Consider the following 53,664-nt stretch of genomic DNA (forward strand, 5'->3'; position numbering starts at 1 on the left):
AGCCGAAGCGCCGAAGCAGAGGCCCGGTTGGTGGTGCTCAAGCAGGAGATGACTGATCGAGTTATGGCGCAACCGGCCGACGAGGTCTACGACGTAGTGCCGTCAGGTGTGATCGACCCACCGCAGTAGCGCGTAGAGGAATCGCGTCGAACCCGGCATGAAGTTGTTGCCGTGGTGGTACGTCGGGTCCAGCGTCGTGGCGATGATGCGGCCGGGAGTCGAGGTGGTGTCCTCGAACAACATCATACCGGCGTCACAGGGGTTGCCCTCCGCGTCGGGTTCTTCCGAGATCAGCAGTGGCACAACGTCCGCGTCGGTGTGAAGCAGGCCGTGGTGGTGCCAGATCACAGACTTCGTGGTGAGATATTTCCACGATTCGTGATCGTGGCTGCGTGTGCGGATCAACGGGTCCTCGCCGGTTCGCCACCACCAGAAGTTGGTGGGACGCGGGCTCCAGGTCACACCGGGAAGCCATGTGTGTGCGGCGTTCTCACCGAGGACGACGAGGGTGCCACCGCGTTCGGCGACAGCGAGGAACTCGGCGGCGTGCTTGCGGAGAAGCTCGGGATGCAAACGATCGGCCAGGATCAGCGTCGTGACGTCGTCGAGATCGCCGGGCTGCAGATCAGCGAGGTAATGGAAATCCGGCTGGTGCGCGACAACGGCCGGATCCTCGAGGGTCTGCAGATGAAAATGCGAGCCGCCGTGCACCAGAGCGAGATTGCGCGTGGACAGTGGAGCGCGGTCGGTGCGGTTGAATGCTTCGAGGGCGGTTTCGTTGAGTATGGTCATCGGTTTTCCGTTCGGTCGAGCTGGGCAAGCCAGGACAGCAACTGGGGGTAGACGCGTGCCGACGTATTCGGATCGGACTGGAACACAGCCAGATCGATTCCTCCGTGCACCAGCACCTCGCCCTTGCCCAGTGGGTAGACGTAGTCGACCGGCAGTCCGTGGCGGCCGATGTAATTGGTGACGATGGCGTTGTCCGGAAGTTTCTGGCTGTAGCCACGCCCGTAGAAACCGGAGACTTCCTTGCGGAAACTGAGATCGGCCGGGTCGACACCTGCCCACACGGGGTGCGGGCTTCCGGCGGAGATTGCCAGATCTTTGGGGCCGGAGTACTGCAATTTGCGCCACTGTCCCAGGCCGGGAAGGAAATCCGTCAGGGGATGCCCCATGATCGCGATCCGGCCGCCGGCGGTGACGAAGTCCGTGAGGACGTCCTTGCGTCGTTCCAAGTAGATCTGATCGCAGTTGCCGTTGACGATGAGTCCGGAAACAGAAGTCAGGTCCAGGGCGTCGAGTTCGTAGAGGTCTACGTTGCGGACGACATCCGTGTCCGACGTGCCGCCGGCCATGCCGGCGTTGGACCCCATCACGAAGTGCAGAACCGGAGTTGTTGCGTGTAGCGCGGCGGTCATGTGAGTGAGCTTTCTGTGAGGCGAAGGTCGTTTCCGGCCGCCGCAAAATTGTCGTAGCGGGTGTAGACCACGGTGCGTGGATTCCCGCGGTCGTGGACCGTGTCGGTGGCGACATCGATGCCGTAGAGCCGAGAGAGGGTCTCACCGGTAACGAGGGTCGCCACCGGACCAACAACGATCTCTTCGGGACTGAACATCACCACGGCGTCGCCGCCCAGATGAAGTGGGTGATCGGGATGGTGGGTGGTCAGTAGGATGCCCATGCCTTCTGACGCGAGTTCGCGCAGAAGTTGGAGGACGTGCGCTTGGTTTCGCAGGTCGAGCGCCGAGACGGGTTCGTCCAGGATCATGAAGGTGCAGTCGGTGTTGAGTGCGCGCGCGATCAGGACCAGTTGCCGTTGTCCGCCGGACAGTTCGGTGAAGTTCGATGTCGCGAGGTGATCGATGCCGACTCGCTCGAGTACCGTACGGGTCTGGGCCACATCGGCTTTGCTGGGAACCCCGAAGGTCGACACCTTTTTCGCTCGGCCCATCAGCACCATGTCGAAGACCGAGTACGCAAAACTCGACGAGGTAGCTTGCGGAACGTAGCCGATGTTCGAATCGCGGACAACGCGGCCTTCCTGAGCGGTATTCAGCCCGGCAATGCAGCGGAGCAAGGTGGTCTTGCCCTTGCCGTTTGGACCAAGGATCGAGGTGATCGAGCCCGACGCGATGGTGAGATTCGTGTGGCGAAAAACCCAGTCCCGTCCCGAGTACCGAAACCCGAGGTCGATGAGCTCAAGCATCGATGAAGGCCCTTCTGCTCGAATTGCGAAGGAGAACAACAAAGACCGGTGCACCGATGATTGCCGTCAGGATTCCCAGTGGAATCTCGCCTGGACTGATGGTGCGCGAGAGTGTGTCGATGACGGTCAGGTAGGCGGCGCCGAGAACAAACGTCGTCGGCATCGAGATCCGGTGATCCGGGCCGACCCACAGCCTGGCCAGATGCGGGACAACCAAACCGACCCAGCCGATTACACCGGACACCGCAACTGCGCCGGCCGTCATGAACGCCACCATGACCAGCAGCAGCATGCGCAGGCGGTGCGGTTTCACGCCGAGTGACGCGGCATCGTCGTCGCCGAGCGAAAGGATGTTCACCCGCCAGCGCAACCCGAGGATGACCGCGCTGCCGAGAAGGATGGGAACAGCGGCAATTGCCACCTTGCCCATGTCAGCGGTCGCCAGGGAACCCATGAGCCAGAACACGATTGACGGCAGCGTGCTGTACGGATCGGCGAGGTACGTGATCAACGAGACAAGCGCCGAGAAGAACGCACTGGTCACCACGCCACCGAGCACGATCATGAGAATCGAACTGCCGGAACGGGTCTTTCCGATCGCCATCACCATGATCAGGGCGGCGATACCGAAAATGAATGCTCCACCGACGAGGAATGCGGAACCGAGGCCGAGCATCAGGACCAGGACTCCGCCGAAGGATGCGCCTGACGAGACGCCAAGGACCTGAGGGCTCACCAAGGGGTTGCGGAATACGGCCTGCAGTGCGGAACCGCCCAGTGCAAGACCGCCACCGACAAGCATTCCGAGCAGAAGTCGCGGGAATCGTACGCCGAGAACAACTTGCGACTCGACATCGGTCCACGTCTGCTCGAGCGGGATGACCCGATCGATGAGGATGCGGGCGACCTCGTTGACGGGGATTGTGTAGCGGCCGATGGCCAGAGCTGCCAGACCGATAGCGAGGATGCCGAACGTCAGGATCAGCGGAACGGTGAAAGCCCGGTACCGGGAGGGCCTTCCGGCAGTTTTCTCGCTACCGGAAGGTACCGCGTCCGACTCAAGCGCGGAACGAGTCATATCCGGCGCTCACCTGGTTGGATTCGAGGTGCAGGATGCGATCGATCTCGGTGTCGGAAACGTCGTAGGCGTACAACGAGGTGTACGTCTGACGAATACGATTACGCAGATCGAGATCGAGTTTCGCTTCGGGATAGAAGATTTCAGCGACCCAGAGCCACATCAAGTTCGACTCGTTGCACGGCGGGTCCCACGAGAATCCGCCGATGGGCGCCTTGTAGACGCGCTTGTTCTTCACGGCGCTCAGGGATGCCCAGTTGGGGTCGTCGTAGATATCCTGCGGGATTGCTGCGTCGAAGTTTCCGAGAACCAGGACCTCGGGATCCCACGTGAGGATTTGTTCCTTGGTGACGGCGACGCTGGTTCCCTTTCCGGCGCCCCGGGCAACATTCTTGCCACCGGCGAGGGTGATCCAGAAGTCCATGTACGTGTTGTCGGCCGAGACCTTGGTTTCAGGAGTGCTGTAGAAGTACATCGCTCGCGGCGCCGTGGCGGTGTTTGCAGCGGCAATGGATTCGACGGTCTTGCGGTCGGTTGCCATGCGCGCGAGGATTTCCTGCGCTTCGGCTTTCTTGTCGAGGAGGTCTCCGAAGATGTTGATCCAGGCTTCGAGGTCTTCCTGCGTTCCGTACTTCAGGAGGATGACTTTGAGACCCGCGTTGCGCAGCGGCGCCACGATGTCGTCGCCCTTGTCGCCCCACTGGATCACGACATCCGGGTTGAGTGAGAGGACCTGCTCGACGTTCGGGACGAAGTCGGGTCCGGAAACAACTGGGGTATTGAGGAATTCGGGGAACATCACCCCGAGCATGCCGTTCTTGGCCAGCGAGATCGCACTCGAGTTGACGCCGACATTGCGCGAGATCGACTGATCGGAGCCGGCAATCATCGACGGAACCGGAATGATCGCGGACGCGATGCGGCCGACCGGGGTGTCGAAGGTGATCGTGTTCTGGTACTGATCCACGACGGTGAACGGACCGCTTGTGGCGCCGGTCGACGCCGTCTCGGATACCGGTGTCCGAGAGGAGCAGGCGGTAATACCAAATGCGCCGAGTGCTGCCGCTGCGACGCCCATCGAGCGGATGAGTTGGCGCCGCGTCAGGGCACCGGCAAGAGGGGAGGGGGTGTGCTTCGGGGGCATGGTTTCTCCGAAAAGACTTGGCGTGGTGATGGTTATCGAAAACTGAAACAATTTCTAACGGGAATTAAGCTAGCATATCCTTACTAAGGGTTGACTTGCCTAATTATGTGGCGCGATAGACACGGCAAAGACCGCCCGGTCCGTCCGATGGACGGACCGGGCGGTCGTGGTGTCGGTAGTTTCTCCGGTCAGCGACCTGCAAACATCTTGATGCGCTGCTCGCGACTACGTTCGAGGTGAGCCCGCATATGTTCACGGGCGGACTTCTCGTCGCGACCTCGTATTGCCGTCAGGATGTCTTGATGCTCGGAATTCAGTAGATCGGGTTCACCGTAGTTGGAGGGCGGTCCGCTGTCGTAGATCCGCAGTTGGGTGGTCAACCTGATCAGGAGTGACGTGATCGTCGCATTGTGTGCGGACTGCCAGAGTGCTTCATGGAACTTGAAATTGCCGGCCCGAATCGCTGCGCCGTCAGTGGCTGTGCAGCACTGGTCATGAAGACCTTCGAGGCGCGCAAGGTCCAACTCGGTGTGTCGCAACGCAGCTGCCCCGGCGGCCTCGGACTCCAAAGCCACTCGCGCAGCGTAGATTTCGATGACGTCTTCGGGCGTTCCGGATCGCACTCGGAAGCCGCGGGCGGCGCGCTCGAGAAGTCCGTCGTGCGCAAGCCAATTGAGGGCTTCGCGGATAGGTGTGCGCGAGGCGCCGTACGTTTCGCACAATTGGGTTTCGTGCAGCGGGGCGCCCTGGGCAAACTTTCCGTCGAGGATGTCGGCCCGCAACCGAAGGTACTGGCGGGAAGTCTGGTCGGAACGTCCCAGTGCCGCCTCGGGCACCAGTAATTCTGCGCTGGTCGTGGTTTCCTCGCCGCCCATGTTTCCCCGTTCCTTCTCCGTGAGTGAAGCGCGTTTGATTATGCCACCGACAACGCATGAGTACTTGCGTATACGCTAGTACTCACTTAGGTTCGTGGGCGTTGGTTTCAGCGCGCTTTGTTCAACTTGCTTGGTTCAGCTTGCTTGGTTCTACTACGGAGAGGTGCTTCGGTGACACAGACATCGGTCACGCCGTTGATCGGCAGTGAGGCGCTTGCGCAGCTGCTGACTGGCAGCGACGTCGTAGTTCTCGACGTCACGGTGCATTTCCCGCCCGCACGATTCGACGGTGATTACCGCCCCGAATCGGGCTACGCAGGCTGGGTCGACGCGCATATTCCCGGATCTCGCCACGTAGATCTCATGACAACGTTCTCCGACCGCGATGCGTCATTGCACTTCACGAAGCCCACGGCCGAGCAATTGTCCCTCGACCTGGCCGCTGCCGGGATCGGTGTGGGCTCGACAATCGTCCTGTACGACCAAGGCTCGATGACCTGGGCCTCGCGGCTGTGGTGGGTGCTGCGCAACGCGGGAATCGACGCGCGGGTTCTCGACGGCGGATTGGCGGCCTGGACGTGGCACGGGTTTGCGGTCGAATCGGGGGAGGAACTGGCCCCTGCTCAGTCTGTTGCGCCGTGGGGCGTTGTCGATCTGGACCTGTGGGCGGATCGAGACGATGTCGCCGCGGTCTCGGCGGGCGACTCGGCGGGCACCCTTGTTTGTGCGTTGTCACCTGAGCAATTTGCCGGAACCGAGAAAACGAGATACTCGCGTCGTGGGCACATCCCGGGAAGCCGGAATCTGTCGGCCAAAAGCCTGCTGGACGACAACGGATTGATGCTCCCTGCCACGGATGTCTCCGTCCGTGCGCGGGAACTGTCGGCGAGTGCCGTACCGATCATCATCTATTGCGGCGGAGGCGTTTCCGCGTGTCTGAGCGCGCTCGGACTGGTGATCAGCGGATACGACGCCATCAAGGTGTACGACGGTTCTCTCGAGGAATGGACCGCCGATCCCACTTTGCCGATGGTCACGGGAACCGAGCCCGCCGAAGACGATCGATGTCGCGAGTCCTGATCGCCCGGCCCCGTACCGACCTCACATTCTCGAAGGAAAATCCATGTCTGACATCTCTGCTGACACCGTTGCCTCGGCGCTCGAAGCGCTTCGAGTGCAGGTGCCGCTCGTTCAATCACTGACCAATATCGTCTCTGCCAACTTCCTGACCAACGTTCTCTTGGCGGCAGGCGCGAGCAATGCGCATATCGACAATGTCCACGAGGCGGCCGGATTTGCGGCGATCGCCGGGGGAGTTCTGGTCAATCTCGGAACTCCGGATGACGCGACCGCAGCGGCTTTCCGAGTTGCAGCCGAAGCAGCACAGAGCGCAGGCACACCGTGGGTTCTCGACCCGGTCGGTGTCGGCGGATTGCCCTGGCGCAGTGAGATTGCCGTGGACCTTCTTCAGTTCCATCCGACCGCAATCCGCGGAAACGCGTCGGAGATCATCGCGCTCGCCGGTCTCGGCGGCGATACCCGCGGCGTCGACAGTGCATCCGATTCGATTGATGCTGTTCCGGCGGCGCTTGCACTGCTGAAGTACACGGACGCGGTATCTGCCTCGGGCCCAGTTGATTACGTCGTCGGACGTGATCGTGACGGCGTCGTGGTCGGCGTCAAGATTTCGGGCGGCAGCGCACTACTTCCCCGTGTCACCAGCACCGGATGCTCCCTGGGTGGCCTTGTTGCTGCGTATCTTGCTGTGGCACAGACGCCGCTGGAAGGACTTGTTGCAGCCCACACCCACGTTGCGGTGGCGTCCGAGATCGCCGAGGCGAACTCCACCGGCCCCGGATCGTTTGCGGTTGCCTATCTGGACGCGCTCTATGCCGTCGATGCCGACACCGTTCGGGCGCGGGCCCGCGTCGAATCCTTCGAACTGCCGGCTGGAGTGCAGAACTGATGAGCGTCAAGACTTTCTGGTATCTCACCCAGGCCGACGGCGACTACCCGTGGAGCCCCGGTGGGTTATACCCGGTGGACGGCGCGCGCCAGATCGAACTTGCGAAGACGATCGACGACGGCGGATTCGAAGGTGCACTGGTAGCGACCTGGCCGAACGATCCGTTCATTTCCGCGACGTGGGCCGCAGCCCACACCAGTCGCATGAAGTTCCTGGTCGCGATTTACGCGAACATGACGCCGGCACGATTGCTGGCCGAAAAGGCGCTGACTTTCGACGCTTTCAGCGGTGGCAGGTTGATGATCAACTCGGTCAACGGCCGCGAGAACATCCTGACCAAGTACGACATGAACGTCGACCACGATCAGCGGTACGAACTGGGCGAGCAGTACTGGGCTGATTTCCGACGCATCTACGCCGAGGGCACCGAGTCGAACTTCCCCAACACGCCGTTGCGGATCGACGCGCCGGTGGGACACCAGGTTCCGCTGTGGGGAACCGGGGATTCGCCTGCAGGCCTGGCAAATTCAGGCAAGGTGCTCGACACGTACCTGGCGATGCTCCGTGAAACGTCCTTCATCGAGGAGAAGTTCTCGGCTGCAAGGGATGCGGCAACTGCCGCTGGACGCGAATTCACAGACTTCGGTGCTTTGACCGGCGTGATCGTCAGGCCTACGAAAGACGAAGCCCTCGAACGATTCCGGTCGCTGTTCGAGAAGACAGGCATCGAGCAGATTGCCGATGTTCTCGACAACGCGGTGCGTCGACGCACACACGGCGCGCAGGATCTCAAGACCTTCACCGCCCGCGACTCGCAGCGCCAAGGGTGGGTCGATGCAATCGCCGCGGGTCGGCTCCCTGAACCTGAAGACTTGTATGTCGGTGACGGGCTCTATGCCGGCATCACCGCGTGGTCGCCGCTCGATATCTTCGGAACCGGTTCGTCGGCGGTCTACTACGTCGGCGACCCCGATTCGATCACCGATTCGGTGCGTACCCTTCGGCAGCGCACGGGCCTGACCGCTCTCATTCTCGCCGGATGGCCCCTCATCGAAGAAGCAAAATGGGTGTCGGAGTACCTGATTCCGCGGTTCGACGAACTGGACTGATCTGTGCGGCACTCGCGTTAGCGGCGGTGCTCGCGCAGTAGCTGGGTCGGAGTGACGCCGGTCAGTGCCTGAACATCTCGAGACAGATGGGCCTGATCGGCGTATCCGGCGTGCACCGCAAGGTTTGCCAGTGACATGTGCGCGGATGTGTTCGTGCCGCGGGCCAGCATCAGCACGTTCTGCATACGTTGGACTCGCTGGATCGTCTTCGGAGAGAGCCCAGTCGACGCAGCGATTGTGCGGCGGAAATGTCTCTCGGAAACCCCGAGATCCGATGCCACTTCGCGGACCCGTATTTCGGGCGACGCGGTCAACGCTGCGTAGCCGATCTGGGCCGTATCATCGGGACAGATACTCGGCCAGAGGTTTTCGAGGAGTGTTGCGTCGACGCGTGTGCTTCGCAGCGCGTCGGCCAGTATCCGGGCCTGGCGTGACGAGAGAACGTCGCCGAAATCGATTTTGGTGTCCTGCACAATCTCGGCGTCGGTTCCGAGTATCGAACGTAGCGCCGGGGGATTGATACGAACTCCCCACCGGGTCACTCCAGGTGCCGTCGTGACGAGATCTGCGACGGTTGCCGGGCCGACCAGCCAGGCTTTGCCGGTGCTGTCGACGATGAAGTCTGCGCAGAGATCGGGAATGATCCGGTGGGTGGCAACGGGTTCCTCGGATGCAATGGTCGTCGGCGTCGATTCGGCTGCAGATGATGTGCTTGTCCACAGGCAACTGAAGAAGTCCGTGCCCCTGATGCGTTGTTCGGTGTATGTGTGGCCGTTTTGTTCAAGACCGGATTCTGCACTGCGACTACCGTGTGTGGTGCGAGCGTCCGTGGCAGTCATCTCTTGATCGTCACACACTCGTCGACTACTTTTCGAACCGAAAACAGGAGAACACAGTGTCGGTTTCACCCCGTCTCGACCTCGTCGGAATTGTCACCACCGATCTCGATCGTTCCCTGGCGTTCTACCGCAATCTGGGCCTCGACATCCCCGAAACGCCGTCCGATGCCCCACACGTCGAGTTCACCTTCGGCAACGGGTTGCGACTGGCGTGGGATGCAGAGTCGACGATCAAGAGTTTCGACCCTGAATATGCGACGGTCGCGGGCCGACACCCCGTGGCTCTGGCTTTCGATTTCGGGACCCCCGCGGCCGTCGACGAAGCGTACAAGCGGATCACTACAGACTTTCCCGGGCACAAGGAACCCTTTGACGCCGTGTGGGGGCAGCGCTATGCGGTGCTACTCGATCCGGACGGAAACACCGTCGATCTGTTTGCCGCGCTCTGACCCAATCATTTTGAGCGCGAGGTATCTTGTCAGAACTCGAGAACGACGAGTGCCACCAGCAGGTTGAGTAGCGTCGCCGATACCGCGAATGCGACAGCGCCGGGTGTCAAAGTTCGAAAGCGGGCGGCGACGAGTGCCGGCAGCACAAGTGTAATTACGACGGCGGTCACGAATATGACGATCCCGGATTGAAAAGGCAGCGCTTGCCAGAGCGCTCCAGCAGCGATCAGGCCTAGCGGCAGGCCGATGACGATCTGAGCCACGGATCCCATGAGGCGTTGGCGTCGATCATGTTTGGGTATGTCAGTTGCCATTGCTCCGTCGACCGCTTCCAGTAGGTGTCGCATGCTGCGACTATCGGAACAGTATGTGGCAGCGCCTGGCATGCTCCTGTCGCGACCCGGACGACGGATGCCGTTGGGGCGTTAAGGCGCTGCAGGACATACGAATTGACGAGACGCATTCCAGAACGGGAAGAGGTCGGTCGTGCTGGCATCGGGGTGGTCCACCCGAGCCAGGTCGTTGAAATCGAGGACGGTTCGGCCTGTGGTGTTGCTGACGCCACATGCCTGCAGGCTCAGCTTCGCGGCGGGGACAAATCCGATACTGCGGGCGTAGGGTCCAAGCAGTCCGGAGTTCACGAAGCTATCGATCGCCTCGCCCCACCGGTTGTACTCGGTTTGCAGGTCGAAGCTGCACGTCGCGCCGAACAACTCGGTGCACGTCGTCGGTTGCCCGTCGATAATGGCTGACGTATCGGCGAGTGGGCGCGAAGTGTCGCCATGTGGCGATCTCTGGGTAACGAGATAAACACCCACGGCCACGACACACACAACCACGACGCTCGTCAGTATTGCCGGCAGTGCCTTCATGATCACGTCCGTCGGCGGTCGCGTTCGCGGGCCTACGTCGACCTGTCCGACCACGCAGCGGCAATCTCCGGGTGAGCGCTCATGATCTCGTCGATGTGCTTGGCGTCAGCTGTGTCAACCTCCGCCCGATGCCGTTGTGCTGTGACGAGTAGCCCGTCGGGATGGCCAGGGGGACCTTGCGCAGGCGCTGGTGCATCCGCTTCCAAGTCTCTGATCAACTCGTCCAAACGTGTCGCGAGGAATAACTGCTTTTCCGTGCTCATAGCCGTCACGTCCATTCGTCTTCGCGCTGTACTCGATCGCTGTGCCCGGTCACCGGCGTTGCGAAACCGGAATTCTCGGCTCTGATTTCGAGTCACTGTCAGTGGGTACCTACTGGATGCCCAGGTGTGGTGTTGTCGACGCGAAAGAGATGCGCATGAACGATCTGACCGTGACTGTCGAACACCTGCGAGCTCTTCTCCGGAGCAACCCGCACGCGGAACTGGTGGCCGTCGACGGCGGTATCGCAGTCTACGAACCGCACGAGGAAGGATTCCAATCCGACGGAATCTCAATCGTGACGCGCGAGCAACTCAGCGAGCGATTGCCGTCCGGCGGAAAATCGCCGGTCGAAGGTGAATTGACATTGGCTGCCGCGTCATTGAGTCAGATGATCGCCGAATTGGGCGGCTGACCACCGCTCCGGGTTCGCGGTGGATCTCGAGGGCTCCCGGACGTTGAGCTGGATCGCCATCGCGGCAGGAGATTTCGGACAGCCCGGGCGGCGTACTCTGGATGACATGGGTCTCATGATCCGGCGTATGCCTGACGGTCCCATGAACGTTTTATCTAAGGGGCGTCCGTCATGGCGCACACAAACACCATCGACTTCGGGATGGAAACGCAACCGCGACACCCCGGTCAACCATTTCCTTCGCCTACCCGAACACCACGGTTCCTACTGCGGGGTCAGGGCGCGGTGAAGTCGCATGTCGACGGTGCTTGGTTCCCATGGACCACCAACGTCACAGCGGAGCTACACGATCTGATATCAGCACTCTCGTTGCGTCTAGGGCCGATTACCCGGGTTGCGTTCGACTGGAACACGGTGAGCACTGCGCAGCGTCGTATCGACGAGGTCGACGGCCTCGAAGTTCGAGGTCCGTATCCAGGTCAACCCGTAGATTTGATGTATCTCGACGACATCTACGGTCGGCAACTTGTGTTGATGATGATTCCGCCATACGTCGATCCGGATCGGGCGTACGACATCATGCGCCGTCTGGTGGATCCTACGTGTGGAGACACCTATCGAGTGCCGTGAGTCGGGGTCTGTGTCACAGGCAGCCGCTCACCAGGCGTTGAGTGTGTCGAGGATCTGACCGCGTGCCTTCCAGAGCTCAGAACCCCAGTACGGCCACGAATGGGTTCCGTTGGACGGGAAGCTGTACGTGGCAGAAATGCCGAGTGTGTTGAGGCGTACCTGGAATGCTCGGGTGTTGAGCAAGGCGAGTGCTTCGAGTCCGATTGCGCTACCGGTGTTGACGAAGTCCACTGGTCGTCGGGGTTTGTCGAATTCTCCCGGCAATCCACTCGCCGCCGAGATATACATCGACAGGCCCCTGAGCTCAGGTGCAAAAACGAGGGGATCGTTACGCAACCACGCCGGGTTCCACGGTGGGCCCCACATTGCGTCGACGTTGAAGGATCCGGCGCTGATCATCGCAACCCGGATCGCTTCACGCATACCGGGCGCGGAGATATTGAGGTATCCCGAGAATGATCCAGCGAACTTGAACTGGTCGCGGTGGTAGGCGGCCAGGGTCAGTGCTGCGCTGCCGCCCATCGAGAGGCCGAGGACACCGTTGTTGGTCCGCGAGACGCCACGAGTATCGAGGTACGCAGGAAGTTCCTGGGTGAGAAATGTTTCCCATTTGTATGTGACTGGTTGGCGGTTGAGATTGCTGGTCGAATACCAGTCGGAGTAGAAACTCGACTGGCCACCGACCGGCATCACCAACGTGATGTTGTTGTCGCGGAACTGGTCGAATGCATTTGTCTCGAAGCTCCAGGCATTGCGGTCATTGCGAGCGCGGAGCCCGTCGAGCAGGTACAGGGCAGCGTTGCCGCCGCGAGATGCCCACTGGATCTGAACCTTGATGGGCCCCATCGAGGAGTCGACAAATACTTCTTCGTAGCCGCCGGATTGTGCGGTTCGTGCCGGTGCTGCGGCGGCCACCGAGGATCCGATCAGTCCAATCGCCAACGGAAGCGTCAGGGCGAGTGCCGCGGTTCCGGACCAACGACGTGTTCTGGACTTGCCTTGTCGAATCTGTTTTGTCATCCCTCGTTGGAAAAATCGCATTCGCGCCACTCCCGCCCCTTTAGTGGTGTGCTCGAGAAATCTGGCAGAGCCCCCGAGTTACTGCATTCTCGCGAACTGTCCGGGGGCGGAGTCAATCAATTGCGGATCTGTTACTGCATTGATACCGAAGCGGTTGGTTTGCCGCTACTGGTTCATAGGGGGTCGATCAAGAGGAGATCATCGGCCTGCGTCGAGGTCGGCGAGCGGCCAACCCGCCGCCGCCAGGACTGCTGCGACGCGTGCGATGTCCTGGTCGGAAGCGCTTTGGCTTGTCACATCAGAGATTTGGGCACTGATCTCGTCACCTCTGATTACCTGGTCGCTGCTGTCGTCGATCAGTTCGGCCAGTGCAGTACCGATTGCGATTTCGCGAACCTCCGCGTCGGTGAGTCGGCGGCGAAGCAATGCCATGAGAGGGATTCGGTCCTTCGGTGGGATCCCTTCGGGATAACCGACGCGTAGCCACGTAAGGATCGACTGTGCCAATGATGGGATCGGTGCAGGCAATGTGATGACTTTCAGTTCGGTAGGTGCAGGGTTTTGGTTTCTGTGGGGACGATGGTTTCTGTGGGGACGATGGTTTCGGTGGGGACGATGGTTTCGGTGAGGACGCTGACGTCGGGTCCCGGAACTTCGGCGGGAACCAGAGCGCCGTCCCAATCAGCGTTGACGTTGCTGGGATCGATGGGTTCCTTGCGGGAGCGTATGTACATCCAGGCGGCCATTGCGATGAGAATCGCAAAGACCACGAGCACTCCGGGCAGTCCACCGACGACATTTACCAGGCCCCAGCACGCGGCTCCCACGAGTGCAGCGGAGGGGAGCGTGATCAACCACGCGATACCCATCCGTCGTGCGACGCTCCAGCGGACTTCGGCGCCTTTGCGCCCGAGTCCGGTTCCGAGGATCGAACCCGTTGCCACGTGGGTTGTAGACAGCGGGAGACCGAGGTGGCTGGAGGTGAGAATTATTGCAGCGGAGGACGCTTCGGCAGCCATTCCCTGCGGTGCGGCAATCTCGACAAGGCCCTTGCCGAGTGTGCGGATAACCCGCCACCCGCCCAGGTAAGTGCCCGCCGCAATCGCGAGCGCACAGGTCAACTTGACCCAGAACGGCATCGGAGCGTCGGCGGAGATGGTGCCGTGTGCGACCAGAGCCAAGAAGATGACGCCCATGGTCTTCTGAGCGTCGTTGGTCCCGTGAGCGAGAGAAACCAGTGAGGCTGAACCGATTTGGCCCAAGCGGAAGCCTCGCTCCTTGGTGTTTTCGCGGACATTCGACGTGATTCGGTAGACAAGCCATGTGCCTGCTGTTGCTACCAAGCCGGCAACGAGCGGTGCCAGCGCTGCCGGGATAACCACTTTGCTCAGGACGCCGCTCCATGCGACGCCATTCATGCCCAGCGACGCAACTGCTGCGCCGATCAAGCCACCGAACAGTGCATGAGAGGAACTCGACGGGATACCGAGCAGCCAGGTGGCGAGGTTCCAGATGATGCCACCCACAAGGCCCGCGAACACTATCGTCAGGAGCGCTTGGCCACCAACATTTCCGAGGTTCACCACACCCTTCGCTACCGTTGCGGCCACCTCGACGGAGAGGAAAGCTCCGACGAGGTTGAGCGATGCGGACAGGGCCACTGCAACCTTGGGGCGTAACGCTCCGGTAGCGATCGAGGTGGCCATCGCATTTCCGGTGTCGTGAAAACCATTCGTGAAGTCGAACCCGAGCGCGGTGACAACAACAACCAGGAGAACGATCAGTTCCGCATTCACGTGTACTGATGTTCCCTGACGGACGGCCGGTGAAACCGACCCGCCTGCTGGTGTTCGAGCGCTCTAGCCGAATTGTTTCTGTGGTCACTTCGACTGAACAGGAATACGCTCGATCGATGTCCCTCGGTGAAGAGAAAACGATCTCGGTAACTACCTTCAGGAAGAGCGGCGATGGCGTTGCGACGCCCACCTGGGCTGTGCCGCTGTCTGACGGACGAATCGGATTCTGGACGTCCTCGAGATCCGGCAAGGCAAAACGGTTGCGCAACAATCCGCGGGTGACCGTTGTGCCGTGCAACAACCGTGGGAAGCCGGCGCCCGGTGCTGTGCCTGCCGCTGGGACCGCTACCTTGGTGAGCTCCGGTCCCGACTTCGACGAGATTCAAAGCAAAGTGAAAGCGAAATATGGTGTGATGGTGCCGATTTCGAAATTTTTCAATAAGCTCGGCCATATCGGCAAGGGCTCGTTTCCCTATGGCGACGTGGGCGTCGTTGTCGCCGTAGGGTCGTTGTAATCAGCCGACTGGGTCCAGGGTCACCTTCACGGATACGTTGCCCTTGTCGTCTCGGGTGCTGACTGCGTGCCCGGTGCGATCGATTCCCCGAATTTTGACGCGCATCCGATCGCCCTCGTTGAGGAAATTGCGCCACCAGTTCTTTTTCTGGGGAAGTGCAACTCGGATGAACAGTTCGTCGTTCTTCTGGCGGTAGGAAACAGGCAAAGTGAAGGTCTTTCCGGATTTGCGTCCGGTGTAGGTGATCTGGGCCGTCGAACCGCCGATGAGCTTTTCGACAAGCGGCACGCGCATCGCGGCCAAGACCACCTTGTTGATGGCCGCCGCAGACTTCTGGAAGGTGTTCATAGGTCTATCCTCGATCATCTCGATGGTGCCGTCTCGAAATTCGTTCGCCAGCTTAACCCCGATTACCTCAACGGGACTTTTATGATTCTCGGGTATCTCCGGTGATCGGATCAGGGGGCAATGTGAGAACCAAGTTGGCTGTTTTTGTGTGTGCGTCGGCGGTAGTAGTACTCACGTCGTGTGGATCGGAATCGATCGACGGTGCGGCGCAGGTGGGGGAGAGCACGGAATTCTCGACGTCGACGGAAGCATCCGTGCCCGACGTCTGTGCGGGGAGGTTGCGCTGCGTCGATGTGGCGCTGGCGGACGTCGATGGGGACGGCCTGGACGATTCGATCGGCCGAGTCGACGATCAGATAGTGGTTCTCACGATGGCCGGCACCGAAGCCCAGGTGGCGGCGACCGAGTCCACCATGCTCGCGGATCCGGCGATTCAACGAACAGGCGGATTTGTCGGAGCGTGGGACATCGACGGGCGTCCGGGGGCTGAAGTAGTCATCGCCACATCCGATCTCGGAGGTAGCGCCGCGTACAAGGTCTGGTCCTGGGAGGACTCGACACTCGCGGTGATGTCGCCGCCGGTCTCGCTGTACGAAGGCAACCCCGTTGAGTGGAAGCTGCACAGCGGCGAGGGTTACGACACTGCGGTCCGCTGCACCGGCGACACCGATAGGCCGATCGAGGTGTGGAAATTCATCTCGCCGTACGGCGGATCTACCGCCCGGCCGTCGATGAAGGTCACCTCCTACACGTATGACGCTGCGAACGGAGGCGGGTCTGGGGATGGCTCGATGTTCGGTGAAGAGGAGACCTTCAGTGCGGAGCCGCAGAATCTTCGGCAGCTGACAGGTTGGCCCTGGCTGTGTGGCGACAATGCTGTCGATCCCGCGACGGCGTCAACACTCCAGTGCGGTAGCGCTTCCCAGAACACTGCGATCACGAGTGCCGTCGCGCAAGTTCCTGCCGATGCCAGGATCCCCGATATCGAATGGATCTTCATGGGGGACACGAACTTCGATCCGTGTGCCGACCTGAGCTACGCCGTCGTCGAAACCAAGGGCGGCACGGGCAGTTCGCCTGAGCACGTGATGTTTTTCCATCGAGGTGAGTACCTCGGAACTGCGACGTCATGTGCGTTCGGATTCACCACCGTTGTCGATGGCACCAGCGAGAGTGCAACGGTGCAGTACAGGTGGCCGCGCGGTATGGACTCGAATGCAAATCCGAGCGGCTTGGCGACCGCTACTTACGTCTGGGACGGGAACGGGGTTGTCATGCAGAACGATCTGCCGGCCGAGCTGCTGAATATGAGCGGCTGTAACTAGGGTTCTGGATATGGCGACTGAAAAACTCTTGCTCGAGGCGGGAGCTCCGCAGAACTACCTGGGGCACGACGAGATCATCCAAGTTGCCGACCCGGCTATCCGATCCTTGGCGCAACAGCTGCGTCAGGAGTCGGACACCGAGAGTGCGTTCTCCAAGGTCGCATTCGAATGGGTGCGAGACAATGTCGGGCACTCCAACGATGTTCAGGATCCGAGAGTGACGTTGACCGCGACGGAGGTTCTCGAAGCGCGGGTCGGGCTGTGTTACGCAAAGTCCCACTTACTGGCCGCACTGTTGCGATCCGAGGGCATTCCGACTGGGCTCTGCTACCAGCGACTCGTGGATCGCGACGGTTTCGTGCTCCACGGATTGGTCGCGATCTATCTCGAAGGATCCTGGCATCGCCAAGATCCGCGCGGAAACAAGGCCGGGGTGAACGCGGAATTCTCACTTGGCTCGGAAAGGCTTGCCTGGCCGGTCGATCCGGCGCTGGGGGAGATCGACTACCCGCAGGTATTTGCGTCAACTGCGGCGTGCGTTGCCGATGCACTTCGCGGTGCGACCAACGTTCTCGACCTTTTGGGCGGAGGCTTGCCAACGGCCCTGGATACGTGAGTCTTCTGTGCCGGTGGCTACGTGATGAGACTTGAACTGTGGCATTAGCTTGGCTGCGTCTCGGCGCGATAGGTAATGCGTCCAGACTTGCGGCGAGCCCGGACAATTCGGCCGAGGAAAAACATCGCGGTAGCCCACACAGTGATGCCCAGGGCAGGAACAGCGACGGCGATGATGCCGACATCGAGTGGGGTCATCGTCCGATGCTACGAGAATTTGGTGTACCTACACCAGGCGGAGGTGGGCTCTCATGCTGGCTAGCTGTTTAACCAGCACGAGTCGACGCTCTGAGAGTCGCCGAATGGCGTCGACGTCACCTGCGAGTTGGGCACGGTTCAGTAGAAACTGACACGTGTCCAGTTGATCCCTGAGGTTCATCCGTTGCCGCCACCTTCGATCACGTTGTAGGTACGTTTTGACACTGTCAGTGGAAGGCGTGATATGCGCGGGCAGAATTACCTACATAGGTACCTACTTTTTCTGATCCTGCGCTCGCAAAATCAGGAATCAGTTTGTGCGTCTCGGTGAGCCGCGTTACATCGTTATTCGATCTGTAGTTACATATGTTGGTCATGTGTCACAATCGCGACATGTTGATTGTTGAAATTTTGACGGGCTGGACGGCAACCGCCGCGTTCCTTGCTGTTTGGTTAGGCCGCGCTATCAATCATGCTGATGCGGAAGGAGCGCTCCGCGCCTGGCGGTGATCAAACTTGGCGGTGGGCTACCGCAGCGCCCGGTATGCGATCCAAAATATCAAATGCCTTCTTGCTCATACGAATTGAATTTTCGTATGTAGACGAATCCGCCAGCATCGATGAAGTTCAACCCAGTCGCACCAAACCCGTTCCCGATTCATAGGGGGCGGGGCATCGAGCAATTCTGGGCGGAGTTACTTGCGATACCGGTCGATGAATCTGGTAAGCAATTCGACACGTACAGGGTTGATGCAATGCACGTGGATCTCCCTCGGCCACACACTGTTTTCGCGCATCCAGCGAATGACCGAGCGTGTGGTGTCATCGCCGCCCAGGTTGTAATCAAGAGAGACTCGTTCCACCATGCCGAAACAGAGTGCGTCGATAGCTCCGGAACTGGTCTTTGCCCACGTCCACCCATCTGGCGGTTTCCGTAAGTTGTCGACCCAGAGGTTCATTGTGTATCCGTGGCTATGTTCGGTTGCATTGCTAACCATCTCCCGAAACGGGGGCGAAAGTCCAGCACCTAAGGTGGGCGAGTCGCAAGTGCTGTCAGTCCCGAAGTCTGTGGGGTGTTAGTCGGTCGGGGTAAGCGACCTAAGGAATTCCTCCCAACAGTCGCTGCGTGTGAGCAACTCTGGGCAGCCTGCAAATACGAATCGGCTGCCATCTGTCCCGATCGTCTTGTTCGGAAACCTGGCACGAACCTGTGCGCAGGCCTACGGTTAGGAATGCGAGGCAAGACATGAGGGGTCAGCTCAGCACGGAAAGAGGGTCCCCACGTTGTGTGCTCAACGCGGATGACGACAAAGGCCCCCACCCTCAGCGACTGAGAGTGGGGGCATCGTTCATTGAAGCGAAATCCCCCGACATGGAAGAAGTCCCGAACGACATCGGTTCCTGTGGGCTGTGTGCTCAACCGGCAAGAACCTGAACCGCGCGGTTGCGAGGCCGCATGCTCGCCCCGGCCGTCGCGGCCTGCGAGTCATGTACCCACTTGGCCGTGATCGAAACGAGACCTATGCAGCCCTGCCCGCTAGTTGCCATGCGTGAGCAATTCTGTGCGGTGGGCTCTTCCAATCCCGTGCGCCCCGGTCGGGTGAAACCGGGGGTGAACCCGCCACCAAAACTGGACCACAGTCCGACAGAGCCAGACAACCCATGGCACACTCCCAGCTATGTGGTGGATTGTCGGAATTGTCGCCGTTTGGATCGTCGTAGGCGCGTTGTCCGCGGTCTGGATCGGCCGCGCAATCAGCCACACCGACCTCGAAGAATCAGCCGCCGAACTGCGGCGAGCAGAAAGGCGTGAGATGCGGCACGCCGGATGCGACAAGCCCCGCCAGGGTGACTAGTTCGAACCTTGGATCCGTGCCCACGTCGCGCCGGTCCACATGAGCGTAAGTGACTCTCCCACAGCGCTCAGTGCCCTATTTGTCGCATCGGACTTCAAAGTGCGACCAGACGTTCCATGCTGAACCGTGAGCCCGGCATTGGCCGCCGACATGTAAGCGAGTGCCGCGTTGGCATACGAGGTGACTTTCGACGACCTAGACAGCGATGAGCTACCCGCGTTCGGGTTCTCCGACGGATAGCGCCAAGACAACCCTCGATGTCTACGGGCACGGCCCGACGCAGACGAGTCCACCCGCTCTGCGATCGATGCTGGGATCGCGAAGCGGGTGGACTCGGCTAAAGGTACTGCGGACGGAGGGCTAGACCTGTGAACTGCTGTGCAGGTCAGCCACTCCACCGGGATCACACGTCGTAGTAGAGCTCGGATTGCCACCTGGGCGTTTGCGATTGATAGCATTTGCGAGCAGATGGCAGCTACCAGCGGAAATGGTCGATAGTGACGTTGGTTGTTGATAGTGCGCGATAGCAGTCCTGCGGACGCTCTGCGGACGGAGTGGCACGGTTTCCGGCCCCCTTTGAGTTGGGTACCAGATGGGAATGACCGCCCCATTGCTGACTTATGCCGAGGCTGGCGCTCGACTGAATGTTTCGGGCAAGGTTGTCGCATCAATGTGCCGTCGGGGCCTGTTGCCGCGGATTGTTCTATCGCCTCGCCAACACCGAATTGACCCGAACGACCTCGAGGAATTCATCAGGCAACATCGAAGCCAAGCTAAATAGGTGCAACCATTTTGCCGAGTAACCGACCGATATTCCTATTGCTTCCGGTGTATCTGGTTTGATTCCCCCCATGAAGAAGATATTCGTTGGGGCATTGGCCGTTACGGGGCTATTGCTGACTGGATGTAGCTCAGGTGACGCCGATCCGGTTCGTGCGGATTCAACAACCGGAGCAAATCTCTACGACAGTTGTGCGGACGCTGTCGCTGCCGGTGCGGCTCCACTGCGCGAAGGTGATCCTGGCTACCGACTAAGTTGGGACCGCGATAACGACGGGGTTGCATGCGAAGTTGACGCTGCAGCTGCACCGTCAACAAGCAGTAAAACACCGGAGTTCGATGCAGTGGAGTACCAGGCACAAATCGAGCGAGCGCTCCTGGCTGGCGCGGGCCTCGATTCATTCACCGCCGCATGTCCCGATATCTCGTGGCTGTGCACAATTAGTGACATCGAAGCGCGAAACTCGTCCATCATCGTCATCACACAGCAGGTGACAGAAGCTGACGAGGAACTGGGCAGGAAGACGGTCATCGGCGTCAAGAACTTCATCGGCGAGCAGTTCCCCGATCTCGGATGGGTCCAAGTCAATAATGCGACGGGAACGGTTCTAGCCAACGAGAGCATCTAGCGGTTGGCCCGGATCTGTAGAGGTCCCGGGGTTACATTCGCCGTCATAATATGACAAGCCCGCTCGAAATCCGGAAATTATGACCTGCGCGTGCAACGACTTATGTCATTCGTTGGCATGATTTTTACGCGAAATTGCCGTTCGAGCTCCCGGTGCAGTCGTACCGTGGTTGTGCGGGGTTTCGGCGTGAGGGGGCCATTCCCGGCATGGATAGTGGGTCGCCGTGCTGTGTGCTCAGCTCGGATGACAACGAAACCCCCAACCTCGCGATGAGGTTGGGGGTTTCGTGACTACTGGTATGTAAGTGGCGAGGCAAAGTTGCTGCCGGTACCTTTATCGCGCCCCTACTTCGAGAACTCACAAGATAGTTCCGCTGAAGGGTGCCAGGCCCCGCCGGCAGCGACTCCCATCCCAGTCGGCGGGGCCTGCCTAAACTTCTATCCTGTTTCTAACCCGTCTGCAAGCCGCCGGCTTCACGATGAGATTGGGCGCTTTTGAGCAATTCTGGGCGGATTTTTTAATGGGACATCATCAGCGCAACCTGCAAGTGCTCTGTAAATTCTTGGCATGTGCCCTGTTATCGGATTCGCTACGAACCCGCCAATACAGTCCTCGGATGCGGGGAGTTCGACAACGACCACGACGCGATCAGGTGGGCACATGAGACGCTCAAGCCGCATCCTCCGCGGGCAGTCAAATGCATTCTGGAAAAGCAGATTGTCGACGATGAATGGACTTTTGCGGCGATGGTAGGACGCGTTCACGGACAAGTCGTCACCTGGGAGGAAATGATGACCCTTATAGAGGCTTACAAAACTGAGTTATGAGTTGCCCTCTTCGAGTCCGAGATACTTCAGTGCAGCATGCGCGGCATCGAGCTTGACCTGATACTCGTCAATCTCCTCATACTTAGCGGCGCGTTCTGCCTTCTGTTCGTCTGACGGCCAACCACCCTCGCGTCCCACTTCTGGATGGTGAGCAAGAGTGGGCGGATCATGCGGTATCAATCGATCGTGCAATTGAGCCCTCAAGTAACTGTTACCTGCCGAAGACTGGCATAAGTCACTCAGCGCCGTATAAATTTCTTTCGCTCTCACCGACTGCTGAGCCAGTTGCGTGGTCGAGTAGCCCCGCCGATGATGTTCCCCAGATCATCGGCGGGCACCACGAATCGGCACACAGATTAGGACGAAAGATCCGGCCATGTCGAAACACAAAACTCCGAGAATCGAGCGCGAGGTCAGGCAAGCCGATCCCGCAGACAGGCTGAAGACGTGGCTGGTTATTGCACTGTGCATTTTCACGCTGCTTGCAGTTATCTGCGGTCTGATCTACGACCAGAGCCGCTGGGGCTGAGCAATTCTGGGCGGGTGAAATCAGGGGTGAACGTGTCAGCCGGTTCGTTGCTCGTGGCATCTTCAGCTATGCGACGGATTGTCGCTTTCCTGGGACTCCTGTAATACCAGGCTGTTGACCCCTTCGGGATGTTGACGTGCCTGCTGGCAAAGCCCCCAACCTCTAAGGGTTGGGGGCTTTGTGCCGTCAGGTGACACGGACAGGCTTGGAGACTAAACGCCGATCAAGACTCCACGGAAGCTCGTCGCGCTGCCATCAGCTGAGCCGGTGACGGTGCCCGTTGACGCAATATAGAAACCAGGATTCACGAATGTCCCAGCTGTCAGATAGGCGATCGTCGTTACACCGACCACGTTCTGTCCAGCGACGGACTGTTGCCCCATCGCGATCTCCGTTTTCGTGCCGTTCGTCGTGGCGGACTGCGAGATCAGCGCATACGAGCCAGCAGTGGCCGGTGCAGTTCCAAATTTGATGTTCGCGGTCAGCATGTACCAGCCGGTTGTCGGGATTGCGACTTCTCCGATCGCAAGGACCGACACTGCTCCCGCCCCGGATACTTGGACTGCGGAGTCGATCAGCCCCGCATAGGTTGCTCGGTAACCTGCGGTGAGCGATGCGGTCGCGGTCGTGCTGACGCGAGCGAGATGCCACGCTGTGGCGGTGATCGCCGAGGCCGGGTGCGTATGGGGTTTCGGGTCTGTGGCAGCGATCGCTGCCACCGTCGCCGCCCGAAGCTCGGCCGGGGTGATACCGAAGTTCGCGGCGTTCGCTGTGCCCGCATTCCACACGGTCTGAGTCGTGCCCAGCGGTGACCGGGCATCTGACAGGCGCGAGTCGGAAGTGCCCACTGCACCGGAGACATCCGCGACCGACAACGTGACCGCACCGTTGCGTCCAGCCACCGACGACACCGGAGAGGCGGGGTACATGCGTTCGCGCCAGTTCGCCAGCACCGTCGACGGTTCCGCAATCAACTGCCAGTCGGTGCCGCGATCGGCGCGTGAGCACCAATCGCCGCGCTGGCCGACGAGTGCGAGCATCGCCGCCTGACTGGCTACCTCACCCAGGAAATCGGTCAGGGCGATCGCGGGGAGCTGCGCCTGCGGAATGAGCCCGTTGACCAGATCCGCTTTCGTCGGATGATCATGCACCACAGGAGCTCCGCCGATATCGGCGAGAACCTGCGCCGGGGTACGCATCTGCACAGCGCCCGTACCCGCGCCCCGCATGTACGAACCGTCCACCAGATCGCCGCGCCCGATACCCCCACGAGCAACAGGCAGGGTGCCGGAGTCGATATCCGCAGCAGAGTGCTTATGGACCTTTGGAGCCAGCAGCGCATCCGCCGCGTCGACGTAATCCTTACGGGTGAGCTCGTTCGCCGCCCCTGGAGAGTTGTCGGCGTACAGTCGGCCAACCGTGATGTAACCCGGAGTCTTCAAAGCGCCCGCTGCCGAACGATAGAAGAACGTGTCGGTGCCGAACTGCATTCCACCTTGTTGGTTGGTGGTGTTGTCGCCTACCCGGAACTTTGTTGCTATCCCTGCGTCCGTCGCGCCAAACAGAATGGCGCGATCCTTGGTCCACTTGAACGGAAACGCCAGCTCTTTGCCAGACCCTTGATCCCCCTTGCGATTCGTCAACGCCTGAATCGTGCCCACTGCAACCGCAGCGGTCCCGCTGGTCCGGGTGAATGTCAACCGCATGAATGTCGCAGATCCCCAGGTCGGGATCGTGATGATGACATTGTTCACGCCCTGGGTTGCTGTCGAGCTACCGACCACTGTCCAGGCGATGCCGTCAGTAGACTGTTCGACCGCCGCGACAACGGTTCTCGCGGTTCCGACATACGTGTACGAGACCACGAAATGCTCAACCGAGGTAAATGCAACGCTCGAATGATTCCAGGTGTAGCGCACCGCATCCTGCAACGAGTCGGCCGGGAGCAGAGTTGTCTTACTCGATTCGAGGTGAGCGAACGGAGCCACATCGGTTGTCACCGTCGCCCAATCACCCTTCGGTGGACGAGCATCGATCTCCGCCCCGAGATTCGGGCCGTACAGCCCATCGAGGTCGTGACCCTTCCCTGGAATCAACGTCACCTCGGTCGCGAAACCCTGTGCCGCATACCAAGCAGCACCGGCATTCGCAGCCTCGATCGCATTGAAACCGTCACCCGGCTCACTACCGTTGTCATTCGCACCGGCCACCCACCGGCAATGCCACCCCGACTTGAAAGTCGGATCGTACGGTGCGAACGATGTAGCCGGAGCTCCGCCGCCACCGAACACGATGAACCCGCCACCGAGAATCCCCAACTCGACACCGAAGTGCGGCAACAGATACCGGGTGATGAACTGACTGCCACCGGAGAATCCGGAGAGCCAGATCTTCTTCCGGTCGAGGTTGTAGCGGCCCATGAGGTACGCAATCAAATCCTTTGCATACCTGGGGTTTTCCTCTTTGCCGTACCACTCCCACCAGGTAAGGCGACCAACTGCGTCGTCCGGGGTGAGCGGCACAACGAGCACCATGTTCCGCGCTTTCGCCTGCGCGATCAAACCACTCGCGCCGCCCAGACTCCACGCGCTGGTGGGGTTCGTGTACTCGAACGCGCCATCACCGTGGAAATGCACCACCAGCCCAACAGGTTTCGACCAATCCAGGCCAGCCGCGTACAGATGGTATTTCGATGCGTAGCCGTTGGTTGCCGTGAACGAGATAGCGGTGACGTCAGTAAGCGCGCCACCTGTACCGCCGCTACCCACGGAGATCGTTCGAGCTTCCTGAACCGGAACACCGAGCTGCGATCCGAACGCGAGCACATCATGCCACCAGTCATTGACCTCGGGCATCCGCGCAATGCTCTGCCGAGCTGAAACCGGGATCTTCGGCAAAGTCACTGCGTCATCGCGAAGCTTCAGCGTGGTCACGCCGTTATCGGGCACCCCACCGGCCTGTGTCTGATCACGCGCAAGCTCGGCAGCCTTGCGTTCCAGGAACGCAGCCGCGCGAGACGCCTCCGCTTCGGTCGCGAAGGTGCCAGCGGCATTCTTATTCGTCAACGCCGCCGCAGCCGAAGCCCCAGCATTGGTCGCCGAAACACCGGCAGCGTTCTTGTGTGCCAACGCATTCGCTTCGGCAAGCTCGGCAGCCTTGCGTTCCAGGAACGCAGCCGCGCGAGCGGCTTCCGCGTCCGTTGCCGAGTCGCCCGCAGCGTCCTTGTGCGCCAGAGCGGCAGTCGCCGAGTTGCCGGCATTCGTCGCCGACGACTCGGCAGCCTCCATATGCGCCAACGCATTCGCTTCAGAACGCGCAGCAGCGCCCGTGCTCGCGACAATCTCGTTCCGATACCGCTGCACTTCGGAAATGACGGGCGGGTCGTAGACGTACGCTGATTCGAGGAGCTCTTCCAGAGTCACCTCGTCGTCGCCATCCGGTACGGTGACCCGCTTCGGGATTGAATCAGCCAGGCCGCTGCGGATTTCGACGACGAGCTCACCCGGCTCGACAGTCACTGTGGCGAGACCGGCAACGACATCGATCGGATACGGCGTCGTTGTCACCACACGACCGTCCACCGTGACGGACGGCCGGTGTGCAGGTGCCGAGAGAAACACTGCGCGGGTTGCAGAGACCGGGCGTCCGCCGACGTCGGCGAGGTTGATTTTCAGAGTGGTCATAGCGGCGGTCCCTCCTGCCGGTTGAGATGATTCCAGGCGCGCTCCGAAAGCTGCGGGCGCTCTTCGCTTCCGGGCATCCGATCGGCGATCCATTGAATCGTTGCCCGCGCCCACGTCAGTAGGTCGTCGAGTAATCCGTCGCGCTCGTGGTCCGTCTTTTTCAGTTGGTCCACTTCGGCGCGAAGTGTTGCGTTCTCCGCTTTGTTGGCTGCGCTTTCGAGCCGTACAGCTACGAGGTCCTCACGAAGTGGGTCGAGAATGATGTCGAAGTCCTTGCGCTGTTGCTCAAGGATGCTGTCGAAGTCCTTGCGCTGTTGCTCGAGCAGATTCACTCGGTCGGATCTGCGGCTCCCCACGTACGTGGCCAGGGCGGTGATCGCTGAGACGATCACCGCCCCGACCGCGGGCCAGAACGCTGGGTGATTGAACACCGGCCCTCCTCGGGTCAGTCGAGGGTGATCAGAAGGGGCCGCTGCCGCCGTCGTCCGGTCCAGCTTCGATTGCAATCAGCTCGGGCTGCACAGGCGCGAGCGAAGGCAGGCCCTTGGTCGCACCGAAGTTGCTCGAGGCCAGTGACGTCAGCACCGACACCAGCGCAGCGGTTGCAGCCAGGGTGAGAGCGGCGCGCCAGTCGATGTCGGAGAGCGTGCCGGTAGCCGGGATTGCACCCACCAGCGCACTGATGAAGGTTCGCCCAACTCGATCAGCCAGGTCGATCAGGAAGTTCCCGGACGTGATTGCCGTCGACGTCGACAGCGCGATCAGGAGCGACACGAGTGCCGCAAGCGCGGCTGAGGACAGCGCCGACGTCCACGAGACCGACACGAGCGTTGCGCCGCCAGCAAGGAAGATGACCAGCGTTTGGATGAATGTCTTGCCGGTGCGGTCGAGCAGGTCCAGCCAGAAGGCTTTCGCGAGGATAGAGTGCGCGCCGACGAGCTCGACGCCGACTGTGATGGTGTTATCGGATTCAGCCATGTCAGTAGTTCCTTCGTTCGTAGTGATCGGAATTGGAGATGGAGTCGAAGCCGCGCGCCCAGCGCCAGGCGACCCAGAGCAGGCCGCCTGACACTGCGACGACGACGGCCGCGATCGAGAGGACGATCATCTGACGCCCAACGCTCGCCAGGTGGCCGGGCCGACGATGCCGTCGACACCGAGGTTTGCGCGACGCTGGAATTCGCGTGCGACAGCCTCGGTTGCCGAACCGAAGTCGCCGTCGACCGCCAGTTTCGAATAGGCGGGGTATGCCCGATTGAAGAGCGCCTGCAGGTAGCTCACATGCACGCCCTGGCTGCCACGCATGAGCGTCGGACGCGAAACGGACGGGCCGGGAGTGGGCGTGGGGTTGCCGCCGAGGATGCGTTTCACACCAGCGTCGTTGCGGGGGTCCCCCTCTCGGTAGCGCATCTGGAAGTGCATCTCGTCGGGGTAGTTCCACGAGCGACCCCAGAGCACTTCGGGGTGAAGCTCGAGTCCGCGCTGGACGAGATTGACTTCATTCGCGGGCATTGTGTATCGGCCCATCGGCCGGATTGGTGCCCAGAAGTCCAGCGATACGCCCGCGAGATGGTTCGAGTTCGCCACGGAGTTCTCGAACGACCAGCCCCAGACCGGCGAGGTGAACGGTCGCACGTTCCGGTGTAGCCATCCTGCGAACGAGCCGAGAATGATTGCCGGGGCACCGCGACGGAGTGGAGCTGTGTCCATAAAGGGTGCGGTGGTGACGATCTCGCATTCGTTGCGGTCGCAGATGCGCCAACCGGCTTCGGAAATGCTGTTGCCCTTGTAGTTGCGGAAAGTCATGGCTTCTCCTGATGTTGGGTTGCGTTACGAAGCGATCGGCGGGTCGCCGGGATTAACGACGCCCGTGTGTTCCACTTCCGATGAGTGTTTGAGCACGCTCAGTCCCGCCCATTGCGAGCCGCCGTAGAACCAGCGCCAGCGGCCGGTGAACATTTCGATATGCACGGTGTAGTCGGGCTCGGGGACGACAACGAAGAGGTCGCCCTTCACGCAGCCTTCACCGTCTCCGACCGGGTTGAGTGTGAGCCCTTCATTTTTGTGGGCAAGCCCATCGGCCGAGCGGCGGTAGTACTCACTGCCGTCCGGGGCACGCACGACGATATCGAGGCGGATTTTGTCCAGTCCCGTGAAGTTGGTTTCACGAGCCTTGGTCTGCGCCTTGATTTCCCACAGGCCCTCGGACTTGAGGCGGATGATCTTGTTGTTCGCCAGTAGTGGGTCGGTGTACAGCTCGACGCCGACCTTCGGTCCTTGCTGGGTGTCGAACTGCATCACCCGGCCATCGGCACTGCTGATGAGGCCGATGTACTTGTTCTGGCTCGGAACCCAGGACCCGTAGCCGATGATGCCTTCGAGCTTCTGCGTTGTGCTCTGCAACGTGTTGATCACAATGCCGCGGGTCTGAATCCGACCCATTGCAGAGGCTGGGTCGAACGGGCCGCCGCCGAAGATCGCTGTCGCGATGTTGTCGAGCAGCATCCCGAATCCACTGAAACCTGCGAACAGGCCACCGAAAAGCCTGTTCCACGCGGTGTTGTTCGAGTCGTCGACAGGCTTGCGCATACGGCGCTTGGCCTCGGCTTCGTCGATGTCCTGGAATCCGCGCATCGTGCCGCGTTTTCCGTACGCGCCATCGGGATATGGATTGTCCGGTGCGATACCCATCAGTCCACCTCGATCGTGCGAACCTGCGCGACGTCCTCGGTGGGTGCGGCCTCCTCGGGTGCCCGGATCACTCCGCGTTCCTGCAGACGCGCAACGAGTCGAATGAGTGCCGCCCCCGACTCGGCGTCGAGGTCGAGGTCATCGGCTGCAGATGTTCGCATCTCGGCAACCTCGGGATCGGGCGCGTCCATGTCGACCCACTCGACCGCGCCGACGCCGAGCCAGTGCACCGACTCCGCGCCACCCGGAATGATCTGCTTCCTAGTCTGCAGCTCTGCAACGTGCCGGTACCCCGCATCGACCAGAATCTTCGACGCCTTCCGCAGGCACTCCTCGGTCGTGAGAAGGGTATTGCCGTCCGGGTCGGTGATCGCACCCATGAGCGCCCAGAGGACATGCTCCTCCGGGTCGTCCATATTCGCGGTTGCCTGGGTGGGAATTGCCATGTCAGATCACTCCTAGGTCATGTGCCGCCCCAGCGAGATTCGCGACCTGCCGCAGTCCGCGCTCGTTCGGGGATTCGAGGTCTTCGGGCTCACCAGTGGTCGCGGTCCAGCCACGCTTGCCGCGATCGTGGAAGTACTCGATCTCGCCGACTTGCTCGACGTAGATCTGCCCGCGCCGGCCGACGTCGCGCAACGTTGAGCCGATGCGGTCACCGATGAAGAAGTGGCCTTGCCCGTTATCGCCGATGAAGTACGGTCTTCCGTCGCCGAGTTCCATTCGGTGCGTGATGCGCGGACGTGACTTCCAGAAGCCCTCGCGGATCTTCATGATCGACGACAGTGTGTAGGCCCGGTCGCCGCCCGAGACCATGTCCTCGTGATAGTGCGACCACCCGTACTTGAGTGCTCGCACAGGACTTTTCACGGATATCCACGCGCCGAGCGTGCCGCTGTAGATCGGCTTGAGGAACGTGTCGGCGATCGTGCCGACTGTCGGTTGGAAGATCGTCGCGCCGAGGTTGTTGAGCCCGAACTGGATTGCCGCCGAGATGCCCTCGTCAACTCCCGGTGCCGAGTGTCCGCCGGTGACCATCTGCACTGCGCCGCCGTGCGTGTGGCACCAGTCGGAGACTTCCATCCCGGATATTCGCCCGTCGCGGTAGACGACATATGGCGCGCGCGGGTAGGTGCCGATCCACTTGCCGACCGTGTTCTCATACGGGTCGACGGGATCGATGACCTGCGTGAGAGTTTCGTCGATGAGGTTGTCGGCGATGTTGACGATGGTCCGCTTGAGTCCGTCCCAGATCGTGCCGCCGGTCGAGGTCTCGCTCCAGTAGCCGGACTTGTCGACGATGTCGAAGACAATCGTTCCGTGACGCAGGTTCGCGCCCGGCCACGGAGGTGGATCGCCATCGAGGTATCGGCGGGTCGTGACCATGAGTTGACCGTCACCGAGGGTCGGCGCGGCAAGGTCATGCCAGTACTTGAAACGGCTCGACAACACCGTAGGAGGAGACGAGTCCTGCAGGAGGGAGCCGGGTTTGACGACCATGTTCCAGTTCGACATGTCCAGTCCCTGCGTCCACTGAGACAGGTCCAGCGGATCATCAGGCAGCGCCCACCAGTTCCCCTCGAGCCTCATGATGTTGAGGAACAGGGCCAACTTGAGCATGTAGATCGACGGCCCCGCGAGGGTAAATGCCCGCGGGAACTGCACCGCCGCCATGAGGAACGGGTTGCTCCAGACGAGCAGGTGCTTGAGTTCCTCGTAGTCGTCGAGGAATTCGAGCGTGACGAACCGCTTGCCGTCGCGGTCTGCAGCACGTCGAGCGCGCTGCATGCGCCCACCCCAACGTGCACCGTCCTTCTCGACGATCATGTGCACGTTCTGCTTTGCCCGCCCGTACGGGTCGACTGCCCACTTCGTCAGATAGTGATTTGCCGGCAGAACAACTCGACCGGGACCGCTGTTATTCTTGATCCACTTGACGGACAGTTCCCACTCGGTCGAGATCCGCCCGCGGTAGACCATGTCGCCGTCGTACAGGTTCGCCTTGGCAGGCTTGCGACGTCGACGAATTTGGTGCTCTTTCTTGCGCTCGGACGCATCGAGGATCGACTGCATTCGATCCATCAACTCTTGGTCGTGCAGGAGTGGATTGTCGGCTACGGGGGCTGTCATTCTTCACCCCCTGACACCATCGTCCAGTGACGCGGTTGATACACCGCGACAGTCATATTCGCCTTCGTGCACTCGATCGGTACGTCGATCGGCAGCGTGTGCGGCGGGACAGCGAACTCGAATTCCTTCGAGTTCGCGCGCGCCCAGAACAACGGGTTGATGTTCGACTCGTAGGTCGGCTCGTCGGGATACGTTCGGATGACGAGGTTCTCGCCTGCCACGAGCGTGGGCACATCGACCACGCGCCCACGCCACTCGTAGTCCTCATGCTCCGGATCGGTGATCCAGGAGAAGTCCGGAAGCGTGACCTGACCGCCCTGCGGCGCGTCGATCACCCACTTGAGATGCATCGGACGATTCGTCGGATTCGACAGCGTCACATACCCGTTGAGTTCTCCAGTCTTCGATTGGAAGACGTCGATCTCATCCTTCTCGATCCAGAACGGCCATCCAGCACGGAGCGTCATGATCATGAAGCCGTACCGGTTGAATCCAGGATCGGTGACCGGCTCGAACTTCGGCGTCTCGATCTTCTGCAGACCGAGACGCCGAACGCCTGACGACGACGTAGCCACAAGTTTCGTTTGCCGTTCGAACTCCCACATCGCCGACCATCGGGATTTCACCTGCTGCCAGGACATGTCATCTGTCGGTGAAATATGCACCGGCAGAATGACGTCCTGCATGTTGTGCTTGAAGCCGCCGTACGTGCCGCCCTCCTGGTTTGCGCCTTCGGTCCAGATAGTCGTTGTCGGCGTTTCCCAGAGGCCTTTCGGGTTTATGTCGAGTTCGATGCCTTCGCGGCCGGAGCCCGGGCCGTGAATGGTGGCCCGGTCTCCGTTGGGTGCTTCGATCTCGAACATGTAGAGGTCGTCCATTATCCAGGCCCCCATCTGTGCGATGCAGCATCCTGCATTTCCTTGATTCGCAATCTCTTGATGACGTCCTCGGCGTTGAGAATTCCGTGGAAGTTGTTGACCGTTCCGCCGCGCCCGCCCTGATCGAGCGAGAACCGAGCGCCGTTGTTCATGGCGCGCAAGATCGCCGGATTCTGACCAGCATTCGCGTCGACGTCATTGACGACGAACTCACGAGCTGTGAGCCACGCCGGAACCTTGTCGACGCCGCTCTCTCCGGAGACCGGACCACCGCCCGCGTATCGTGCTGCGCCGCGGAACCTGTCGATCTCCGCGAGCAGCGCTGCGACCCCGTCCTGACCTCTGGCGACGGAATCGCCCCACCGTGCAACACCTTCGGCAGGGTTGTAGATCGCCGGACTATCTGCAGCGATCATCGACGGAGACGTGGTGACCTGAGCTCCCATTGCCCGCTCGTTCGCGGACGGTTCGATCAGGTATGGCGCTTGAGCCTTCTGCGCCTCATTGAACATCTTCGCCGCCTGCAGTGCAGGCGGCATCTCGTCCGGAATGCCGAACACTCCCAACGCATCCGAGACGAACCCGGACGCTGCTTCCTTCGCGAAGTCCCCAGCAATGCCGGACCACGACGTCGGTCCATCGCCCGATTTCGGCAAACCAATCTCTCGAAGCGCCTTCTCCGCCTTGTACAGTTCGGCGTCGGCCTTGTCGATCTCGTCGTCACTCGACTGAGGGTCGTTGTAGACATCATTTCGACGCTCATTCGCGGACTGGACGGCGAGCTGCGCGTCAATCCGCTCAACCTCCGCATCGGTGAACATGCGCGAGAGTGCCGGTGCCTGCGGGGCGGGCGCATCGGCGGTGCCGTCGAGGATGCCGTCCTTTTTGGACTGCATGTCGGTGAGCTTGATCTGCGCCTTCTCGACCTTGTTGTTCGCGCCGTCGAGATCGGTCTGAGTCTTCTTGCCTTCGGCGACCGCGTTCTCTACTTCGGTGCGCGCCTCCTCTGCCTTCCGCACAGCGATCTCGGCAGCCTTGAGATCGGCCTCCTGCTTCTCGCTCCACACTGCGGCCTTTCGGCCGCGCACCGACGCACTGGCTCGGATCGGCATAAATGCATGGTTGGTCATGCTCGGATGATTCGATCCGGCAGTGCCGCCGACCATTCCGCCGCCGTACGAGCCGCCCATCTCGACGTTCGTGTTATCGGGCAGTGTTCCGGCCGCGTGGCCGCCGTATGGTCCGCCGTTGTACCAACCGAACCGGAGGTCGCCGGATGCGCCGCGGCCGGACTGGAAGCCCATGCCCGCGAGGGCGGCCCCCATGTTGCCCGTCGCGAACCTGGCCGCGAACGGAGCGAGCCCAACCGCGAAGCGGGCAATCGCCGACATCGCTGCGCTGCAGTCACCCCAGTTGATTCCACCGAAGACGTACGGATCACCGGTCAGCGGCTTCACACCAGGTATGCGACCAGTGACGAAGTCAGTCAGATCACGGCTACCGACGACTCCGCCAGCGACGTAGCCCGGCAGCTTCGGGAAAGTGCCCGCATTGATCGACGCAAGCTCGCGGTCATACTTCTCCGACGAGCGGTCATTGATGACCCACTCGCCACGGTTGACGCGAGCAGTCGGAATTCCGTTGGAATCGACCCCAAGGAACCCATCCACAATGTTGGTACCCGGCCCTGTAGTTGGCAGTTTCCCGCCGGTTTCATATCCCGGCACCCGCATCCCGGCGTATCCGCCAGGGACTCCGTACATTCCCTCCAAGGTCGTCGGCATCGCTGGACCGCTGGGCGGCTGGACGATGTGCTGCAGGATCTGGACGCCGATACTTCGACCGTCGTTCGCGGCAATGAAGTTGTTGATCGCAGCCTGCGCCTCTTCCGCGCCAGTCAACGAAATCTTCGTCGGGAGTTCTTTCGGGAACAGGCCGTACTGGGCCAGCACTGCCCGAGCCTGCTCCTCCGTTTTCCCGGCCTCCACATACTGACGAATGAAGTCGTCAACGATGCGCTGTCCGGCGGCTTCGACAGCGTCAGCAGCATCGCCGCTACTCATTTTCGTATCTACCGCATGCTGTTTCGCGGCAGACCCGGCCTGGAAGAAAGCAGACGCAACGTTCTGCATCTCTCCGTGCAGTGTGGCCCCGGACTTGGTGCTCAAGTCCAGCTGTCCTGACGCGAGAAACGCTTCGGAACCGGTGTTTTGCATGGCCTGCGCAAATCGATCCAGCGTCAAAGTCGCATTGGCTTGAGCATCCTCAAGTGTCATCGAGTCCTTAAGCTGGCGATTCATCGCTGCCGTTAGACCGTCGACGCCTGAAGCAGCAGAGACCGCACCAGAATTGATGTCATCCAACGCGGCCTTGAATTGCCCTGCCGTCGACTGCGACTCGATGAACTCGGTTCGCATGTCGGAGAACTTCGCCAGTGCGATTTCGCCGTCAGGGCCGGTGTTCTTCAGGGCGGTTGAGAATTTCCGCCACTGTGCCTCTGTGCCCGTGACGGCATTCGCCATATCCTTCTGGCTGAAATTGAGTGAATCGAGGGCGGACTGAGCCTTCTCCGCGTCCTCCGCGGCGTCTGCCAAGCCCATCGCGTCACTTAGCTGATTGTCGCGATCGAGGCCGAAGAACTCGTTGACAAACGAGGTGACGTATCCCATCTTGCTGGGCATGCGCTTAGCTGCAGCATCGAGATCGTCTTCGACGGCTTGAATCTGTCCGGAAACAGCCGATTTCACGCCCGAATCGATCGTGCCACTCGACTCCATGAAAGCGTCGTTGAGTTGGGATCGGAAGTCGACCATTGACTTCGCATACTTGGCCGCCGAGTTTCGGTTCTCCTCGAGATTGCGATCCATCGTGTTCGATGCCGAGATGAACGCGCCGATTGCCACCGTGCCAGCTATTAGGCCTACCGTGAACAATCCGCCAGGGCCAAGCATCGACCCGACTCGTTGCAACCCTGAACGCATTCCCGAAAGGGTTGCGCCAGCAACACCTTGGACGCGTCCCGCGAATGTCGCTACACCTGCTGCAGCCTGACGCATGCCTCCCACGAAGACCCCGGACTGTGCCGCCGCGACTCGTTGGGCCGCTGCGTATGCGGTAAGCGATGATGCTGCAGTACTGGTCGCGATAGCCTCGCGAACCCTTGCAGCGGTACTTCGCGTCGCTGCGGGTACCGCTCCGTTCGTGGCAGCAGTATTCGCGGTCAATGCCGCGGTGTGCTGATTCAGAGCAGCAGTGAGCTGGCGCTGCACCAGCAGCGTTGCCGGCGTTTGAATTGCCGTCAGGAATCGGCCAATGTTGCCGATAGCCGTGGTTGCTTTGATACTGACCAACGCGCCAGCGAGCCCAACCACCGCGACCTGTGCGATCGTCGAGTGATCAGCCAGGAATCCCATCGCATTGCCTGCAACTCGGAGTCCAGACACTGCGACTGTCGCGGTATCGCCGCCGAGCCCGATGAGTGCGGTCGCATCGCCAGCGACAGCCGAACCTACCGACTTCAGTGCACCAGTGAGAGTGGTAGCGCCGGACTCAACCTTGCCCATCGCGCCAGCGGCTTCATCGCCAGTGCCCTTGACTGTGTCGAGGAAGGTTGTGAACTTCTCGCCGGATGGGGACTTGATGACATCCCAAAGCGCCTGTGCGCCTTCGCGGATGCGAAATAAGACATCGACAGCCTTGGAGTCCTGAAGTTGCCCCCAGATCGGACTGGTGTACTCACCCTTGAAGAGGATGCCTTTCACGCCGATTGCAGTTTCGCGGATCTTGAGCAGCGTCGTGACTACTGTCGAGTCTTCTTCGAGTCCGAACGTCTTCGACATCCCCAGGTGATCGCCGGTAGTGAGGATCGACCAGACGCCCTTGACGCCTTCGACAACCTGTCGGGCTTTGATGCCGAAGCGTTCCATCTTGTTTGCTGGACCGTCGATGGACTCGCCCGAGGATTGGAATGCACGACCCATATCGGTCAATCCGGATGCAACTTTGGTGGCACCGACCGTTAGGTGCGGCGTGATTTTGTCAGTAAATTCGCCGATCTTGCCGAGTCCAGCCTTCATCATCGGCACGAAGGGCTCGATTACAGCAGCGCCGGCACGACCGAGTGCCGCCTTCATGTTCGCGAATGAACCGCGAAGTGTCTTACCGGATTCGAGCGCTGCGCCACCGATATTTTCCTGGATGACCTTGTTGAAGGTCTCGGCGTCGACCTTGCCTTCCTTGACCATCTTCGACAGGGCGTCCTGAGTGACGCCATATTCGTCAGCGAGCCACTGGAAGATCGGAATTCCGCGATCGGAAAGCTGATTTAGGTTGTCGGTGTACGCCTTGCCAGAGGTCTGGACCTTATTGAAGATCGAGCCCATTTCCTCGAGCGATGAGCCAGCGATGGTCGCCGCATCGCCGGTGAGGCTGAGGTACTTCGTCAACTCTTGCCCGGGCTTAATGCCGGCGGCGACTGCAGAGGCTGCGATCGTCGCAGCGTCACCCATTCCGAATGCCGTACCCTTCACGGACGCCAGCGCGGAATCCATAATGGTGGTGACGCCCTCGGCCGTATGACCTAGGCCTGCGAGCTTGCCCTTGGCGTCATCGATGGCGACAACGCGTTGCATGCCGAGGGTTAGTGCCGTTGCAGCCACGGCACCGGCAGCCATGGCACCGCCTTTCAGCGTCGACCCGATTCCGCTCGCGATCTTGGAGCCCATCGACCTGCCAGTACTGGTTGCCGATGCTTGTGCGCTGCCAAGTGCCGTATTGACCTGGCCGGGAATCTTGCTGGTGTCCGCAACGATCGAAAGGTAGCCAACTCCCAACTCGGTCAATTGGATTCACCTCCTTTGGATATGCAAAACGACCGCCCGCGACAGATGCCTCGGGCGGTCGTTTCGTGTGGTGACTAGTTGTATGCGGCGTGAGCGCGTGCGAGTCGTTCGCGGATATTGCTAGGTGGCGGACTCTTCCTGCTTTGTGTCGCAGAGGATTTCTTGCTGCGGATGTCGATGACGTCAGCCGGGGTGTCGATTGCGGCCGTCGGGAGTTCGCGTGCAGCTAGCACTCGCCGTATCCGGTCGATGGTGGATTCTTCTGCTTGCCTGGATGCGTCGCCGCCGAGCTGCAGGCGCAGGCCGCGGATCTCGTCTAGCAGCGCGAGTGTGAGATCAGGCGCGACGTCGGAGAATGCACCAAGGGGGTCGATGAGTCTTCGGTACGCACTGCTTCCCGGCAGATATGTGAGCCATGCGTCAAAGTCCAGCCAGGACAACGTGCGGCCGAGCTCGTCGAGCGACCTGCCAGCATTGATCAGGTCAGAGCGGATCGCCCCCTCTACTCCGTCGCGTCGGAGGAGTCGGAGGAGGCTTCGGATTTTTCCACCGACAGGTTCGATTCGTCCTGCCACTTTTTCCAGAGTTCGCTTCGTGCGCCGTAGGGCCATTTCGACACATGCTCAGCGAGTTCCGGTTCGAGCATCTCGAGCATCCACCCCAGGGCGTCCAAGTTGGTCGGGTAGGTCGTCTCCGGGTCAGCCCCGACAATGGGTTGGCGCTTCTCGTTGCGCTCGTCGCGCACCTTCTGAACTTCGTTGGTGCGCTTGACGATCATCGCGTCGGCATAGTCGGTGATTTCGGGAGGGATGTAGCTGGTGAGAGGAATCTCGTATTTGACGGTCTTACCGTTCTCGACGATCTCGACGGGAAACTTCTTGAACTCTGCGGGGTTGTACACGTAGCCAGCCATTGCACCAGGCCTTTCAGTTGTTCCAATGGGAGAAATGCGACCGGGCCTTTGAGGCCACCCGGCAAGGGCGGCCCGGTGCAGTGGGGTGTGAATCAACCCCTGCCGGGTGGGTTCATCAGACAGTGACGGTGACGACGATCGCCTTGGTGACCTCGACTGCCGGAGTGGCGGAGTCGGTGACCTTGAAGGTGATCGACGGGGTGCTGGCTGCGGTGGGGGTGCCCGAGAGGACGCCGGCCAAGGAGAGCGTCAGGCCAGCGGGCAGGGTGCCGGTGCTGGTCCACTTCTTTGCACCTGTACCGCCAGTGGAGGTGAGCGTCTGCGAGTACGGCGTGCCGACCTTGCCCGCGGGCAGCGTGGTCGTGCTGATTGCGAGAGGACTGACGACGGCCTTGGTGGTGTCGTTGATCAGCTCGATGACGTTGACACCCTTACGGGCGTTCGTCGTGGACTCGTACACCTGGATCGTGACCTGATACTGCGTGAGCGCCGTGTGGACGTTCACAACCTCCGCGATCTCGATGATCTGACCCTTTTCGATGACGTGGCGCTTTTCCTGCTCGCCGTCGATGGAGTCGATCACCCACGATTCGATCGGCAGGTCGTCGCTGGTCTGGTAGACCGTGATCTGCTGTCCATGCTCATTGGGATCGTGAACGGTGACGTTCGCAGCGCCGTTGATCGCTCGGAGCACGACGGGGTTGTTGACCTCGTTGAGGGTGATCTTGACCGTGCTGTCGGTCTCGGTGGTGATCACTCGCGACACACCGCCGCCGAACTTACGGGTCTTCGTGGTGGTCTTGGTCCGGTTGATGGCGAAGCCGGAGTCGCCGATCTCGCCGTAATCGTTCGCGAGGAACGCGGCAGCGAGCTCTTCGTACGTGGTTGCCGGCATCGTGGTTCCGAGCTTCGCGGAACGGAGTACGCCGCCGTCGAGCGGAGGGTTTGCGACGTATGTCATTGTGCTGGTGTCGACCATGATTCAGCCCTTTCAGGGTTCGTTGCACCGGGCCTTGAAAGGTTGGGATGTGTTGAGGTCAGCCGATTTTCAGGAGGAGCTCTCCGGTGAACTGGTAACGCTCCTGGTCGGATTCATCCGGCCAGCGATACGGGCCGCTGTTCTCTTTCCACCACCGGACGAAGGTGCCGAGAACGGTTCGGCTGCGTGAGGCCTTCATGATGGCGCGGACGACTGCGGCGAGGTCGTCGGCCTCGTCTTCGGTATCTGCCCAGCATTCGATCAGGGCGAAGACGTGATCGGTTCGGCCGTGTGCGGCCATTCCGCCGCCAGGTGTCCGCGAGACCCGGACCTTGCGGCCCCTGACTCCACTGCGGCGCGGGTTCGGAGCTTCAGTGCCTACCCACACGTCGAGGTGGGCGGGCATCTGCTCCCGAATCAGTGTGGCAAGCACGGTTTCTGCAGAGGCGGGGATGATCAGGTCACCGGACACTACCCATCACCCTCACCAATGTGTTCTCGTTCGCGTTCTTCCGGCGGGCCGCGAATGTGGCGGGGTAGACGATCGCACGACCGCGACCTTGCGGATTCTTCCGGCCAACGCGCGAGGACCACTCGAATCCGGGGCCAGCCGCCGCGGCCATTGCTGCTGCCGTGCGATCAATCCATGCGAACGCCTGGGATGAGGTTCGAACTTCATACAGGGCATTGGGCCTCGGCACGAACTTCCGCTGTGCCATCGTCATTCACCACCTTGTCTACGAATTCGGCGGAGAACCAGCCATTCGCGTTGTAAATCGCAAGTAGCTCATGCTTGGTCGGGTCCGCATAGACCAGCAGGTGTCCGGTCTTGTCTTCGGTAACGAATGTCGTTGTGTCGTAACGACTTTCGCCGTCGACGTGACGCACAAGAACAATCGTGTCGCTCATCCGTCCACCCTTCGGAGTTTGACATCGACGATTCCGGGGACGAAATCGGGATTGTTGTCATAGTTGCCGACTTTGACGACCTTGAGCCAACCCTCGCCGGGGAGTTCGATCAGATCGCCAGGCTTGACGCCGAGATCCGTTGGCGGGTAACAGGTCGCGTCGATTGACTCACGCTGAGCGTGCCCGTCTGTCGGTGTGGCCTCGTCGCCCGTGTACCAGGCCCAGACCTTCTCCTCGGTTGCGTCGGCATGTTTCTCGACCTCATTACCGCGCGGGCTGACTTCCGTCGACGGGATCTTGCGCCGGTATCTGATCGGCATCGTGCACTCGAATTCCGGATCAACCATAGAGCGACTCCGGACGGCCAAACGGAACGGAATATGCGCCCTGCGTCGGGACGGTCGACTTGCACATAGCCTCGAGTCGTTCCACCTGCGCTGGAGAAAACAGGATTCCGGATTGCGCCTGCCTGGTGTCGGTCGTCTTCTGAAACGGGCCCGACGAGGTCTGCGTGACAGATCCGTTGCCAGCGGAGGCGTTGTATCGGATCGCTGAGCGAAGGATCCCTTTCAGCGCCGCGCGGTGAGCGAACGATGGTCGTTCGATGCACGGCGCGATCTGTATGGCGATGCCGAGTGCGTCGTCGATGTAGTCCTGTAGGTCGGTGTCCGGCCTACCTGGGAGGTAGGGGCGCAGATCCTCGATTGTGATGAATGCGGGTTGTTCGGGCATCTGCGCCCCTTTCCTCGGTAACGGACTACGCCGTGACGGTGACTGCGGTTGTGCCGGTGCGGGTGCCGAATGTCGCGGTGACAGTGACCGTGCCCGCGGCGACACCGGTAATGACGCCGGCCGCGTTGACGGTCGCGATAGCAGCGTCGGACGTCGAGAACCTCACGCCCGTGGTCAGCGTGGTGTTGGCCTGACTCTTGACGGTCAGCGCTCGGGTAGCGCCCACCGCAACCGACGTTGTAGCCGGGGTGACGACAACGGATGTGACGACGGGAATGGCCGTCGTTACGCCGGTATCGACATTTCGGATGACGGAGACCTTGGTGCCGTCGGGCCGGGGCGCGTCGTAGACCTCGGTGCGTGTCCCGGTCGGAGCATTGTCGGGGATGGTCCCGACGAGCTTGACGGCGTTGACAGTCTGGTGACCGGCAGCAGCAGCGGCTGCCTTGTCGGGAGCGGCTGAGGAGGCGCGCTCCTTCGGGTCATAGGTGTCCGCGGGCGCGTCACCGGGGGATGTCTTCTGCGGAGCGTCGAGAGTGTCGTCCGCGAGAGTGGTGGTCTTGGGAGGGGTTGTTCCAGCCATGATGAGTGATCCCTTTCTGGTTAGCGCTTGACGCCGGTCAGGCGGGCAGCGGCCTTGCCGCCCTGGACGACGAATCCGCAGAAGAAGTCGATGCGGGTGCGGATGGCGGGCTTTTCCTGTAGCTCGCCGAGCGACTTGGCCTGCAAACCGCCGTTCGAGATGCCCATCACGCCGTGCTCGGTGAAACCCTTTGCGAACTTCAGCGCATAGAGATCGGAGCCGGATGTTTCGAACGGCAGGATGCGCCGACCGCTCCAGTGCTCCCCGGGGTCGATGAACGGCACGCCGTTCCAAGTGAATTCACGCTTGCCGGTGATCTCGGAGTTGATGTAGTCCGCGCCGCCGATCTTGCGGCCGAGAGACTTGAGCCGGGCGATGATCTCCTGCGGCGTGTAGACGACATCGGGCAGGCCGCCGTGCACCTGAGCGAACAGCGTGTCGAGGTCATCGAGGAAAAGATCGCTGCCGTAGCCGTGCTCGGAGTCGAGGACCTGCTTGTTGATCAGGCGCTTGCGGAGGCCGTCGAATCCCTTGGGGTCGACTTCGGCATCGCCGTTGAACATGGCATCGACGTAGGTGCCATGTGCGGAGATGAGCTTCATGCGAACCTGCTGCGCCATGAGCGAGCCGCGAGTTGCGCCGAAGGTGGCTTCGAGGAAGTTATCCACATCCGCGTCGCCGCCGAGGATGCGCAGTCGCTCCTCCTGCATGTTGATGACGCCGGTCGACTCGACATACGCCTCGTTGACGGTGCGGAATCCCGTGCCGGGTAGTGCGCCCTCGGTGTCGTAGCTGTAGGCGTTGCCCTGAATGGCTTCGATCGGCAGCCGGTCGAAGACGTTCGAGACCTGGTGCATTGTTTCGATTGCGCCCCTGCGGATGGGGTCCGGCTCCACAGCGGCAGCCTGAGCGAGAGTGACAGCCATGTGACTGTTCCTTTCTGAGAGTTGTTGCCGCCGTGTGGCGGCCGGTTACTTGGTGCGGTATTGCGCGTCGAAAGCGGATTCGAGTCGGGGCATGCCCGGCTTCTGCTCGGGAGCTGTGCCGCGTCGACCGATTCCGACGTCGACATGGGAGCCATGACCGTCGTCGTCCTTGAGGAGATACGGCCGGTCTTTCGTTGCCGCGGTGAGCAACTCCTTGAGTGCGTCGACGTCGACGTCGTCATCCTTGAGCTGGACTTTGGTGATGTCGATGTACAGGTGCGCCTCACCGGGGTTGTGGAAGCCGAGTTCGGCCGCGACGCCACGAGCTTCGGCGCGGACGAGACGCTCGGTCGCCTTGGTAGTGACCTCGTCGCGGCCCTCCTTGCGAGCCTTCTCGACTTCGAGCTCCTGCGCGGTGGCCGTCTTCGTCTTCAGCTCGTCGCGCTCGGTCTTGATGGCGTCGTAGTCGGCGTACTTCGAGAGTCGGCCCTGCACGATACGGTCGACGTCCGCCTGGCTGAACGTCTTGCCTTCATCCGTGCCACCTTCACCGCCGGTCCCGCCTTCGCCGCCTTCGCCGCCCGCATTCCCGCCGCCGCCTGCGTGCCCGCCTTCGTCGCGGCGAGGATGCATTCGACGAGCACAGAACCTGGCCCGTCCGATCGTCAGAGGGTCGATAACCTCGGGTGCGATGACCTTCGAAATCGTGTTGAGCATGGTTCTCCTTCACCCGCTGAGAGCGCAGCGGTCACGCGCACCCCGCACGAGCGGGGGGAGTCTTGGCCCGGTCAGTCCGGGAGGATGTAGCCGTAGAGCTTCATCAGACGTAGTGCGTCCGACTTGCTTTCGGCGATGTTGTAGATGGCGGAGGGGGACAGTCGGGCCGAGCGCCACTGTGCGTAGCGCTGGCCGGCCGCCCTCATCTCGCCCTGGCGCCGGACGTACGCAGCCTGGCCCATCGACCTGTGTGCGATTCCGCGTCGGGTGACGCCTTCGTTCGTGATCTTCAGCGTCTGGCCGAAGACATTCGAGGTAGACATGCCACGGTGGGCGTTGATGACCTGGCTGGGATCTGCGCCGTCGTTGAGGATTGCTGCGATGTCGGCCTTGTTGAGGCCGGTGACTTTTCCGGCGCGGATAGCGGCGGTGACATCGAGTCGTAGATCATCAGCCCTCGCCTCCTGTGCTGGGATATGTACGCAGTCGCATTTAGGGTGCCGCTCGAAACCCTTGTTCCAGCGGAACCACTTACCCGCCTGCACGGCGCAGCGATGGCACGAGGGGGGTTGCAGCATGCGCACGTAGCCACCGAATCGGCTCGAGACCATCGCAGCCTGCGTGGCCTCGCGGCTTGCATCGGCGACGAGTGTTGCGGTGAGTCGAACCAGTGATTTGGTAGCCAGCGTGGTGGCCATCTGTGCGCCGAGCCCTTGTGCCATCGCCTCTTTGGCCGGTAGCACCGACGCTGAGTAGGCCATGCGCGCCGCGGCGTCGAGCTCGACCGTGAAGCCGAGCGGGTTGATCGACTCGCCGAGCACCTTCACGCCCTGCGCACTGGCCTGAGTTGCAACATATCGCTCGGCTTGGACTGCGCTGGTTTCCATTCCCTGCAGCATCGGCAGCACGAGGTCGACCTGATTGGCTTCGAACCAGCCGGTTAGATCCATAGGGTCGGCTTGGCGCCACAAGGCTTGAACTGCGTTCGCGGCCCGACGATTCCGCCTGCCCTGCTGCACGTAGAACTGTTTGCCCAACCGAAGCGGATCGTCCTCACTCATCAGGCTTCGGCCCCGTCTCAGTCGCTGCGTAGTCACCTGCCATCACGCGAGAGAGCTCGGCTTCCGCATCGGCGAACCAGCGTTCAACCGTGCGGGGTGTCGATCCGGGCCATTGCTCGAGGAACATCCGCATCGGCGCACCATTCGGAACCATCTGGGATGCAGCCGAAGCGATCTGGTTGATGTTCTTCGGATCTGCATCGGACCAGTCGACTTCGAGGTCACTCAGCGCGTCCGCATCCCCACCGCGAGCGATTTCGACCAGGCGGAAGACTTCCTTGTCCGACTCGCCGTATCCGGTTTGCAGGTCGGTCACGAGCGATCGCAGTGTGGCCTCGGTGGCGACCATGAGATCGCCGGAGACGTTCTTGAAATCACCGATCAAGTACTGCGGTGGCACCTGCGCAACCGCGGCAAATGTCGCGACGAGCATGTCGAGCGCGGTGACATAGTTGCCGAGATCTGACTCGGACAGGTCGGTGATCTCCGTGTCAGTACCAGGAAAGACGAGCATCCGGTCAACCCCGACACGGCCGGGCGATCGAATGAGCGGCTGCTCGAGCCCATCCGCGTCGAGGATCGGCTCGTCGGTCTCAGGGTCTCGCTTGACGATCGGATCGCCGTTGCCGTCGCGCACCACCGGGTCGTAGCCGGTCGCGATCCGCTGACGGTACGCAGCGAACTGCGCGGCGAGCAGGAGATCGAAACGCAGGGTGTTGACGGCCTTCTGCGGTTCCATGAGCGCATCGATGAGCGAGCTGTTATTGCCTTCGGCGTCAATCTCGGGCTCGAACGTCACGAAAGGCACGCGCCCGAGTGGATTCTTTCCGCGCTTTACTTCGCCCAGGTTCTGTGCGCCGTCGCCTTCGAACTTCGCCCAATACTTCGGCGTATAGAGCATTGCGACGGTGATGGTCTTGTCATCGCGGCTCTCGGTCCAATGCTTCACGGCCCAGATCGACGAGAAGGGATCTGCCGGATCCGGCTCGATCCATACCGCCTTTGGCGACTCCGGGCGGACAATCGGAGTGCTCTTGTCGGCTTTGTTTGGCCATACCGACATGATGCCGCGATCGTGAACAATGCCGTCGCGGTAGACGATTCGCTGGCGACTGCCGAGATTGTTCCGGTCCCAGATGCGCCACAGCTCTTTGTCGAAGTCCGCGCCCTTCGCCGTGCGGACGCCGCCCGCACGCAGACGCTGGCAAGTGGTGCGGACAGCCAGACGAATGAGCGGAAGCGGTGCCATTTTTTGCAGAGCCAGGTACTCGACGTCGACACCCTTGGGGGCATACGGGAGATTGCCCTTACCGGTCGCTGCGTCTTCGCGTACCTGCCACATCGGCAGCGCCGAAGCGAGTTTCGCGAGTCCGCTACGTACGAGTTTCAGATCGCCCGAGTTGTCGAGTTCCGTCGCCATGAGGCCTCCTGTCAGTTGAAGCCGTAGACGGCGTTCGAGATGTTGTGCTTCGGCTTCGGAATCGGCGCATCGATGGAACCGAGCGCGAGAGTTCCCGAGACGAGCGGAGTGATGTCAACCGTGGTGTTCTTGCGATTCCAGCCCCAGAGGCCTTCGGAACCGATGTTGCGTTTACGGGCGTCGGCCACCGCGGTGTTGAATGTCGGCTGGTCGAGGTGGACCATCTCGCTCGACATCGCCTTGCGGTAGAAATTCGCGCACGAGGTGCCCATGTACTGCGCACCGGTCACGATGACCGGAATGCCTGCAGTTTCAAGCGGTTCGATCAGTGGAGCAGCAGGGGAACCGCCATCGATGACGACCCCGCGGAACTTCCCCTTGCGATATACCGCCTTCACGTAGTCCACGACCCAGCCCATGCCGGCGCGGTTCTCGAGCATCTCGACCATGGGCATGTCGTCGATTCGGCGACCCGCCGCAGAGACAGATGCTGTTGCGTTGTCCGGTGCGACATCGATGCCGAGTGCGGGCATCGAATCGATCTGCGATTCCCAGTCCTGGGTGTCCGGGTTGTCGAAGTCGACCGCGTCGTTGGCCCACGTCACGAGGTCGATGGGGCTGTGCGTGGCTGCAGCGGACCACATTCCGAGGCACTCGCGCGCGAAGCCCTCGTCGGAATAAGTGCCGCGATCTTCGGCGATGGTCTCGAATTCGAGTCGACCACCAGCGGCCGGGTTCGCCTGCGCCTGTACGTGGATGTCGTCGTAGTCAACGCCGTCCTCGCATGACCACTCATGCCACAGGGCGCGGAGTTGCTTACCTTCCATCGTGAGCGTGCGGTGACGCGTGAAGACTTCACCGTTGTTCTTCGGCCCGGGCGGTGTTCCGGCGTAGATGAATTGGCGGTTCTTCAGCGGTGCCGAGCGAGTCGTCGGGCCCAACGCTTCAAGCGCCTCGTCGGAGAACTCCTGTGCCTCGTCCATGACAACGACGTCGACAGTGAAGCCGCGAGCTGAGCCCTTCGAGCGCGCCACGAACTCGATCGACGCGCCGTTCGAGAGGACAATCGCCTCTTGTCCGTTGGTGTTTCGGAGTTCGACGACGAGCGCGTTGAGTTCGGGATACTTGGCGTTCGGATCGTTGACCTGATCGCCGAAAAAGTGTTTGAGGCGCTTGAATGCCTTGCGCGCAGTCTTGACCTCGTGTGCGGTGTGCAGGATCTTCTCGCCGAGTTCGACCATGCCGAACAGCTCGCGGATCTCGATGACGCCGTTCTTGCCGTTCTGGCGCGGTACCGACAATCCGCACCGGACGCATGCCCACTTTCCGTCGAGACGGAATGCGAGCCAGTCGTCGAGGATGAACGCCTGCCACGGATCCGCGACGAGGCCGTACTGAGCGGCGAACCTGACCGCTTCGGGTCCGAAGGTGTCGAGGTAGGTCACAGCCGGGGCGATCCGAATGCGGGGCGTCTGGACGCCGACGGTCGGACGCTCGAGGACGGTAGATTGCACTGCCCACCCCCGCCCCGCTTACGACGCCGGGACGATCCGCATCCGTTTCGCCTTCACCGCTGCTGACAGTTCTTGAATCGGCGTCATAGCTTCGGATGGCGCATCAGCGACAGGGTTTGCGCACGTCGACTCGTCTGCGATGCCCGCCGAGTTCTTCGCGGTCGCGGCGCGCACCTTGAGTGACTCGATTTCCTTGCCCACCTGCACAAAGTGGCGTGTCAGGGCCGCGAAGTCTCGCGGCGCAGTCTTCGGTGAGTCCAGCCTGCGGGCCAACTTGTCGCGGAGCGCTTCCAGAGTTTTCAACTGGTCTCCCTCGGCCGCGATTACGGCCAGTGACCTGGGTCGAGCCATCGCCGAGCCCTCCTCGTCATCGTCTCGAGCGTGTGGAAATCACGCGGGGGGGTATTGAAGGCCTCGCCGTGTTGCGACCTTCGGATCGCTCGAAGGGGGGCACCCCTCCCCATTGGCCTGGCTCGACGTCCGAGCAGGTCAGGGCAGGGTCGGATCGACGTCGGGGTGCATCAACCTTGCCCGGGTCTGCTCCGAGCTGGTGGGCCTCGTCAGACCCACTCCCGACTGCTGCGATTGATGACCCGCGTCGGTTTGTCGCCTTGCCGCTGGTTGCAGACGAGATGAGTGGGGCGCAGGTTCGAGACCTCGTCGCCGCCGCCCTTGGCATAGGGATTGAGGTGGTGGGCGCTCGGGCTCATGGGGTCGGGCGCTTTGAGGTCGGGGTCGATCGGCCGGCCGCAGAGGTAGCACACCGTCGCGCCCTGCAGGACTGTCTCGCGGTTCGCCCGATATCTGCGTCCACCTGTGCGTCCCATGTCTGCACCTGCCCTAGCTACCGGCGCCGCACGTTCAGCGGCAACCACATTCGAAGCAGTGCGATGACAAGCCAGAAGAATCCTTTGCTCTCACGCATTTCGATCCTTCTTCTTTCGCCTGCGTTTCTTCGGTGTGCTGTTGGTGGTCCACTTGGTCGAGAGTCTCTTGGTCTCGACACATTCCCACCTGTCGATACGTGCCACGGTCCACCTCCTCGTCGGGGTAGGTCGGGCTGGGCGGTAGTTCCCCTGGTTGGATTCGAACCAGCGTCTTGGTTTCCAACCGGGACTTGTCTCCTACGTTTCCACCGGTGAATTGTTGCCAGCTCTAACCGCTGAGCTACAGAGGATTCCTATTCAGTTGTAACCCACCCAGGCAGCGCCGCGAGCCATCGACAAATGGCCATGATGCGTTGCTTAGATTCCGTACTCCCCGGGATGCGCGTCCGGGGCGGTGACTTCCGGGGTGGGGTCTTTGGTGGGGCGGTACTAATACGCCCGGCCCCGGAGCACGCACTGGTGATGTTTCAGTGGTGCGTCAACGGGGCCGGGCGCGTTCTGGATGGCAGTGAGAATGTGCAGAATTGGGTGATTGATACACCTGTGGCACTGCGGATCATCCTTGCATGCTGGTCGGAAGGCTGTCAAAGGGCTCGACGCCTCGTAGCATCTAGCTCGAAATTAATCGTCATCAACTTCTTTTGCAGTGCGTTCATCTGGTGAAGCTGCTTCGGCGTCGGATCCTCCACTCTGTTCAGTTCATCGAGTTCTCGAGCGAGGGATGAGCCCAGTTTTTGAAGTTCCGACTTGGCGTCCTCGCTCGCTGCCATCAAGTAGCGAACGCTGCGATCCATCAGGCCTCCGTCGGTTGGCTTCTGGATGTGCCTTCCAAGGTCAGGGTCGCGGACGATTTCAGATTCAATTCGCCCCAGCCTTGCCATGATCGTATCCAGTGCATACTCCAGTTTCGCTCCGTTTGGAGCGGCGCCACCGGCCTCATTCGGCACGTCCGCGAACAACTTGTATCCAGCAAGAGGATTGGTGAGCTTGGCTTCAGGTGCGAGTGCGTTCTCCGCCGCGTTTGCCAATCGCGATTTGGCTCGATGCACCGAACCCGGATCGGTGAGATCATAGAAGACGGCGCGCTGATCAACGATATCGAATGGCATCCGTTGCCCATCGGTCATCAGGTTAACGACGGGTTTGTTGTAGCCATGCGCAACTGCCAGTTCGTAGAACACATTCGGGTTGTGATCCGTCAGGTCCGCAACAATAAGGTCCGATGTTGCAATTCGTTCGATCACCTTGTGGGTGATGGAACCCGAGTCCGCCTCTTCATCGGCTCGAATTACGTCCCATTTCGGAAGTGTCAGCGCTTGGCGAATGATGTAGTCGAGCACAGCTTGCGCTTTGATTGATTCGGGCGTTCCCGCCGCGCCGATTGGCGAAATTACGAATACGGATCTCACGTCGTCGGTGTGATCCGTTGTTGCCTTCTCATTGCTCATCGCAAGATTCTGTCATACAACCAGGAGCCTAGCGGCCTAGCGTCAGCTCAGGCGGATGCGCAGATTTTGACACCGTTAGAGAGATGCTTACAAGCTCAATTGCTGCGCTTCCTGTTTTACGGAGAAGTGGAACCCGCGCACGGTGCGTACAATGCGGGTGCCGATAGCTACTTGCTCGTTATCGACCAGATTGTTGTTGGGATCGTATATCTCCGAAAACTGAACAATGGTCGAAGCCAATTTTTCGGATATGTCGTCGAGTCCAAGCAATGTCAGTCTTATCTCAGACATCCTGCATAGATTCATTGCCTCGGAAAATGAATCCAGCGAGTCAATCAGATCATTTCCATCAAGATCTTCGTCTGCTTTACTCTGCGTCATAATGTACAGATTTCCTCGGTCAGCGGCAAGGGACGCAACGCGGGCAGCTTCCATCAACGCATCAAGTTTGTCTAGGCGGTGCTGTTTTCGTTCGGCCGCGCGCAACTCGAATTGCAGACTTTCCCGTTGTTGACGCATGGATTCTTCATGCTGTTTCGCCTGGTGTGATTGCGCGTCTTCGTGAAGTCGCTGCTGTGTGATCAATTGTGCCTGAAAATGTCTATCTTGACGGATCATTGCGCTCCGCTGCTGTCGTAGTTGAGCCTTAGTCGCTGCGCGCGTCACGCTTTGGGCATAGAAGACCCCGCCGAGCGCTAGGCTTGCTGCAACCAATGCGATCAATGCAGCCACGATGGTGGCAGTGGATTGGGTGAATATGCCTGGGATCGGCGGAATATTTTCGATCAGAACCTGTGGTGCATATGACGCTGGCACGGGCGGAACCGGCACTGACTCCTGGACGGTGGGTAGATCCTGAGCCAGCAACTCCGGCCAATCCTTCATCGATTTCCTCTCGTAGGTGATCGGTCATAGTAGCCAAGTAGCCCGACAACCGATCACTAGCAATCACGACACTGGAACCCCTCTCACTCGCGCCTCTCGGATATCTCCGAGTCGGAACAATGGCGGGTCAGATCTGCGCATCCAGAAATTCGAGATCGTGCCATCACCTTGCCGCCATGCTTGCGGTTCGATCACCTTGCGGCTATGCCACGAATAGAGCGTCCCGATAGGGATCGGCTCACCCAATTCGCGCAGTAGCCGATCGATCTCGGCGAGGGTGAACAACTGCTCGTTGAGGGCGTGCACCATGAGGAGTTCGAGATCCCTGACCCGATGGTGTGTCCAGCAGCGCGGGCAGCTCACGTAATCCTCACCGCGCTCGACGTACAGGTCGGCCGAGCAGGTGAATGGTTGCCGCTCCTCGTCAAAGCTCACATGAGGGCAGGGCCCTTTGTATGAAAGCTCTGGTAGACGGTCGATTTCCTTGCGGCAGCGTGCTATCGCGCTGGTGATCGAATCGTGCATCTCAGCAATGGCCGGCAACCATGCGAGGTATCCAGCGTGGTCAGCGAGCCAGATCGCGGCCAGTTCGGCGTCTACCGCAGTCTCGGTGGAGAGCCATGCCGGATCATGCTTGCGGTGCCGTCGCGCATGAACCGCCTGCCGAAACTCGAAACTCTCCAGAGCCGCGAATAGGTCCCGAAGTTGTCCGGTCTCCGTTGCGACAAGCCTTGCCCACGTAACGACCTCATTCGTCAGGCTGTCGAGCGGAAACTGCGTCGGGCGGCGGTCGAACTTGTCCAGGCGGATCGGCAAGGTGGTTTCGGCACTTTTGCCGCGCACTAGGCCGCTACTCATCCGATCGAGGCGTGCACGGGTGACTGTCATGTCCGAAACGAGCCCCGGGACGCAACGCAGCTCGGCGCGAAGCGATTCGAGGCAAAGCAAGCAGAGTTCCAATTCGCCACGGACGGTTCGACCGCAGTTTGCGCAAGCGATGTTCACCGGACACCGAACATCGTAGATAGCATGCGTTTCGTGGAAGACTTAATCAACATCGTTACCATCCTTGCCGCGGCCCTTGCTGCCGCTGGCATTCTTGTCATGATGCGGCAGCTGGCGGTCGCAAGAAGTTCCAACGGAGGTGCGCTCATTTTTGAAGCTGACCACGCTCCGATCGAAGACACCGTGACAGTTGGTGTGTCCGCGGTGGGGCCAGGGTCTTGGCACAACCTGCGCTGCGAGCTATACGGCGACGACACGTATACCCCGGTTGATTCACTGCCAGTGGCACGGTTGCTCTGTACCGACACGAAGCAAACCTGGGCTTTCCGAGTGATCGGCGTCGAGGCTTCGAAGCTGTGGTTCATTGTGTTCTGGGACGAGCCCTTTCTCGGAAATATGCGGTCATCGGCGATCTGCGGCAAGGTCGAAACGACCACAGACTCAGAAACTGCACTGTGGGGATGGAACTGGAAGCGCGCACAGAAGCTACGCGGTTGGATCCTGAAGTGGCCACTAGCTGACAGATGCGCGCCTGAGCGGTTCTTAGGCAAATGGAAAGCGAAACCCCGCAAAGGAAATGCGGCTGGTCGAGGTCCGCGTGCGCAGCTCGATAGTATGCGAGGAGTGGAGCACCCAATCAAGCGCGGAGCTAGGTAGTTCGGGAGGGTAGTCATCTGTCGCTTCCGTTCGGCCAGTTGACTTTCGGGGTGTAGTGGTGAGGTAGTTCCGGTTCGTGCCAGCCGAGATGGAAAGCGCCCATCGTGGCAAGAGCCAGAGCATCGGCGCGGTTGTCGTCCTTACCGATATCCGCATGGGGCCAAAGGAATTTCATGGCTTCGATCATCTCCGGCTTCTTGGCGTGGCCGTTGCCGGCAGCGAAGAGTTTGAGTGTGGAAAGGTTCACTGCGACGAGCGGAAGTCCGGCCTTCTGAATCTTCGCGCCGAGGGCGATGATCAGCGCTGATCGGTCCTGGTAAGCGCTCGCTGCTCCGGGCATCGGATTTACCACGGGCAGATCCTCGATGACGACGAGTCGCACGAGTGGCGGCATGGCTTTCCAGATCTGCTCGATTTGCTGGCTGATGCGATTGGCTCGATCAAGGAATCGTGTGCCGCGCTTCTCGGTCTTGACGGTTGTCAGGATCGGCACGTTGGGGCTCTCGGCAGTCTTCGGATGGCCGAGGATCGCGATGCCCGTTCCGGTCAACGACGGATCGATGCCTACGACGGTGGTGCTCATCGCCCTCGCCTCGAATCCTCGATAGCGATTCCTACGGCCTGGCTGCCCTCGGGGGCGGCGAATTGCAATTTTGTGAGGTCGTGTCCACGGCCGAGCGCCTTCGAACGCTCCTCGTCGAATTCCTGCAATCGCTTGATCCGCTCAGTCCGCTTGAGCCGCGAATGGTGCGCCGGGAAGTTCACGAGCGGCCAACGCTGGCCTTTGATGTCGATCCGCGTGCAGCTTTCACCGATCGCCGACTTGCATTCCTGGCACGAAACCGTCAGTGCGGATTCGTGATTCATCAAATCTTCGAAGTTATTCATCGTCGGATTCCTTTGCCGCAGCTTCGGCCCGCTTCTTGGCGAGCGTCTCGTTGACCAGGTCGATTCCGCGACGATTTCGGGCGAAGCGCTCGGAATCGTGATCGCAGACGGTCGTGCCGACGTAGCCGTGCTCGTTGCAGATCTCGCACGCTTCGATCGCGACGGCTTTGATCTCGGCGCGGCGACGGGCCTCCTCGGAGATCGCGAACAGCTGCGCATCGGACTGCTCGCGGTCCCAGGCCTGTCGATTGCGCCGAGCCTCGCCGCAGGCGTGGCAGGGGCTCGTCGTCGGTTCGTTGATGTGCCGAGGGCAATGGAGGGGTGGGGGTTTGTTCGCGCTCGCGTCGTTACCTTCCGTACCTACGTAACTACTCTCTGGCTGCTGGCTGTATGTCTGCTGGTTGCTGGCTACTGGTAGGAAATCGACCGAATCTGATTGGTAATCCGCACCCGGGTCCGTATTGGTAATCCGATTGGCATTCGGGACCTCATCGGCATTACCAATGTCGTTACCAATGTGATTGGTATTCCGATTGGTAATCGGGTTGGTAATCCGATTGGTGTAATCGGCCGGATCGAGTGTCGGAAGTTCGAGTAATCGACCGAGTGCATCCTTGGACAGCGGGTGCGTCCACGAAGAGAATTCGGCCTGAGTTTCTCGGGCCTTGTGAAGCTCTGAGGCAACGATCGCACGCAGTGTTCGCGACGCTGTGCCTTGATATGCCTTGACGACAGACAGGGCCATTTTCGGGTTGCGCAGTAGCTCGTCATTGCGAACGAGAGTGCGCACGAGTACCTCTTCGGTGTCGGGATCGAAGAGTGCAAATCGGGCTTGCTCGAGTACTGCGGCGGCGGCCATGATGCGATCGAGGGTGAGATCTGCTGCGCGCTGTGTCAGGCGCACTGGACGCCAGTCGGCGATGCCGCAGTAGGACAGCGAGGGGTCGATCAGAAGGATATTTGCGTACAGGTGCTGCGCGTCGACGGTGAGATCCAGGTATGCGGGATCTTCCGCCATATTGAGCCGGACGCGAGCATATTCACGAGTCATGGTTCGCGGCCTCCGTTCTTGAAAGTGATTCGATGGGATCTAGATTCGATGCGTCTTGCCCGGACATAGGGCACGCGTTGCCGGCCTTGTCGCGGTGGCGAGTCATCCGCGACTCGTCGTCGAGCGGGATTGATCGCCAGCAGACCGGGCAGCGGTCGGGGGTCATGTGTCGTCCAGAGCTCGGATTGTGTTGCAGGGATAGGGGTCTGCGCATTCGCAGCAGTACTTGCTACTCGACGGAGACGGCCCTGGGACGTGAAGTCCTTTGACTCGCTCGACAGCCGCAACCAGAGTATCCGCTTTGACGAGCAGCGATTCTGCAACAGACGGACCAATGCTGATCCCATGCCGCCGCGCCGTTGCCATCATCCGGCGTGCATCTTGGAGTTGCGCTTTCGTGTGCTCAACATCCACAGTCATGAAGTCGCCTCATTCGGATCGAATGGCCTTGGCCCACCGGTCTCGCCGATTGCGACGATGCCCGATGGCGAGATTGCTTCGCTGCCGTCGAGTAGCGCCCCAAATGCGTTCTTCGCCTGCTTTTCTCGTTCCGGCGTCGCCGTTGCGCAGGGGAAGCACAC

The 53,664-nt window shown here is 60.7% G+C and carries 64 protein-coding genes and 1 tRNA gene (2 of these 65 only partly in view); 16 read left to right on the forward strand and 49 right to left on the reverse strand.

The window, feature by feature from the left end; genetic code table 11:
• Positions 1–129 carry the end of a hypothetical protein gene (locus R4P64_RS07515; RefSeq protein ID WP_045070373.1) on the forward strand. Its footprint begins 402 nt before the window's first position, so 129 of the gene's 531 nt are visible here — the last part of the coding sequence; its start codon lies off the left edge, out of view; it ends in the stop codon at positions 127–129.
• Here R4P64_RS07515 and R4P64_RS07520 read toward each other — a convergent pair.
• The 6 genes from R4P64_RS07520 to R4P64_RS07545 form a co-directional block, all read right to left on the reverse strand.
• A complete protein-coding gene (locus R4P64_RS07520; RefSeq protein WP_045070370.1) occupies positions 103–792 on the reverse strand; it encodes a hypothetical protein in 690 nt (229 codons plus the stop codon). The two genes, R4P64_RS07515 and R4P64_RS07520, sit on opposite strands and share 27 nt — an antisense overlap.
• Positions 789–1,421 (reverse strand): hypothetical protein, encoded by a 633-nt coding sequence (locus R4P64_RS07525; RefSeq protein ID WP_052683624.1) that lies wholly within the window; start codon positions 1,419–1,421, stop codon positions 789–791. Before R4P64_RS07525 ends, R4P64_RS07520 begins: the two co-directional genes overlap by 4 nt.
• Positions 1,418–2,209: an ABC transporter ATP-binding protein gene (locus R4P64_RS07530; RefSeq protein ID WP_033231067.1), complete on the reverse strand. Its 792-nt coding sequence runs from the start codon at positions 2,207–2,209 to the stop codon at positions 1,418–1,420. The genes R4P64_RS07525 and R4P64_RS07530 overlap by 4 nt, the downstream gene beginning before the upstream one ends.
• Positions 2,202–3,287, reverse strand: a complete 1,086-nt coding sequence (locus tag R4P64_RS07535; RefSeq protein ID WP_219111964.1) for a FecCD family ABC transporter permease — start codon at positions 3,285–3,287, stop codon at positions 2,202–2,204. The genes R4P64_RS07530 and R4P64_RS07535 overlap by 8 nt, the downstream gene beginning before the upstream one ends.
• Positions 3,268–4,431: an ABC transporter substrate-binding protein gene (locus R4P64_RS07540; protein ID WP_317820049.1), complete on the reverse strand. Its 1,164-nt coding sequence runs from the start codon at positions 4,429–4,431 to the stop codon at positions 3,268–3,270. The genes R4P64_RS07535 and R4P64_RS07540 overlap by 20 nt, the downstream gene beginning before the upstream one ends.
• Positions 4,432–4,619: 188 nt before the next feature.
• Complete coding sequence (locus R4P64_RS07545; protein ID WP_317820051.1) at positions 4,620–5,306, reverse strand: GntR family transcriptional regulator; 687 nt, start codon at positions 5,304–5,306, stop codon at positions 4,620–4,622.
• 171 nt (positions 5,307–5,477) lie between these two features.
• Between R4P64_RS07545 and R4P64_RS07550 the strand changes: the two genes are divergently transcribed.
• From R4P64_RS07550 to R4P64_RS07560, 3 genes are read left to right on the forward strand one after another with little or no spacing between them, the layout of a single operon-like run.
• Positions 5,478–6,386 (forward strand): sulfurtransferase, encoded by a 909-nt coding sequence (locus tag R4P64_RS07550; protein WP_317820053.1) that lies wholly within the window; start codon positions 5,478–5,480, stop codon positions 6,384–6,386.
• A 43-nt stretch (positions 6,387–6,429) separates the two neighbouring features.
• Positions 6,430–7,272, forward strand: a complete 843-nt coding sequence (thiM, locus tag R4P64_RS07555; RefSeq protein WP_317820055.1) for a hydroxyethylthiazole kinase — start codon at positions 6,430–6,432, stop codon at positions 7,270–7,272.
• Positions 7,272–8,381 (forward strand): LLM class flavin-dependent oxidoreductase, encoded by a 1,110-nt coding sequence (locus R4P64_RS07560; RefSeq protein WP_116101487.1) that lies wholly within the window; start codon positions 7,272–7,274, stop codon positions 8,379–8,381. Before thiM ends, R4P64_RS07560 begins: the two co-directional genes overlap by 1 nt.
• Positions 8,382–8,398: 17 nt before the next feature.
• Here R4P64_RS07560 and R4P64_RS07565 read toward each other — a convergent pair whose 3' ends face one another.
• Positions 8,399–9,220 carry a helix-turn-helix transcriptional regulator gene (locus R4P64_RS07565; protein ID WP_317820058.1) on the reverse strand — a complete coding sequence of 274 codons (822 nt, stop codon included), beginning with the start codon at positions 9,218–9,220 and terminating at the stop codon, positions 8,399–8,401.
• 56 nt (positions 9,221–9,276) lie between these two features.
• Between R4P64_RS07565 and R4P64_RS07570 the strand changes: the two genes are divergently transcribed.
• The gene (locus R4P64_RS07570) at positions 9,277–9,669 is read left to right on the forward strand and encodes a VOC family protein (RefSeq protein ID WP_317820060.1); all 393 of its coding nucleotides are present in this window, start codon (positions 9,277–9,279) and stop codon (positions 9,667–9,669) included.
• A gap of 29 nt (positions 9,670–9,698) precedes the next feature.
• Here the strand turns inward: R4P64_RS07570 and R4P64_RS07575 are convergent, their stop codons facing one another.
• The 3 genes from R4P64_RS07575 to R4P64_RS07585 all read right to left on the reverse strand — a co-directional run bounded on the left by R4P64_RS07575 (position 9,699) and on the right by R4P64_RS07585 (position 10,804).
• A complete protein-coding gene (locus R4P64_RS07575; RefSeq protein WP_141484478.1) occupies positions 9,699–10,016 on the reverse strand; it encodes a hypothetical protein in 318 nt (105 codons plus the stop codon).
• Between the two features lie 78 nt (positions 10,017–10,094).
• Positions 10,095–10,541, reverse strand: a complete 447-nt coding sequence (locus R4P64_RS07580; RefSeq protein WP_095887897.1) for a hypothetical protein — start codon at positions 10,539–10,541, stop codon at positions 10,095–10,097.
• Between the two features lie 32 nt (positions 10,542–10,573).
• Positions 10,574–10,804: a hypothetical protein gene (locus tag R4P64_RS07585; RefSeq protein WP_033231472.1), complete on the reverse strand. Its 231-nt coding sequence runs from the start codon at positions 10,802–10,804 to the stop codon at positions 10,574–10,576.
• A 155-nt stretch (positions 10,805–10,959) separates the two neighbouring features.
• On the opposite strand from R4P64_RS07585, the gene R4P64_RS07590 reads away from it, so the two are divergent.
• Together R4P64_RS07590 and R4P64_RS07595 are read left to right on the forward strand one after the other, a co-directional pair.
• Positions 10,960–11,217: a hypothetical protein gene (locus R4P64_RS07590; RefSeq protein ID WP_230589960.1), complete on the forward strand. Its 258-nt coding sequence runs from the start codon at positions 10,960–10,962 to the stop codon at positions 11,215–11,217.
• A gap of 171 nt (positions 11,218–11,388) precedes the next feature.
• Positions 11,389–11,847, forward strand: coding sequence for a DUF5994 family protein (locus tag R4P64_RS07595; protein WP_033231058.1), 459 nt, complete (start codon positions 11,389–11,391; stop codon positions 11,845–11,847).
• Positions 11,848–11,874: 27 nt separating this feature from the next.
• Here R4P64_RS07595 and R4P64_RS07600 read toward each other — a convergent pair whose 3' ends face one another.
• The 3 genes from R4P64_RS07600 to R4P64_RS07610 form a co-directional block, all read right to left on the reverse strand.
• A complete protein-coding gene (locus R4P64_RS07600) occupies positions 11,875–12,867 on the reverse strand; it encodes an alpha/beta hydrolase (RefSeq protein WP_092800894.1) in 993 nt (330 codons plus the stop codon).
• Between the two features lie 198 nt (positions 12,868–13,065).
• Positions 13,066–13,395 carry a DUF3349 domain-containing protein gene (locus R4P64_RS07605; RefSeq protein ID WP_080711566.1) on the reverse strand — a complete coding sequence of 110 codons (330 nt, stop codon included), beginning with the start codon at positions 13,393–13,395 and terminating at the stop codon, positions 13,066–13,068.
• Positions 13,396–13,406: 11 nt separating this feature from the next.
• Complete coding sequence (locus R4P64_RS07610) at positions 13,407–14,663, reverse strand: inorganic phosphate transporter (protein ID WP_317820065.1); 1,257 nt, start codon at positions 14,661–14,663, stop codon at positions 13,407–13,409.
• 29 nt (positions 14,664–14,692) lie between these two features.
• On the opposite strand from R4P64_RS07610, the gene R4P64_RS07615 reads away from it, so the two are divergent.
• On the forward strand, positions 14,693–15,178 hold the full coding sequence (locus R4P64_RS07615) for a PPOX class F420-dependent oxidoreductase (RefSeq protein WP_317820067.1): 486 nt from the start codon (positions 14,693–14,695) through the stop codon (positions 15,176–15,178).
• On the opposite strand, the gene R4P64_RS07620 is transcribed toward R4P64_RS07615, so the two are convergent.
• Positions 15,179–15,526, reverse strand: coding sequence for a nitroreductase/quinone reductase family protein (locus R4P64_RS07620; RefSeq protein ID WP_095886522.1), 348 nt, complete (start codon positions 15,524–15,526; stop codon positions 15,179–15,181).
• Between the two features lie 122 nt (positions 15,527–15,648).
• On the opposite strand from R4P64_RS07620, the gene R4P64_RS07625 reads away from it, so the two are divergent.
• Entirely contained in the window at positions 15,649–16,851 is a 1,203-nt protein-coding gene (locus R4P64_RS07625) for an LppP/LprE family lipoprotein (protein WP_317820069.1), read from the forward strand.
• A gap of 10 nt (positions 16,852–16,861) precedes the next feature.
• Positions 16,862–17,467, forward strand: coding sequence for a transglutaminase-like domain-containing protein (locus R4P64_RS07630; RefSeq protein WP_045070342.1), 606 nt, complete (start codon positions 16,862–16,864; stop codon positions 17,465–17,467).
• A gap of 44 nt (positions 17,468–17,511) precedes the next feature.
• On the opposite strand, the gene R4P64_RS07635 is transcribed toward R4P64_RS07630, so the two are convergent.
• Together R4P64_RS07635 and R4P64_RS07640 are read right to left on the reverse strand one after the other, a co-directional pair.
• On the reverse strand, positions 17,512–17,664 hold the full coding sequence (locus tag R4P64_RS07635) for a hypothetical protein (protein ID WP_155276671.1): 153 nt from the start codon (positions 17,662–17,664) through the stop codon (positions 17,512–17,514).
• Positions 17,665–18,359: 695 nt separating this feature from the next.
• Positions 18,360–18,662, reverse strand: a complete 303-nt coding sequence (locus R4P64_RS07640) for a cyclic-phosphate processing receiver domain-containing protein (protein WP_307718102.1) — start codon at positions 18,660–18,662, stop codon at positions 18,360–18,362.
• A 681-nt stretch (positions 18,663–19,343) separates the two neighbouring features.
• Here R4P64_RS07640 and R4P64_RS07645 point away from each other — a divergent pair.
• The 3 genes from R4P64_RS07645 (at position 19,344) to R4P64_RS07650 (ending at position 20,929) form a co-directional block, all read left to right on the forward strand.
• Positions 19,344–19,520 (forward strand): hypothetical protein, encoded by a 177-nt coding sequence (locus R4P64_RS07645; protein ID WP_162487763.1) that lies wholly within the window; start codon positions 19,344–19,346, stop codon positions 19,518–19,520.
• 598 nt (positions 19,521–20,118) lie between these two features.
• Positions 20,119–20,301, forward strand: a complete 183-nt coding sequence (locus R4P64_RS33990; protein ID WP_411742646.1) for a helix-turn-helix domain-containing protein — start codon at positions 20,119–20,121, stop codon at positions 20,299–20,301.
• Positions 20,302–20,371: 70 nt separating this feature from the next.
• Entirely contained in the window at positions 20,372–20,929 is a 558-nt protein-coding gene (locus tag R4P64_RS07650; RefSeq protein ID WP_317820072.1) for an excalibur calcium-binding domain-containing protein, read from the forward strand.
• 821 nt (positions 20,930–21,750) lie between these two features.
• On the opposite strand, the gene R4P64_RS07655 is transcribed toward R4P64_RS07650, so the two are convergent.
• Positions 21,751–21,894 carry a hypothetical protein gene (locus tag R4P64_RS07655; protein WP_317820073.1) on the reverse strand — a complete coding sequence of 48 codons (144 nt, stop codon included), beginning with the start codon at positions 21,892–21,894 and terminating at the stop codon, positions 21,751–21,753.
• A 238-nt stretch (positions 21,895–22,132) separates the two neighbouring features.
• Between R4P64_RS07655 and R4P64_RS07660 the strand changes: the two genes are divergently transcribed.
• Entirely contained in the window at positions 22,133–22,285 is a 153-nt protein-coding gene (locus tag R4P64_RS07660; protein ID WP_317820074.1) for a hypothetical protein, read from the forward strand.
• A 212-nt stretch (positions 22,286–22,497) separates the two neighbouring features.
• On the opposite strand, the gene R4P64_RS07665 is transcribed toward R4P64_RS07660, so the two are convergent.
• The 29 genes from R4P64_RS07665 to R4P64_RS07805 all read right to left on the reverse strand — a co-directional run bounded on the left by R4P64_RS07665 (position 22,498) and on the right by R4P64_RS07805 (position 50,370).
• Positions 22,498–25,968, reverse strand: coding sequence for a hypothetical protein (locus tag R4P64_RS07665; protein WP_317820076.1), 3,471 nt, complete (start codon positions 25,966–25,968; stop codon positions 22,498–22,500).
• Entirely contained in the window at positions 25,965–26,399 is a 435-nt protein-coding gene (locus tag R4P64_RS07670) for a hypothetical protein (protein WP_317820078.1), read from the reverse strand. The genes R4P64_RS07665 and R4P64_RS07670 overlap by 4 nt, the downstream gene beginning before the upstream one ends.
• Before the next feature lie 28 nt (positions 26,400–26,427).
• The gene (locus R4P64_RS07675) at positions 26,428–26,946 is read right to left on the reverse strand and encodes a holin (RefSeq protein WP_317820079.1); all 519 of its coding nucleotides are present in this window, start codon (positions 26,944–26,946) and stop codon (positions 26,428–26,430) included.
• Between the two features lies 1 nt (position 26,947).
• Positions 26,948–27,076, reverse strand: coding sequence for a hypothetical protein (locus R4P64_RS07680; protein ID WP_317820081.1), 129 nt, complete (start codon positions 27,074–27,076; stop codon positions 26,948–26,950).
• Positions 27,073–27,774 (reverse strand): peptidoglycan-binding domain-containing protein, encoded by a 702-nt coding sequence (locus R4P64_RS07685; protein ID WP_317820083.1) that lies wholly within the window; start codon positions 27,772–27,774, stop codon positions 27,073–27,075. Before R4P64_RS07685 ends, R4P64_RS07680 begins: the two co-directional genes overlap by 4 nt.
• A 24-nt stretch (positions 27,775–27,798) precedes the next feature.
• The gene (locus R4P64_RS07690; protein ID WP_317820085.1) at positions 27,799–28,659 is read right to left on the reverse strand and encodes a hypothetical protein; all 861 of its coding nucleotides are present in this window, start codon (positions 28,657–28,659) and stop codon (positions 27,799–27,801) included.
• Complete coding sequence (locus R4P64_RS07695) at positions 28,659–29,105, reverse strand: DUF2744 domain-containing protein (RefSeq protein WP_317820087.1); 447 nt, start codon at positions 29,103–29,105, stop codon at positions 28,659–28,661. Before R4P64_RS07695 ends, R4P64_RS07690 begins: the two co-directional genes overlap by 1 nt.
• Before the next feature lies 1 nt (position 29,106).
• Positions 29,107–30,789, reverse strand: coding sequence for a phage tail protein (locus R4P64_RS07700; RefSeq protein ID WP_317820088.1), 1,683 nt, complete (start codon positions 30,787–30,789; stop codon positions 29,107–29,109).
• Positions 30,786–31,682, reverse strand: a complete 897-nt coding sequence (locus tag R4P64_RS07705; RefSeq protein WP_317820090.1) for a hypothetical protein — start codon at positions 31,680–31,682, stop codon at positions 30,786–30,788. Before R4P64_RS07705 ends, R4P64_RS07700 begins: the two co-directional genes overlap by 4 nt.
• Complete coding sequence (locus R4P64_RS07710; RefSeq protein ID WP_411742647.1) at positions 31,667–36,391, reverse strand: tape measure protein; 4,725 nt, start codon at positions 36,389–36,391, stop codon at positions 31,667–31,669. Before R4P64_RS07710 ends, R4P64_RS07705 begins: the two co-directional genes overlap by 16 nt.
• 191 nt (positions 36,392–36,582) lie before the next feature.
• The gene (locus tag R4P64_RS07715; RefSeq protein WP_317820094.1) at positions 36,583–37,083 is read right to left on the reverse strand and encodes a hypothetical protein; all 501 of its coding nucleotides are present in this window, start codon (positions 37,081–37,083) and stop codon (positions 36,583–36,585) included.
• Positions 37,011–37,421: a hypothetical protein gene (locus tag R4P64_RS07720; RefSeq protein ID WP_317820096.1), complete on the reverse strand. Its 411-nt coding sequence runs from the start codon at positions 37,419–37,421 to the stop codon at positions 37,011–37,013. Before R4P64_RS07720 ends, R4P64_RS07715 begins: the two co-directional genes overlap by 73 nt.
• Before the next feature lie 115 nt (positions 37,422–37,536).
• Positions 37,537–38,400, reverse strand: coding sequence for an Ig domain-containing protein (locus R4P64_RS07725; protein ID WP_317820098.1), 864 nt, complete (start codon positions 38,398–38,400; stop codon positions 37,537–37,539).
• Between the two features lie 58 nt (positions 38,401–38,458).
• Positions 38,459–38,872: a hypothetical protein gene (locus tag R4P64_RS07730; RefSeq protein WP_317820101.1), complete on the reverse strand. Its 414-nt coding sequence runs from the start codon at positions 38,870–38,872 to the stop codon at positions 38,459–38,461.
• 203 nt (positions 38,873–39,075) lie between these two features.
• On the reverse strand, positions 39,076–39,309 hold the full coding sequence (locus R4P64_RS07735; RefSeq protein ID WP_317820103.1) for a hypothetical protein: 234 nt from the start codon (positions 39,307–39,309) through the stop codon (positions 39,076–39,078).
• Positions 39,306–39,656, reverse strand: a complete 351-nt coding sequence (locus tag R4P64_RS07740) for a hypothetical protein (RefSeq protein WP_317820104.1) — start codon at positions 39,654–39,656, stop codon at positions 39,306–39,308. Before R4P64_RS07740 ends, R4P64_RS07735 begins: the two co-directional genes overlap by 4 nt.
• A complete protein-coding gene (locus tag R4P64_RS07745) occupies positions 39,649–40,041 on the reverse strand; it encodes a hypothetical protein (protein WP_317820106.1) in 393 nt (130 codons plus the stop codon). The genes R4P64_RS07740 and R4P64_RS07745 overlap by 8 nt, the downstream gene beginning before the upstream one ends.
• A 25-nt stretch (positions 40,042–40,066) precedes the next feature.
• Positions 40,067–40,624, reverse strand: a complete 558-nt coding sequence (locus R4P64_RS07750; protein ID WP_317820108.1) for an Ig-like domain-containing protein — start codon at positions 40,622–40,624, stop codon at positions 40,067–40,069.
• 20 nt (positions 40,625–40,644) lie between these two features.
• The gene (locus R4P64_RS07755) at positions 40,645–41,550 is read right to left on the reverse strand and encodes a major capsid protein (protein ID WP_411742648.1); all 906 of its coding nucleotides are present in this window, start codon (positions 41,548–41,550) and stop codon (positions 40,645–40,647) included.
• Positions 41,551–41,595: 45 nt separating this feature from the next.
• The gene (locus tag R4P64_RS07760; RefSeq protein WP_317820112.1) at positions 41,596–42,267 is read right to left on the reverse strand and encodes a hypothetical protein; all 672 of its coding nucleotides are present in this window, start codon (positions 42,265–42,267) and stop codon (positions 41,596–41,598) included.
• Positions 42,268–42,338: 71 nt separating this feature from the next.
• A complete protein-coding gene (locus tag R4P64_RS07765) occupies positions 42,339–43,328 on the reverse strand; it encodes a hypothetical protein (RefSeq protein ID WP_317820113.1) in 990 nt (329 codons plus the stop codon).
• Positions 43,321–44,748, reverse strand: a complete 1,428-nt coding sequence (locus R4P64_RS07770) for a phage portal protein (protein ID WP_317820114.1) — start codon at positions 44,746–44,748, stop codon at positions 43,321–43,323. The genes R4P64_RS07765 and R4P64_RS07770 overlap by 8 nt, the downstream gene beginning before the upstream one ends.
• An 11-nt stretch (positions 44,749–44,759) precedes the next feature.
• Positions 44,760–46,262 carry a hypothetical protein gene (locus tag R4P64_RS07775; protein WP_317820115.1) on the reverse strand — a complete coding sequence of 501 codons (1,503 nt, stop codon included), beginning with the start codon at positions 46,260–46,262 and terminating at the stop codon, positions 44,760–44,762.
• A gap of 18 nt (positions 46,263–46,280) precedes the next feature.
• Entirely contained in the window at positions 46,281–46,613 is a 333-nt protein-coding gene (locus R4P64_RS07780) for a hypothetical protein (RefSeq protein WP_317820116.1), read from the reverse strand.
• A gap of 209 nt (positions 46,614–46,822) precedes the next feature.
• Positions 46,823–47,089 (reverse strand): HNH endonuclease, encoded by a 267-nt coding sequence (locus tag R4P64_RS07785; protein ID WP_317820117.1) that lies wholly within the window; start codon positions 47,087–47,089, stop codon positions 46,823–46,825.
• A gap of 244 nt (positions 47,090–47,333) precedes the next feature.
• Positions 47,334–47,439: transfer RNA gene (locus tag R4P64_RS07790), tRNA-Ser, on the reverse strand.
• Positions 47,440–47,733: 294 nt separating this feature from the next.
• Positions 47,734–48,597 (reverse strand): hypothetical protein, encoded by an 864-nt coding sequence (locus R4P64_RS07795; protein ID WP_317820118.1) that lies wholly within the window; start codon positions 48,595–48,597, stop codon positions 47,734–47,736.
• 87 nt (positions 48,598–48,684) lie between these two features.
• Complete coding sequence (locus R4P64_RS07800) at positions 48,685–49,482, reverse strand: hypothetical protein (RefSeq protein ID WP_317820119.1); 798 nt, start codon at positions 49,480–49,482, stop codon at positions 48,685–48,687.
• Between the two features lie 63 nt (positions 49,483–49,545).
• Complete coding sequence (locus tag R4P64_RS07805) at positions 49,546–50,370, reverse strand: hypothetical protein (protein ID WP_317820120.1); 825 nt, start codon at positions 50,368–50,370, stop codon at positions 49,546–49,548.
• Positions 50,371–50,511: 141 nt separating this feature from the next.
• Between R4P64_RS07805 and R4P64_RS07810 the strand changes: the two genes are divergently transcribed.
• Entirely contained in the window at positions 50,512–51,144 is a 633-nt protein-coding gene (locus R4P64_RS07810; RefSeq protein WP_317820122.1) for a hypothetical protein, read from the forward strand.
• A 13-nt stretch (positions 51,145–51,157) separates the two neighbouring features.
• Here R4P64_RS07810 and R4P64_RS07815 read toward each other — a convergent pair whose 3' ends face one another.
• From R4P64_RS07815 to R4P64_RS07825, 3 genes are read right to left on the reverse strand one after another with little or no spacing between them, the layout of a single operon-like run.
• Complete coding sequence (locus R4P64_RS07815; RefSeq protein ID WP_317820124.1) at positions 51,158–51,727, reverse strand: crossover junction endodeoxyribonuclease RuvC; 570 nt, start codon at positions 51,725–51,727, stop codon at positions 51,158–51,160.
• Complete coding sequence (locus R4P64_RS07820) at positions 51,724–52,032, reverse strand: hypothetical protein (protein WP_317820126.1); 309 nt, start codon at positions 52,030–52,032, stop codon at positions 51,724–51,726. The genes R4P64_RS07815 and R4P64_RS07820 overlap by 4 nt, the downstream gene beginning before the upstream one ends.
• Positions 52,025–53,083 (reverse strand): hypothetical protein, encoded by a 1,059-nt coding sequence (locus R4P64_RS07825; protein WP_317820127.1) that lies wholly within the window; start codon positions 53,081–53,083, stop codon positions 52,025–52,027. The genes R4P64_RS07820 and R4P64_RS07825 overlap by 8 nt, the downstream gene beginning before the upstream one ends.
• A gap of 255 nt (positions 53,084–53,338) precedes the next feature.
• On the opposite strand from R4P64_RS07825, the gene R4P64_RS07830 reads away from it, so the two are divergent.
• Positions 53,339–53,664, forward strand: partial view of a hypothetical protein gene (locus tag R4P64_RS07830; RefSeq protein ID WP_317820128.1) — the 5' portion only. Its footprint extends 55 nt past the window's final position; 326 of the gene's 381 nt are visible here — the first part of the coding sequence; its start codon is at positions 53,339–53,341; its stop codon lies off the right edge, out of view.

It is taken from the genome of Rhodococcus sp. IEGM 1366 (assembly GCF_033142425.1).
GTDB classification, from domain to species: Bacteria; Actinomycetota; Actinomycetes; order Mycobacteriales; family Mycobacteriaceae; genus Rhodococcus_F; species Rhodococcus_F globerula.

Excerpts from the sequence above, each read along its gene's own strand:
- R4P64_RS07675 (WP_317820079.1), bottom strand. The coding sequence starts at position 26,946 with ATGGCTGAATCCGATAACACCATCACAGTCGGCGTCGAGCTCGTCGGC.
- R4P64_RS07745 (WP_317820106.1), bottom strand. The coding sequence starts at position 40,041 with ATGCCCGAACAACCCGCATTCATCACAATCGAGGATCTGCGCCCCTAC.
- R4P64_RS33990 (WP_411742646.1), top strand. The coding sequence starts at position 20,119 with ATGACCGCCCCATTGCTGACTTATGCCGAGGCTGGCGCTCGACTGAAT.
- R4P64_RS07645 (WP_162487763.1), top strand. The coding sequence starts at position 19,344 with ATGTGGTGGATTGTCGGAATTGTCGCCGTTTGGATCGTCGTAGGCGCG.
- R4P64_RS07815 (WP_317820124.1), bottom strand. The coding sequence starts at position 51,727 with ATGAGCACCACCGTCGTAGGCATCGATCCGTCGTTGACCGGAACGGGC.
- R4P64_RS07635 (WP_155276671.1), bottom strand. The coding sequence starts at position 17,664 with ATGACCCCACTCGATGTCGGCATCATCGCCGTCGCTGTTCCTGCCCTG.
- R4P64_RS07795 (WP_317820118.1), bottom strand. The coding sequence starts at position 48,597 with ATGAGCAATGAGAAGGCAACAACGGATCACACCGACGACGTGAGATCC.
- R4P64_RS07590 (WP_230589960.1), top strand. The coding sequence starts at position 10,960 with ATGAACGATCTGACCGTGACTGTCGAACACCTGCGAGCTCTTCTCCGG.
- R4P64_RS07630 (WP_045070342.1), top strand. The coding sequence starts at position 16,862 with ATGGCGACTGAAAAACTCTTGCTCGAGGCGGGAGCTCCGCAGAACTAC.
- R4P64_RS07560 (WP_116101487.1), top strand. The coding sequence starts at position 7,272 with ATGAGCGTCAAGACTTTCTGGTATCTCACCCAGGCCGACGGCGACTAC.
- R4P64_RS07595 (WP_033231058.1), top strand. The coding sequence starts at position 11,389 with ATGGCGCACACAAACACCATCGACTTCGGGATGGAAACGCAACCGCGA.
- R4P64_RS07710 (WP_411742647.1), bottom strand. The coding sequence starts at position 36,391 with ATGGGCTCCAAGATCGCGAGCGGAATCGGGTCGACGCTGAAAGGCGGT.
- R4P64_RS07700 (WP_317820088.1), bottom strand. The coding sequence starts at position 30,789 with ATGACAGCCCCCGTAGCCGACAATCCACTCCTGCACGACCAAGAGTTG.
- R4P64_RS07600 (WP_092800894.1), bottom strand. The coding sequence starts at position 12,867 with ATGACAAAACAGATTCGACAAGGCAAGTCCAGAACACGTCGTTGGTCC.
- R4P64_RS07735 (WP_317820103.1), bottom strand. The coding sequence starts at position 39,309 with ATGAGCGACACGATTGTTCTTGTGCGTCACGTCGACGGCGAAAGTCGT.
- R4P64_RS07805 (WP_317820120.1), bottom strand. The coding sequence starts at position 50,370 with ATGACAGTCACCCGTGCACGCCTCGATCGGATGAGTAGCGGCCTAGTG.
- R4P64_RS07760 (WP_317820112.1), bottom strand. The coding sequence starts at position 42,267 with ATGCTCAACACGATTTCGAAGGTCATCGCACCCGAGGTTATCGACCCT.
- R4P64_RS07525 (WP_052683624.1), bottom strand. The coding sequence starts at position 1,421 with ATGACCGCCGCGCTACACGCAACAACTCCGGTTCTGCACTTCGTGATG.
- R4P64_RS07650 (WP_317820072.1), top strand. The coding sequence starts at position 20,372 with ATGAAGAAGATATTCGTTGGGGCATTGGCCGTTACGGGGCTATTGCTG.
- R4P64_RS07565 (WP_317820058.1), bottom strand. The coding sequence starts at position 9,220 with ATGACTGCCACGGACGCTCGCACCACACACGGTAGTCGCAGTGCAGAA.
- R4P64_RS07725 (WP_317820098.1), bottom strand. The coding sequence starts at position 38,400 with ATGGTCGACACCAGCACAATGACATACGTCGCAAACCCTCCGCTCGAC.
- R4P64_RS07530 (WP_033231067.1), bottom strand. The coding sequence starts at position 2,209 with ATGCTTGAGCTCATCGACCTCGGGTTTCGGTACTCGGGACGGGACTGG.
- R4P64_RS07545 (WP_317820051.1), bottom strand. The coding sequence starts at position 5,306 with ATGGGCGGCGAGGAAACCACGACCAGCGCAGAATTACTGGTGCCCGAG.
- R4P64_RS07620 (WP_095886522.1), bottom strand. The coding sequence starts at position 15,526 with ATGAACACCTTCCAGAAGTCTGCGGCGGCCATCAACAAGGTGGTCTTG.
- R4P64_RS07540 (WP_317820049.1), bottom strand. The coding sequence starts at position 4,431 with ATGCCCCCGAAGCACACCCCCTCCCCTCTTGCCGGTGCCCTGACGCGG.
- R4P64_RS07785 (WP_317820117.1), bottom strand. The coding sequence starts at position 47,089 with ATGGGACGCACAGGTGGACGCAGATATCGGGCGAACCGCGAGACAGTC.
- R4P64_RS07640 (WP_307718102.1), bottom strand. The coding sequence starts at position 18,662 with ATGGTTAGCAATGCAACCGAACATAGCCACGGATACACAATGAACCTC.
- R4P64_RS07580 (WP_095887897.1), bottom strand. The coding sequence starts at position 10,541 with ATGAAGGCACTGCCGGCAATACTGACGAGCGTCGTGGTTGTGTGTGTC.
- R4P64_RS07800 (WP_317820119.1), bottom strand. The coding sequence starts at position 49,482 with ATGAAGGATTGGCCGGAGTTGCTGGCTCAGGATCTACCCACCGTCCAG.
- R4P64_RS07770 (WP_317820114.1), bottom strand. The coding sequence starts at position 44,748 with ATGGCGACGGAACTCGACAACTCGGGCGATCTGAAACTCGTACGTAGC.
- R4P64_RS07750 (WP_317820108.1), bottom strand. The coding sequence starts at position 40,624 with ATGGCTGGAACAACCCCTCCCAAGACCACCACTCTCGCGGACGACACT.
- thiM (WP_317820055.1), top strand. The coding sequence starts at position 6,430 with ATGTCTGACATCTCTGCTGACACCGTTGCCTCGGCGCTCGAAGCGCTT.
- R4P64_RS07765 (WP_317820113.1), bottom strand. The coding sequence starts at position 43,328 with ATGAGTGAGGACGATCCGCTTCGGTTGGGCAAACAGTTCTACGTGCAG.
- R4P64_RS07680 (WP_317820081.1), bottom strand. The coding sequence starts at position 27,076 with ATGATCGTCCTCTCGATCGCGGCCGTCGTCGTCGCAGTGTCAGGCGGC.
- R4P64_RS07780 (WP_317820116.1), bottom strand. The coding sequence starts at position 46,613 with ATGGCTCGACCCAGGTCACTGGCCGTAATCGCGGCCGAGGGAGACCAG.
- R4P64_RS07660 (WP_317820074.1), top strand. The coding sequence starts at position 22,133 with ATGTCGAAACACAAAACTCCGAGAATCGAGCGCGAGGTCAGGCAAGCC.
- R4P64_RS07825 (WP_317820127.1), bottom strand. The coding sequence starts at position 53,083 with ATGACTCGTGAATATGCTCGCGTCCGGCTCAATATGGCGGAAGATCCC.
- R4P64_RS07695 (WP_317820087.1), bottom strand. The coding sequence starts at position 29,105 with ATGGCAATTCCCACCCAGGCAACCGCGAATATGGACGACCCGGAGGAG.
- R4P64_RS07740 (WP_317820104.1), bottom strand. The coding sequence starts at position 39,656 with ATGGTTGATCCGGAATTCGAGTGCACGATGCCGATCAGATACCGGCGC.
- R4P64_RS07810 (WP_317820122.1), top strand. The coding sequence starts at position 50,512 with ATGCGTTTCGTGGAAGACTTAATCAACATCGTTACCATCCTTGCCGCG.
- R4P64_RS07755 (WP_411742648.1), bottom strand. The coding sequence starts at position 41,550 with ATGGCTGTCACTCTCGCTCAGGCTGCCGCTGTGGAGCCGGACCCCATC.
- R4P64_RS07720 (WP_317820096.1), bottom strand. The coding sequence starts at position 37,421 with ATGGCTGGCTACGTGTACAACCCCGCAGAGTTCAAGAAGTTTCCCGTC.
- R4P64_RS07820 (WP_317820126.1), bottom strand. The coding sequence starts at position 52,032 with ATGAATAACTTCGAAGATTTGATGAATCACGAATCCGCACTGACGGTT.
- R4P64_RS07685 (WP_317820083.1), bottom strand. The coding sequence starts at position 27,774 with ATGACTTTCCGCAACTACAAGGGCAACAGCATTTCCGAAGCCGGTTGG.
- R4P64_RS07535 (WP_219111964.1), bottom strand. The coding sequence starts at position 3,287 with ATGACTCGTTCCGCGCTTGAGTCGGACGCGGTACCTTCCGGTAGCGAG.
- R4P64_RS07690 (WP_317820085.1), bottom strand. The coding sequence starts at position 28,659 with ATGGGTATCGCACCGGACAATCCATATCCCGATGGCGCGTACGGAAAA.
- R4P64_RS07520 (WP_045070370.1), bottom strand. The coding sequence starts at position 792 with ATGACCATACTCAACGAAACCGCCCTCGAAGCATTCAACCGCACCGAC.
- R4P64_RS07575 (WP_141484478.1), bottom strand. The coding sequence starts at position 10,016 with ATGCGACACCTACTGGAAGCGGTCGACGGAGCAATGGCAACTGACATA.
- R4P64_RS07705 (WP_317820090.1), bottom strand. The coding sequence starts at position 31,682 with ATGGGGGCCTGGATAATGGACGACCTCTACATGTTCGAGATCGAAGCA.
- R4P64_RS07665 (WP_317820076.1), bottom strand. The coding sequence starts at position 25,968 with ATGACCACTCTGAAAATCAACCTCGCCGACGTCGGCGGACGCCCGGTC.
- R4P64_RS07585 (WP_033231472.1), bottom strand. The coding sequence starts at position 10,804 with ATGAGCACGGAAAAGCAGTTATTCCTCGCGACACGTTTGGACGAGTTG.